Annotated in this window: 45 protein-coding genes and 1 pseudogene (2 of these 46 cut by a window edge); 21 read left to right on the top strand and 25 right to left on the bottom strand. The window is 42.0% G+C overall.

Annotation, left to right across the window (positions count from 1 at the left end; genetic code table 11):
* A protein-coding gene (locus FSB73_RS14980; RefSeq protein WP_146783880.1) for a DNA gyrase/topoisomerase IV subunit A crosses the window boundary here: on the bottom strand, window positions 1-2,363 show its 5' portion. Its footprint begins 172 nt before the window's first position; 2,363 of the gene's 2,535 nt are visible here — the first part of the coding sequence; it begins with the start codon at window positions 2,361-2,363; its stop codon lies off the left edge, out of view.
* Between the two features lie 229 nt (window positions 2,364-2,592).
* Entirely contained in the window at window positions 2,593-3,207 is a 615-nt protein-coding gene (locus FSB73_RS14975) for a DUF1543 domain-containing protein (RefSeq protein ID WP_146783877.1), read from the bottom strand.
* Between the two features lie 65 nt (window positions 3,208-3,272).
* Between FSB73_RS14975 and FSB73_RS14970 the strand changes: the two genes are divergently transcribed.
* The gene (locus FSB73_RS14970) at window positions 3,273-3,779 is read left to right on the top strand and encodes a hypothetical protein (RefSeq protein WP_146783875.1); all 507 of its coding nucleotides are present in this window, start codon (window positions 3,273-3,275) and stop codon (window positions 3,777-3,779) included.
* A 247-nt stretch (window positions 3,780-4,026) separates the two neighbouring features.
* Here FSB73_RS14970 and FSB73_RS14965 read toward each other — a convergent pair whose 3' ends face one another.
* Together FSB73_RS14965 and FSB73_RS14960 are read right to left on the bottom strand one after the other, a co-directional pair.
* Window positions 4,027-5,430, bottom strand: coding sequence for an OmpA family protein (locus tag FSB73_RS14965; protein WP_146783872.1), 1,404 nt, complete (start codon window positions 5,428-5,430; stop codon window positions 4,027-4,029).
* 112 nt (window positions 5,431-5,542) lie between these two features.
* Window positions 5,543-6,625: an Ldh family oxidoreductase gene (locus FSB73_RS14960; protein ID WP_146783869.1), complete on the bottom strand. Its 1,083-nt coding sequence runs from the start codon at window positions 6,623-6,625 to the stop codon at window positions 5,543-5,545.
* A 162-nt stretch (window positions 6,626-6,787) separates the two neighbouring features.
* On the opposite strand from FSB73_RS14960, the gene FSB73_RS14955 reads away from it, so the two are divergent.
* Window positions 6,788-8,401, top strand: coding sequence for a hypothetical protein (locus tag FSB73_RS14955; protein WP_146783867.1), 1,614 nt, complete (start codon window positions 6,788-6,790; stop codon window positions 8,399-8,401).
* 315 nt (window positions 8,402-8,716) lie between these two features.
* Here the strand turns inward: FSB73_RS14955 and FSB73_RS14950 are convergent, their stop codons facing one another.
* Together FSB73_RS14950 and FSB73_RS14945 are read right to left on the bottom strand one after the other, a co-directional pair.
* Window positions 8,717-9,217 carry a single-stranded DNA-binding protein gene (locus FSB73_RS14950; protein ID WP_146783864.1) on the bottom strand — a complete coding sequence of 167 codons (501 nt, stop codon included), beginning with the start codon at window positions 9,215-9,217 and terminating at the stop codon, window positions 8,717-8,719.
* 248 nt (window positions 9,218-9,465) lie between these two features.
* Window positions 9,466-10,104: a porin family protein gene (locus FSB73_RS14945; protein WP_146783861.1), complete on the bottom strand. Its 639-nt coding sequence runs from the start codon at window positions 10,102-10,104 to the stop codon at window positions 9,466-9,468.
* A 296-nt stretch (window positions 10,105-10,400) separates the two neighbouring features.
* Between FSB73_RS14945 and mnmA the strand changes: the two genes are divergently transcribed.
* The 4 genes from mnmA to FSB73_RS14925 all read left to right on the top strand — a co-directional run bounded on the left by mnmA (window position 10,401) and on the right by FSB73_RS14925 (window position 14,458).
* Window positions 10,401-11,507, top strand: a complete 1,107-nt coding sequence (mnmA, locus tag FSB73_RS14940) for a tRNA 2-thiouridine(34) synthase MnmA (RefSeq protein ID WP_225974051.1) — start codon at window positions 10,401-10,403, stop codon at window positions 11,505-11,507.
* Between the two features lie 256 nt (window positions 11,508-11,763).
* Window positions 11,764-12,753: an aspartate-semialdehyde dehydrogenase gene (locus tag FSB73_RS14935; RefSeq protein ID WP_146783855.1), complete on the top strand. Its 990-nt coding sequence runs from the start codon at window positions 11,764-11,766 to the stop codon at window positions 12,751-12,753.
* A gap of 442 nt (window positions 12,754-13,195) precedes the next feature.
* A complete protein-coding gene (locus tag FSB73_RS14930; protein WP_146783852.1) occupies window positions 13,196-13,684 on the top strand; it encodes a hypothetical protein in 489 nt (162 codons plus the stop codon).
* Window positions 13,685-13,855: 171 nt separating this feature from the next.
* Entirely contained in the window at window positions 13,856-14,458 is a 603-nt protein-coding gene (locus FSB73_RS14925; RefSeq protein WP_146783848.1) for a Crp/Fnr family transcriptional regulator, read from the top strand.
* Window positions 14,459-14,647: 189 nt separating this feature from the next.
* On the opposite strand, the gene FSB73_RS14920 is transcribed toward FSB73_RS14925, so the two are convergent.
* Window positions 14,648-15,382 carry an LOG family protein gene (locus FSB73_RS14920; RefSeq protein ID WP_146783845.1) on the bottom strand — a complete coding sequence of 245 codons (735 nt, stop codon included), beginning with the start codon at window positions 15,380-15,382 and terminating at the stop codon, window positions 14,648-14,650.
* Between the two features lie 665 nt (window positions 15,383-16,047).
* Here FSB73_RS14920 and FSB73_RS14915 point away from each other — a divergent pair.
* From FSB73_RS14915 to FSB73_RS14895, 5 genes are all read left to right on the top strand, one after another.
* Window positions 16,048-17,592 (top strand): trypsin-like peptidase domain-containing protein, encoded by a 1,545-nt coding sequence (locus FSB73_RS14915; protein WP_146783843.1) that lies wholly within the window; start codon window positions 16,048-16,050, stop codon window positions 17,590-17,592.
* Window positions 17,593-17,899: 307 nt separating this feature from the next.
* A complete protein-coding gene (locus tag FSB73_RS14910) occupies window positions 17,900-18,832 on the top strand; it encodes an ABC transporter ATP-binding protein (RefSeq protein WP_146783840.1) in 933 nt (310 codons plus the stop codon).
* 14 nt (window positions 18,833-18,846) lie between these two features.
* A complete protein-coding gene (locus FSB73_RS14905; RefSeq protein ID WP_146783837.1) occupies window positions 18,847-20,151 on the top strand; it encodes an ABC transporter permease in 1,305 nt (434 codons plus the stop codon).
* A gap of 36 nt (window positions 20,152-20,187) precedes the next feature.
* Window positions 20,188-20,877: a helix-turn-helix transcriptional regulator gene (locus FSB73_RS14900; protein WP_146783834.1), complete on the top strand. Its 690-nt coding sequence runs from the start codon at window positions 20,188-20,190 to the stop codon at window positions 20,875-20,877.
* 137 nt (window positions 20,878-21,014) lie between these two features.
* Window positions 21,015-21,524 carry a DinB family protein gene (locus FSB73_RS14895; RefSeq protein WP_225974050.1) on the top strand — a complete coding sequence of 170 codons (510 nt, stop codon included), beginning with the start codon at window positions 21,015-21,017 and terminating at the stop codon, window positions 21,522-21,524.
* Window positions 21,525-21,800: 276 nt separating this feature from the next.
* Here FSB73_RS14895 and FSB73_RS14890 read toward each other — a convergent pair whose 3' ends face one another.
* From FSB73_RS14890 to secA, 3 genes are all read right to left on the bottom strand, one after another.
* Window positions 21,801-22,001, bottom strand: a complete 201-nt coding sequence (locus FSB73_RS14890; RefSeq protein WP_146783831.1) for a helix-turn-helix transcriptional regulator — start codon at window positions 21,999-22,001, stop codon at window positions 21,801-21,803.
* A gap of 2 nt (window positions 22,002-22,003) precedes the next feature.
* On the bottom strand, window positions 22,004-22,432 hold the full coding sequence (locus tag FSB73_RS14885) for a hypothetical protein (RefSeq protein WP_146783828.1): 429 nt from the start codon (window positions 22,430-22,432) through the stop codon (window positions 22,004-22,006).
* A gap of 267 nt (window positions 22,433-22,699) precedes the next feature.
* Window positions 22,700-26,041 (bottom strand): preprotein translocase subunit SecA, encoded by a 3,342-nt coding sequence (gene secA / locus FSB73_RS14880; RefSeq protein WP_146783825.1) that lies wholly within the window; start codon window positions 26,039-26,041, stop codon window positions 22,700-22,702.
* A gap of 641 nt (window positions 26,042-26,682) precedes the next feature.
* Between secA and atpG the strand changes: the two genes are divergently transcribed.
* The 3 genes and pseudogenes from atpG to purE all read left to right on the top strand — a co-directional run bounded on the left by atpG (window position 26,683) and on the right by purE (window position 29,973).
* Window positions 26,683-27,564, top strand: a complete 882-nt coding sequence (atpG, locus tag FSB73_RS14875; protein ID WP_146783822.1) for an ATP synthase F1 subunit gamma — start codon at window positions 26,683-26,685, stop codon at window positions 27,562-27,564.
* Window positions 27,565-27,716: 152 nt separating this feature from the next.
* Entirely contained in the window at window positions 27,717-29,288 is a 1,572-nt protein-coding gene (gene scpB, locus FSB73_RS14870) for an SMC-Scp complex subunit ScpB (protein WP_146783819.1), read from the top strand.
* A gap of 146 nt (window positions 29,289-29,434) precedes the next feature.
* Window positions 29,435-29,973 (top strand): annotated as a pseudogene (gene purE, locus FSB73_RS27675) (5-(carboxyamino)imidazole ribonucleotide mutase).
* A 137-nt stretch (window positions 29,974-30,110) separates the two neighbouring features.
* On the opposite strand, the gene FSB73_RS14860 reads toward purE, so the two are convergent.
* The 3 genes from FSB73_RS14860 to ffh form a co-directional block, all read right to left on the bottom strand.
* On the bottom strand, window positions 30,111-30,911 hold the full coding sequence (locus FSB73_RS14860) for a S1/P1 nuclease (protein WP_192904062.1): 801 nt from the start codon (window positions 30,909-30,911) through the stop codon (window positions 30,111-30,113).
* A gap of 173 nt (window positions 30,912-31,084) precedes the next feature.
* On the bottom strand, window positions 31,085-31,519 hold the full coding sequence (locus tag FSB73_RS14855) for a DUF4293 domain-containing protein (RefSeq protein ID WP_146783816.1): 435 nt from the start codon (window positions 31,517-31,519) through the stop codon (window positions 31,085-31,087).
* A gap of 238 nt (window positions 31,520-31,757) precedes the next feature.
* Entirely contained in the window at window positions 31,758-33,092 is a 1,335-nt protein-coding gene (gene ffh, locus FSB73_RS14850; protein ID WP_146783813.1) for a signal recognition particle protein, read from the bottom strand.
* Between the two features lie 383 nt (window positions 33,093-33,475).
* On the opposite strand from ffh, the gene fusA reads away from it, so the two are divergent.
* Window positions 33,476-35,632: an elongation factor G gene (gene fusA, locus FSB73_RS14845; protein WP_146783811.1), complete on the top strand. Its 2,157-nt coding sequence runs from the start codon at window positions 33,476-33,478 to the stop codon at window positions 35,630-35,632.
* 336 nt (window positions 35,633-35,968) lie between these two features.
* Window positions 35,969-37,114 (top strand): radical SAM family heme chaperone HemW, encoded by a 1,146-nt coding sequence (gene hemW, locus FSB73_RS14840; RefSeq protein WP_146783804.1) that lies wholly within the window; start codon window positions 35,969-35,971, stop codon window positions 37,112-37,114.
* 173 nt (window positions 37,115-37,287) lie between these two features.
* On the opposite strand, the gene FSB73_RS14835 is transcribed toward hemW, so the two are convergent.
* The 4 genes from FSB73_RS14835 to FSB73_RS14820 form a co-directional block, all read right to left on the bottom strand.
* Window positions 37,288-37,503, bottom strand: a complete 216-nt coding sequence (locus tag FSB73_RS14835; protein WP_146783800.1) for a hypothetical protein — start codon at window positions 37,501-37,503, stop codon at window positions 37,288-37,290.
* Window positions 37,504-37,615: 112 nt separating this feature from the next.
* Complete coding sequence (locus FSB73_RS14830) at window positions 37,616-37,801, bottom strand: hypothetical protein (protein WP_146783797.1); 186 nt, start codon at window positions 37,799-37,801, stop codon at window positions 37,616-37,618.
* A 133-nt stretch (window positions 37,802-37,934) separates the two neighbouring features.
* The gene (locus tag FSB73_RS14825) at window positions 37,935-38,894 is read right to left on the bottom strand and encodes an RpnC/YadD family protein (RefSeq protein WP_146783794.1); all 960 of its coding nucleotides are present in this window, start codon (window positions 38,892-38,894) and stop codon (window positions 37,935-37,937) included.
* Window positions 38,895-39,606: 712 nt separating this feature from the next.
* Window positions 39,607-40,608: an NAD(P)H-dependent glycerol-3-phosphate dehydrogenase gene (locus FSB73_RS14820; protein WP_146783791.1), complete on the bottom strand. Its 1,002-nt coding sequence runs from the start codon at window positions 40,606-40,608 to the stop codon at window positions 39,607-39,609.
* 679 nt (window positions 40,609-41,287) lie between these two features.
* Here FSB73_RS14820 and dnaB point away from each other — a divergent pair.
* The 3 genes from dnaB (at window position 41,288) to FSB73_RS14805 (ending at window position 45,994) form a co-directional block, all read left to right on the top strand.
* The gene (gene dnaB / locus FSB73_RS14815) at window positions 41,288-42,739 is read left to right on the top strand and encodes a replicative DNA helicase (RefSeq protein WP_262712341.1); all 1,452 of its coding nucleotides are present in this window, start codon (window positions 41,288-41,290) and stop codon (window positions 42,737-42,739) included.
* A 163-nt stretch (window positions 42,740-42,902) separates the two neighbouring features.
* Window positions 42,903-45,335, top strand: coding sequence for a TonB-dependent receptor plug domain-containing protein (locus tag FSB73_RS14810; RefSeq protein WP_146783786.1), 2,433 nt, complete (start codon window positions 42,903-42,905; stop codon window positions 45,333-45,335).
* 269 nt (window positions 45,336-45,604) lie between these two features.
* The gene (locus tag FSB73_RS14805; protein ID WP_146783781.1) at window positions 45,605-45,994 is read left to right on the top strand and encodes a YtxH domain-containing protein; all 390 of its coding nucleotides are present in this window, start codon (window positions 45,605-45,607) and stop codon (window positions 45,992-45,994) included.
* 270 nt (window positions 45,995-46,264) lie between these two features.
* On the opposite strand, the gene FSB73_RS14800 is transcribed toward FSB73_RS14805, so the two are convergent.
* From FSB73_RS14800 to FSB73_RS25195, 8 genes are all read right to left on the bottom strand, one after another.
* Window positions 46,265-48,517 carry a GH92 family glycosyl hydrolase gene (locus FSB73_RS14800; RefSeq protein ID WP_146783776.1) on the bottom strand — a complete coding sequence of 751 codons (2,253 nt, stop codon included), beginning with the start codon at window positions 48,515-48,517 and terminating at the stop codon, window positions 46,265-46,267.
* Window positions 48,518-48,675: 158 nt separating this feature from the next.
* Complete coding sequence (locus FSB73_RS14795) at window positions 48,676-49,653, bottom strand: ROK family protein (RefSeq protein ID WP_146783773.1); 978 nt, start codon at window positions 49,651-49,653, stop codon at window positions 48,676-48,678.
* Window positions 49,654-49,724: 71 nt separating this feature from the next.
* Window positions 49,725-51,188 (bottom strand): MFS transporter, encoded by a 1,464-nt coding sequence (locus FSB73_RS14790; RefSeq protein WP_146783770.1) that lies wholly within the window; start codon window positions 51,186-51,188, stop codon window positions 49,725-49,727.
* A 65-nt stretch (window positions 51,189-51,253) separates the two neighbouring features.
* A complete protein-coding gene (gene radA, locus FSB73_RS14785) occupies window positions 51,254-52,678 on the bottom strand; it encodes a DNA repair protein RadA (RefSeq protein WP_146783767.1) in 1,425 nt (474 codons plus the stop codon).
* Between the two features lie 566 nt (window positions 52,679-53,244).
* Window positions 53,245-54,306: an N-acetylmuramoyl-L-alanine amidase gene (locus FSB73_RS14780; RefSeq protein WP_225974049.1), complete on the bottom strand. Its 1,062-nt coding sequence runs from the start codon at window positions 54,304-54,306 to the stop codon at window positions 53,245-53,247.
* A 55-nt stretch (window positions 54,307-54,361) separates the two neighbouring features.
* The gene (locus FSB73_RS14775; RefSeq protein WP_146783764.1) at window positions 54,362-55,273 is read right to left on the bottom strand and encodes an MBL fold metallo-hydrolase; all 912 of its coding nucleotides are present in this window, start codon (window positions 55,271-55,273) and stop codon (window positions 54,362-54,364) included.
* Between the two features lie 128 nt (window positions 55,274-55,401).
* The gene (locus FSB73_RS25200; protein ID WP_225974048.1) at window positions 55,402-56,127 is read right to left on the bottom strand and encodes a (Fe-S)-binding protein; all 726 of its coding nucleotides are present in this window, start codon (window positions 56,125-56,127) and stop codon (window positions 55,402-55,404) included.
* A gap of 32 nt (window positions 56,128-56,159) precedes the next feature.
* The gene (locus FSB73_RS25195) at window positions 56,160-56,729 is read right to left on the bottom strand and encodes a hypothetical protein (RefSeq protein WP_225974047.1); all 570 of its coding nucleotides are present in this window, start codon (window positions 56,727-56,729) and stop codon (window positions 56,160-56,162) included.
* Between the two features lie 161 nt (window positions 56,730-56,890).
* Between FSB73_RS25195 and FSB73_RS14765 the strand changes: the two genes are divergently transcribed.
* Window positions 56,891-57,400 (top strand): phosphoribosyltransferase family protein, encoded by a 510-nt coding sequence (locus FSB73_RS14765; protein WP_146783761.1) that lies wholly within the window; start codon window positions 56,891-56,893, stop codon window positions 57,398-57,400.
* A 228-nt stretch (window positions 57,401-57,628) separates the two neighbouring features.
* Window positions 57,629-57,671, top strand: partial view of a phosphohexomutase domain-containing protein gene (locus tag FSB73_RS25190; protein ID WP_225974046.1) — the 5' portion only. It continues 578 nt past the right edge of the window; 43 of the gene's 621 nt are visible here — the first part of the coding sequence; it begins with the start codon at window positions 57,629-57,631; its stop codon lies off the right edge, out of view.

The raw sequence follows: 57,671 nt of genomic DNA, 5'->3' as shown, positions 1-57,671 counted from the left end.
CCAATCTGTACCTGTAAGACGGGTTGTGCATCCATGGTGACCGCCTCTACATAATTGCCCTCACCATCTTTTATAAAGCTAAACTTGGATTTAAGGGTATTGGTTTCAATTTTAAACCGTTTTACATTAAACTGTTTTTTGTCATTATCCAGATACACTGCAGTGATGACCTTTTCAGGATCAAATTTTTCAATCAGCAGTACTTTATCTACATCGAACCTTTGCGAGAGTTCCGTATCTACGATTTCATAACTACCGTCATTATAAATGACCAGGATATTTTCATCATCAAAGGTCCCTAATAGCGTTCCTTTTTCTTCACTATTGAGCCTTCCGAATTTATCATCAAACCATAACTTTCTGCCTTCTAAGGTCGACTTACCTTTCTCTTTGAGTTTGACGGAGCGAATAGGATATTTTACGACCTGATTTCCATTAGAGCCGCGGCCCTTAATCTCAAGTGTACTAAAATCAAAATCCAGTTCCTTATGCCGGGCACTGCAGTTAGGGCTTAAAAGGATGCGCACCACTTCTGCTTCTCCATTGGGGTTGGCAGAGAAATAATGCACTTTACTTTTATCGCTTCCTTTTGTCAGGTCATATTCTTTGTCCCTGGTAATGGATGTTACATTAAAGCGTTTGGCATAACTAACAGCTGATTTACCATCTACATAGATCATGTTATAGGTCGTCCTTTCATCCCCTTTTTGGAATACAGCGGCATGCAGGATATCCTTGCCAATAAAAACCTTATCCGCTACCCGAACCACTTTCATGGTACCGGCCTTGGTAAAGCAGATAATATCATCCAGATCTGAACACTCACACAAAAAGTCATTTTTCTTCAGACTGGTTCCGATAAAGCCTTCCGCTGCATTAATATACAGCTTAGTGTTGGCAATCACGACATGCTTTGCTTCAATAGCATCAAAGAGTTTGATCTCTGTTTTTCTTTCCCTGCCCTTGCCAAACTTTTTAATCAGGTTCTCAAAATAAGCAATGGAAAAATCATTGAGATGCTCCAAATTGAATTTAACCTGATTGATTTCCTCATCAATGGCTTTGATCTGTTCAATCAAGTCATTGATATCCAGTCTATAAATACGTCTTACTGGCTTTTCTGTCAGTTTCAGCAGATCCTCTCTTTCAATGGGACGTTTCAGTTTCTTTTTATAAGGGCCAAAGGCTTTGTCGATTGCATCAATCACCACGTCCCAGCTCTTATGTTTTTGTTCCAGCTCTTTGTATATCTTTTCCTCAAAGAAGATTTTTTCCAGTGAGGTGTAATGCCATTTTTCTTCCAGTTCTGCGAGTTTGATCTCCAATTCCCTTTTTAACAGGGATTTGGTATTCTCAGTAGAGGTCTCCAACAGTTCATGGACCGTAATAAAGCGTGGTTTATTGTCTACAATAACACAGGCATTGGGAGAAATACTGATCTCACAGTCTGTAAATGCATAAAGGGCATCAATGGTAATATCTGGAGAAATACCGGAAGCCAACTCAACATAGATAGCGACCTCCTGGGCAGTACCATCGGTTACTTTTTTGATTTTGATCTTACCATTATCATTGGCTTTTACAATGCTGTCTACCAGGGAAGATGTCGTAACACCATAAGGCACGCTTTTGATAACCAGGGTTCTTTTGTCCTGCTCTTCAATGATGGCCCTTACTTTGACCTTTCCCCCTCTTTTCCCTTTATTGTAATGAGAGATATCAATCATTCCTCCGGTTAGAAAATCTGGATATAACTCAAATTTTTTGCCTTTCAGGTATTTGATAGAGGCCTCACAGAGTTCAATAAAATTATGAGGTAAGATTTTGGTCGATAACCCCACGGCAATCCCTTCGGCGCCTTGCGCAAGCAGTAAGGGGAATTTCATTGGCAGGGTGATGGGCTCATTTTTACGACCATCGTAACTCAGCTGCCAGGCAGTTGTTTTATGGTTAAATGCGATTTCCAGGGCCAGTTTAGAGAGTCTCGCCTCAATATAACGGGAGGCAGCAGCAGAGTCGCCTGTTCTGACATCACCCCAGTTACCCTGGCAATCAATCAGCAAATCTTTTTGCCCCATATTGACCAAGGCATCCCCGATACTCATATCACCATGTGGATGATATTGCATGGATTGACCGATAATATTGGCCACCTTATTATAGCGGCCATCATCCATTTCTTTCATCGCATGCAGAATCCTTCGCTGTACAGGTTTTAAACCATCCTCCACAGCAGGAACCGCACGCTCTAGTATTACATAGGAAGCGTAATCTAAAAACCATGTTTTATATTGCCCCTGGACACCTGTACTGATGCTCAGGTCTAATTCTCTTCGTACTTCTTTCTTTGAATCTTTTGCCATGTATTATTAATATCCTATTATATATCCTGTTAACTTTGATATTGCCTGGGGCAATATAATGGAATTATCCGCTTTTACGGCCCCTGCTTTCAATATTTTTTTTAAGTGAGGCGAGCAAATATAATATGCTTTTTTGGTAAAAGCTGCAACTGTGCATAAAAACTTTAGCATACCTGAAAACAACCAAGCGATTGCCAATAGCAGCCAATTGTTTTTAATTAGCTGATAATCAAAACATTTTCTCCAGCTGACTTAATTTGGTATAGCCAATCTGCCAAGTATCCTCTTGATTATTCAAGGCCTGCGGCTCCGGTATATCTTTGAAAATCAGATAATATTCTGCTTTCAGCGCCTCGGGCAGGATATCTTCGACACTATACAGATCATCTATATCCACACCGTACTGATCATCCACATGGGAGCCAGCGGCCTGTATAAAAAAGCCTTCCTGTTTGGCGGCCTTTATTGCAGCTGCTTTACCTGGTTGTAGGGTAATTAATTTATGGTGGTATTCCTCAAATTTGCCCTCCTGGTAACCACCCAGATTAATAAAATACAGCTTGCGATCACTCTCTTTGCTGCTCTCTTTCCATTTTTGCGCATTCAATCCCTCCGCGCGCTTTTGTTGAACCAATACTTCCACCCCACCAACGCGGCTTACCCGACGCCAGGCGTCCAGATGGAGCCTGCCACCATCCGGCCAAAAGGCCTGCATTTGGCTGATAAGTTCTGTAGCAGTCGCCGCAATGCCAAAAAAAATATCATGTTGTTCAATATGTCTGCCGGCTGGCTTACAGCCAATCAGACACATATAAAGCGCAGGTTGATTCATGGGAGGATTCATAGGCTAAAAATAAGCAGATTCCTGGGAAAGATCTGAGCAAAGGACAAAAAAATTACCTTTGCGCTATGTTAATCGAGACCCATCCACACGCACCTTTCCTTCCCCAGCCATTAAAAGCACTGATAATGGGCAGTTTTCCTGGACGCACTTCTACCCTATCCACGGATCCAGACAATAATTGGTTTTACAGTGCTAAACGTAATCAGCTCTGGAAAATCCTTGAAAAAGTTTTTGACCAGCCTTTAACGAACCAAAAGGTCAAAGCCGCTGTTTTATCCGCTTATGGTATTGGTATCGTTGACATCCTGCTTCAGGTTCAAAGATTAAAAATGTCCAATGCAGATCAGGATCTCAAAATCATCGCTTATAACGACCAGGCCATTGGCCAAATACTAAAGCACTATCCTTGCGTTAGCGTATGTTTTACCAGTCGTTTTGTTGAAAAGCATTTTAAGTACTGTTTTCCAGATTACCCGCATACGGTGTTACTACCTTCTCCTTCCCCCCGGTATGCCCGGCTCAGCCTGGATCAAAAGGCCGAAATCTATAAAAAAATCCTGCTCGGTGCATAATTGGATTTCTATATTGTTTTTAGCATCTGACAAGCACTTCTCTGATTCAATACTTGCATTGAAGACTGAATGCAAGAGCCGGCGAACAAATTGCCGGATAAATCCTTTAAAATTATCAAAAAAAGTGCGGCACCAGTAGGCAAATAATAGGTCATTATTTTTGCATACTGATGCCGCCTTATTGCCTTTCAAATCAAGGATAAAACAAGAGCGCTTTTATTAATTCCGCCTTGCTTTTAAAAATAAATTAATAAAGCGTAAACTCTACCCGGCGGTTTTGCTGTCTGCCTTCCGGCGTATCATTGGTGGCAATGGGCTGACTGCTGCCATAACCCACCGCTTCAATTCGGGAAGCATTGGCGCCTTTGGAGACCAGATATGCTTTTACAGCCTCTGCTCTTTCTTTGGAAAGACGCATGTTCAGCGCATTACTTCCTGTGTTATCAGTATGCCCTGCCAGTTTAAGACTAAAATGTTTATTGACCAACAGTTCTGCTACCCTATCCAGACTCGGGTAAGAAGCCGCCCGAATGGTGGCCTTTCCCAAATCAAATTCCAGGTCTTTGATCGCTTCGTCGACAATCTTACGATCTTGCTGGGTCACGACGACTTTCTCCTGTTTGATGATTTGTTTGGGTTGTGGCAAAGGACAGCCGGCGCCATCCACTCTTACACCATTTTCTGTATTGGGACATTTATCAAAAATATCAGCCACACCATCTGCATCACTGTCCTTTTTAGCGTCTTCAAGCTGGCTACGCAGCCCTTCAATGGCCTGCTGATTATGCTCGTTTGCCTGATCTAACTGACGTTTTAAATCCTGATTGCGTTCATATAGATCCATGGCTAACTGAGCCGGCGCATTTACGACAGCCAGCTGCGGTTTACTTGGACTGCCCAGGGCAAACTCAATACCTACGCGTACACCAGAGAATTTATCATTATGTCCACTGCCAGAGACCCCATCAAAATAACGATGATTGATAAAATTTGTATGATAGCTCAGATCCAGGTTGATCCCGGTGGCAACATTAAATTTAGCACCTACGCCTACCGGTATATAAAATGCAGTAGAGGGATCTGGCTTATCGTCCGTAAACGTCCCATCATTATTGACATAATTATCTAAATCACCTTCACTGCCAACCTGGGTATGAAAGCGCATATAACCACCACCCGCACTAATATAAGGCAGTACCGTCGCCTGACGGTTCAGCCAATTAATAGTACCTAGTGTAAACACCCCACTTAAAGAGGCTGCCAGATCGATATTGGTTTTAAAATGATCTGTGATAGAGAACCCATCAGCAGGTAAGGCATACATCCAACTGCCTTGGCTGGTCTTGACATGGCCTTTTACCTGACCGCGTAATACATCTGCCTGGAGACCAAAACCATGATAGATCTGCTTTTTAAGACTAATGCCATATAAAGCACTCATTTGATCAAATCCCAGGCGTTTAAAATCATTATTGCCAAAAGGCGTGACAGCCGTGGATACCCCACCCCAGGCACCAATGGACCAGGTCCGGTAATCATTGACCCCGGAAAAAGGAGTAACGCGCGGCAAAGAATAATCCGCATTTTGTGCCTGGCTGGCTACAGCCATAAGGGCACCTATGCCCATTAGTAAAAATTTTTTCATTTTCATGGTAGAACAGTTTGATTTTCAGGTTTTTTAATTAAACATATACAAAACAAACACTATGCCATTGCAGCTGCTTTAATTTGTATATTATTCAGTGTTATTAATTTTAAATGGCTTAATCCAGAGGTTGCACCCCTAGTTTTTCCGCCAATTGTTGCAGATCACCTATCACCGCATCTAGCAAAGGAATCCCATGGCGCTTGTGGTAGGCCTCTTTTTCCGCTTCCGGCATGCCTGGAATTAGTACCCGCTCATGCCCCGCTGCCGGCGTTGCATTTTTAAAACGGTTAATCCAATTATCCATGTTTTCAAAAAAGCTTTCTTTGCTGCGAAAAGCATCTACCCGCATGGCGCCCAGAAAATGTCCCAGGCCCTCGCCTGGCATATTTTCCGGCATGGGAATATAGGCCGGAAAAGGTGGCGCCCAAGGCCCGTAAGAGGCGCCGCTCAACACAGCCGAGAAGATATCCACCACGCTACTTAATGCGTAACCTTTATGGCTGCCATGCGTTCTGTCGCCCCCGAGTGGCAGCAGCGCACCACCCTGTTTAACGCATGCGGGATCTTCACTGGGAAGCCCCTGATTATCCTGTGCCCAACCTTTGGGAATGGATTCATTTTTACGAGAGGCCACCTCCAGTTTACCATTGGCCACAGTAGTGGTGGCCAGATCCGCTACAAAGGGCGGTTGATTGCCCGCGGGGATCGCTACGGCAATCGGATTGGTTCCCAGCATTCTTTCTGACGAAAAGGTCGGTGCGACCAGTGCGCTGGCATTGGTCATGGCCATGCCAATCATATCTTTTTCCAGGGCCATCATAGCATGAATACCGGCAATACCAAAATGGTTGCTGTTTTTAACGCTAACCCAGCCAGTGCCGACCTTTTCTGCTTTATCCATAGCTATTTGCATGGCCTTATGGGCAACCACCAAACCCAATCCTTTGTCACCATCTACAACTGCCGTGGAAGGCGTCTGGTGAACAATTTGAATGTCGGGGTTTGGATTGACCCGACCCGCCTCCCAAAGACGGACATAACCTGTCAGTCTGGCAATACCATGACTGTCCACCCCCCGCATATCTGCACTCAATAAAACTTTAGCCGCAATCTGGGCATGCGGGTCATTACAACCTATTTTCTTAAATACATCCAGGGTAAATCTATATAAAGCCTGATAACTATAAGAACTTTGCATATATAATAAATTGAGCAACAAAGATAGGGCAAGCTGGCGGCTTTATAAGGCCGCTTTAAATTTCAGGGATTATTTTTGGTGCTTTGATCAACCGTGACAAGCGACTGTAAAATGTGTACTTTTGTGGCTGCATTTTTGATTTAACCGGTCAAAACCGTTTTTTTGCCTGGTACAAAAAGCCGGGCGGCAACGTCAAATCCTAAAACGGGTAAAAATACCCCACAAGTGGTAAATATCCGCAAACAGTTAACGCAAACAGTAGTACAATTAATAATGGCGCAGTCTCAACACAAACAAATATCTTATTTTAGATTACCCGTCTTTAAAGGCAAAGGCCTAGCCCGTCATGCATATAAAAAAGCTGGAACATTACTTTTGGCTACTCTTATCGCCTTCACCTTTCCATTATCCAGCCATGCACAGTTGAACGATCGTATCAATAAGACGATTTTGTCCGTAGCAGACAGCACAGATCTAACCTCTGATACAGCGAGCACGGCCCTAAAAACTTCCGGATCACCACAGATTTATATACCTAAAGCGATTCATTATAACAAAGAAGAGATCCATAGTGATTTTGTGCTGGCTGCCCGTAGGGCCAGCTTTAAAAAGTATTTAATGGAAAAAACCATTAAGGAGACTTTTTCTGGGCCACTTAATCAGTATACAGATTATAAGTTCGAAAATGCCTGTTTATCAGCCACCCAGTTTTTGATCAAAAATCAGTACACGCAGCGTGGATTTGAGAAGATGTTTGAGCAATATTTTCGGCTGGATCCATCTGCCAGGTTTGCTCTTTTGACAGCAGTTTATGGTATCTATCCCGTGACCTTTAAGGATAAAATAAAGGAGATTCTCCCTTATGAAAGGGATCCAAAATTATTTGCCATTGCAGCGTTATATGATTACCGGATTGATACTTCCATTACCAATAGAAACAGGCTGATGCGGCAAATGGAAAAGCAGTTTGCGGGTAGCAGCCAAAATGTACTGCTTAGGCAACTGAGCAGTTACCTGCTCAGACACCTTGCAGATCAAATAACACCCACGCCTTCCGTAATAGAGTTATTCAGGTACCAGCAGCTTTGGAAACAAAAAACCATTTATAGTTTTCAGCGCTGGGATCGTAATTACAGTGGACTATGCATCGTACAATACGAAGATGGACATTTTGCCAGGGATCAAAACGGCAAATTGAAAATATTCCGGCAGTTGGCAAGATCTGGCAGCGGACTGCCTTCTTTTATTACAAACGGCAACACCCCACAGGGCCTTTACCGGATCGCCGGTTCCAGGGTATCCATTGATAAGTTGATTGGTCCTACTCCTACATTACAATCAATTATACCTTTCCAATCGGACTCTGTATTTTTCAGGGGACTTCCCTATGACAGTACTGGCACAAAACTGGACAATTATAAGATTTTACTTCCCCCCTCCTGGCAGTCCTATCCTCCCATGCAACAAAGTTTCTGGGCGGGTGCTGCAGGCAGACGCTATATTGTTATTCACGGTTCTACCTTGGATGGTAGCTTCTTTGAGGGCTGGTCCTTTTATCCCAATGCTCCTACGGACGGTTGTCTGTCAACCATGGAAAGCTGGGATACAGCAACCGGAGCATTAGACAAAAGCGATCAGTTAGACCTAGTCAATACATACCACAAAACACCTGGCGGCCTGGGACTGCTGGAAGTAATCAATCTGGACAACCAGAAAAAAAATGTAAGCGTTGAAGAGATTAATGCCCTGGTAGAAAAATTTGAGGCATCAAAATAGGACAAACAAGCAAGAGGCATAAGCTTTACTTGCTTCTGCTCAGCATGCGATAAATATTCATCCTACGGCTTGACAATACAACAAAAAACCTGTCCGGTATCCCCGCAAAAACCATTTAAGGGATAAAAACCAGACAGGTTCTTTTTTTGTGCTGTTTTGTACTATTTTATGCAATATCGACCAAGCGACGAACACTTCTTGGTAAATAGCCCTCAAATGAGGGTAACTGAGCGTATAATTACGGTACTGCGTAAATAAGTAGCTGCCATGGCTGAATGCTAAAAATCAGCCTGATTTATACTTTGTACCCAAATGTCAAATGTGCTTAGAAGGGCAGATCATCAGCACCACCGCCGTCAGCGCCACCGGAATTGCCAGGACCTGAACCAGCACCAGCATCGTTACCGCCATTATCAGGTTGGGAATAACCACCCCTGAGCTATGAGTGCTTTCTGAACCTGCACCAGCTCCTGCGTCCTGGTTATAGCCATCACTTGGTCTGGAGCCCAGCAATTGAACATTATGGATCCTTAAAGTAAGTGAGATTTTGTTTTCCCCACTTTGGGTCGTATAGGAACGCGTATCGGGTGTACCTTCCGCATATACCTGGGTTCCTTTTTTAAGATAGGGTGCAATAGCGGTCTTTTCCGTCCAGTAAGCACATTCCACCCAGATCGTTTTAGGCTTGAGTTCACCAGTCGTACTATCGCGGTATCTTTCGGTATGGGCGACACTAAAATTTATAACTGTTCGGCCGTTCACATTGTTAACCGTGCAATCGCGGCCCAAATTTCCAATCACTTGCAATTTAATCATAAAATGTCAATTAAAATTTCGTGGCAAATATGTTTGCAGCAATATACATTTTTTTGCTAAAAAACATTCGTTCTATTGTAAAAATTGGTAAATCCCACTATCATGCCAGCATTAACCAGCTGCAAAAAAAATCAGGACCAGACATGGCAAGGTGCCCTGACTTGGTCCTGATTGATTTTGGTTTATAGTTAGCTTAATCTAAAATCCGGCCATAAAAAGGCAGATCCTGGATCTTTATACGCTTGAATTTAGAGCTGAGATGGGTCATTTACCATGGAACGAACTCTGGAGCTAGGCAAAAATACCTGTACACCAAAATTTACGCCCAGTGAGTGGAGATAGTTCGTATTCCCGCCACCCACGATGGCATTATATTTTACCAGCCCTTCTAAGGCAACATTTGGGGTCAGGAAATAAGAATAACCAGGTCCAAATCCAAAGGCAAACCCATTGGTGGTTACCCCTGGTTTTGTATTGCTACCTGCAAACCCAGCATTGGCCTCAGCGAAGAAGCGACCATGTTTAAGTAAATTGTTGATGCCTTTCTCGCCAGGAGATACATAATAGCGACCAAGTGCCTGAATACCATAGGTCGTCGTCTTAATGGCATTATCCCCTTTACCATTTTTATCAAAGCCCAGATTTACGACACCACCGACCATCAGGTTATCTTTTACAAAATAACCGACTTTGGGACTAATGCCCACATTATAGCCAGCTCCACTATTTAATCCGAAATTCAGCCCAAATAAGCTTCCATTTCCCGCATTGGCAACGCCGCTACCTAGGTCGGTTCCCAGCATTAGATTGCCTTTCTGAATCTGTGCATTGGTGACAGTCAGTGCGCCAAATAGGCCCGCGATGGTTAAAATGAGTAATTTTTTCATGTTTTACGATTTAGTTTGTTTGGAATATTAATACCCAGTCCCCTTTATGATCAAATGTTTCTATTCTAAGCTAAAATTTCGTGCCAAAAGCAGCAAAATCAGGAAAAATGCAAAAATAATGAAATCACAAATCATTATCTGTCAACAAATTACCATGAGGCAAAGATATCTCTTCTGTGGAAATAAAAGAGGCCACATATCCAAAAAATATCATAAATCAGATTTATGACAGCGCCGTGACCCGCACTAAAGTCTTAATTGTGCCAATAATCTTACCTTTGCCAAAATTTTAGATCGTGAGCAAGGGAAAAGTTTTGGTAGCTATGAGTGGTGGAATCGACAGTACCGTCGTTGCACTGATGCTCCATAAACAGGGTTATGAAGTCATCGGGATTACCATGAAAACATGGGATTATGCCAGTAGTGGCAGTAGTTCTAAAGAAACTGGTTGTTGTAATATAGACAGCTTTAATGATGCTAGACAGGCAGCCGTGCAACATGGATTCCCACATTTTATTCTGGATATACGCGATGAGTTCGGCGATTTTGTCATCGAGAATTTTGTCGAAGAATATATTGCAGGGCGCACGCCTAATCCTTGCGTTATGTGCAATACCCATATTAAATGGCGGGCCTTATTAAAAAGAGCCAATGCACTAGGTTGCGATTATATCGCAACCGGGCATTATGCCAATATTCACCAGGGCGAGGATGGCAGGTATTATTTAAGCAAAGGACTGGACAGTACCAAAGATCAGAGTTATGTACTTTGGGGTTTGGAGCAGGATTTACTTAGCCGAACCTTATTGCCTCTTGGCAGTTACCATAAAACGGAGATTCGCCAGTTAGCGGCCGATTACGGCTATCCGGAACTGGCCAAAAAGAGCGAAAGCTACGAAATCTGCTTCGTGCCGGATAACGACTACCGGGGGTTCTTAAAACGCAGGGTTGATGGGCTGGAAGAGCGCGTCCAGGGCGGTTGGTTCGTTGATAAGACCGGCAAAAAGCTGGGACAACATAACGGCTATCCCTTTTATACCATCGGACAGCGTAAAGGGCTCATAGCGATGGGCCATCCTGTGTATGTCACGCATATTGACCCCAATACCAATACCGTCGTATTAGGAGATCTGGAAGACCTGGATAAATCTGAACTCAGGGTCGGCCAGCTCAATTGGCAAAAATACGATCAGATAGAGGACGGCATGGAAGTTTTGGTCAAGATCCGCTACAAAGACAAAGGTACCATGGGGCATTTATACAAAGAAGACGGCCAGATCCGGGTCGAACTGCTCGCAGCCGCCTCCGGAATTGCACCCGGCCAGAGTGCCGTTTTCTATGAAGGAGATACAGTTATAGGCGGTGGCATTATTAAAAGGCAGGAACAATTTGTATTTTCCTAAAAATTTATTTGTATAATTGAAGATAACTTGTAATTTTGGCCACAGAAATGAACAACATTAAGAAACATACTAAGAAGATGAAACCGTCTGGACAGGAAGGGTGAACTTGGTATGTATAATAACATAAATGAAGCCTTCCTTGTACCGGGAAGGCTTTTTTCTTATGTAGCAGCCAAGCATTCTGATGCTGATGATGTTTTATTAAAGTTCGTTCATGGAGAAACCATAGCTCATTAAATAACAAAAAAAAGAAACAATGAAAGTAGCCGTAGTTGGTGCTACCGGTCTGGTAGGAACAAAAATGATGCAGGTGCTGGAAGAAAGAAATTTTCCAGTGACAGAATTATTACCTGTAGCCTCTGAAAGAAGTGTTGGTAAAGAAGTCAGCTTCAAGGGGAAGACTTATAAAGTCATCGGTATGCAACAGGCCATTGATGAAAAACCGCAGGTAGCTATTTTCTCTGCAGGTGGTGGCACCTCACTTGAATGGGCTCCAAAGTTTGCAGCAGCAGGCATTACGGTGATTGACAATTCTTCTGCCTGGAGAATGGATCCTACCAAAAAACTGGTTGTCCCAGAGATCAATGCGGAGGTTTTAACCAGCGAGGACAAGATTATCGCCAATCCTAATTGTTCTACCATCCAGATGGTTGTTGCTTTAAACCCTTTACATAAGGCCTATAAAATGAAAAGGGTCATAGTCAGCACTTATCAAAGTGTTACCGGCACCGGTAAAAAGGCAGTCGACCAGCTCTTTAATGAAAGAACCGGAAAAGAAGGAGAAAGAGCCTATAACCAACCCATTGATCTAAACGTAATTCCTCAAATTGATGTATTTACCGATAATGGATATACCAAAGAGGAAATGAAAATGACCAATGAAACCATCAAGATACTTCAGGATGATTCTATCCGTTTAACGGCTACCGCAATTAGGATCCCTGTTATCGGCGGACACAGTGAAAGCATTAACGTTGAATTTGAAAATGAATTTGAACTGGATGAAGTGCGTAAATTATTACAAGATGCACCGGGTGTCATCCTGCAGGATGACACTGCAGCAGGCCTTTATCCTATGCCACTCAACGCGCATGAAAAAGATGAGGTATTTGTAGGTCGGTTACGCAGAGATGAAACGCAGCCCAAAACATTAAATCTTTGGGTCGTAAGCGATAATCTCCGCAAGGGTGCTGCCACCAATGCAGTGCAGATTGCGGAATATCTGTTAGCACAGAAGTTGATCTAAAGAAAGACTCAACTTTTAAATAGCCCTAATAATCTAAAGAGTGCATAGACAGTTGGCAATTTATTGTCTGCTGTCATGCACTCTTTTTTTTGGAATTCTTGGAAATTATTTGCGTGAAATGTCCTCAAAATTCATTTAAAAAATAAGAATTATAAAGCCAAGGCCCTGTTTAAATACATACTGACTAAACCAAACTCGTCGTAAAAATATAATTTAAGAGCAGTTACAATAATTGCTCCTCGAAATTAAAAACCGTCCCTGACAAGTCAAACAGGAGAATTGTATACCAAAAGATATTCATAAAGCAAAGCCTTAGCAAACGCTGTAAAAATTTAAATCCTGCATAAAGCGAACTGTCTATTTCAATAAACTTTGCTGAATTTAACTTAAGTGAATTTTTAGCCACTCCCATCCCAGTAATTTTGTATCAAATTATAAAACTATGGGAATATCGAATCTTGGAATTTTCCACACAATCATTGGCATAACAGCGCTCGCAGCAGCTATTATATCCTTTGTGCGTTACGGTAAAATCAATCTGGCGCACTTAACAGGAAAATTATATTTTTATGCTACAATTATTACAGCAGTAACGGCGCTTGGCATCTCCAAAAGTGGAGGTTTTAATAAGGGGCATGTTTTCTCACTTTTTATTCTGGCCATTATACTGGTCGCCCATTTGTTATTCACCAAAAGAAAGCAGAAAAAGCGTGCAAGATACGTGGAAAATTTTCTACTCTCTTTTAGTTTCTTTTTATCATTAATCCCAACGATCAATGAGACATTTACACGCATTCCGACCAGTCACCCTCTGGCCGAAGGGCCTACAGATCCTCTAATTGGCAAAACCTTACTTACCCTTTTTATAGTATTTTGTATTGGTGCCATCTTTCAGTTTATAAAACAGCGGAAAATCAACAAGTTACAATAAGCATCCTGTCAATGAATTTCACTTCAATTTTGGTAAAATCCACAAAAACCAGGCGCAGCATAAAATATTTACCTAATTTTATTCACGCATGCCCTGACTCGGCATGTACGATCATTTAGGTATCAAAGAGGAAGTTGTAAATTCAATAAATTCTCAAAAATTAGTGACCAAATGAATATAGATAAACTAGATTTTTTAAAACATATCCTTATTCCTTTTGCCGGGCTAACTGAAAAGGACATTTCCATAAGTCTTCCTTTATGGCAAACACGCACTATTTTAAAAGGAGATTTCTATAATAAGCAAAATATCATTTGTAAAGATTTAGGGCTTGTTATTAACGGTATATTCAGGATTTATTATTATGACCCAGCAACTGATGAAGAAAAAAATATGTTTTTCTTTTCCGAAGGACAGTTTATTGTCTCTTTTAGGAGTTTTCTTTCCCAATACCCCTGCGTTTATTACATCGAGGCTTTGCAGGATGCTGAAGTTTTATTTATCACGCATCATGATTTACAGGCACTCTATTTAATCCATAAACCTTGGGAGCATTTCGGGCGCATTCTGGCAGAATATTTTTTTCATAGTTCGCAAAGCAGGGTCGAAGAATTGTTGCTTTTTAGTCATGAAAAACGCTATTTAAATCTATTGCAACAACATCCTGGTATTGTTCAACGAATCCCCTCTTTTCATATTGCCTCCTATTTAGGCATCAAGAATCCTTCCTTAAGTAGAATAAAGAAAAGGATACAGCAGCATAATCCATCATAGCCATGCGTGAATTAAGTTCCGCTAATAATTCTCTGGTTCCCAGCCTTTCATAATCCAGTTGCGCCTTAACCTTATAAGAATCCCTTACATTTTTAAGGAGGACTTTACTGGACAAGTTAAAGTATAAAAAATTCACCCAAGAAATGCCCTTTTATATAGACCAGCCCTCAGATGCTATTCAACATCGACTTACTTAGGTTCCTTCCTTTCCAACCATCTCCATCTGGGGCGTTGCGGCAAAATATTATAATGGCGATTGATGAATTTCTGAATATAATCCATCGCCTCATCAATACTATCCGTAATATAAACCAGATCCATATCAATAGGTGCGATGGTGCCTGCCCCCGCAAACCCTTTCATCAACTCCACAATAGGTTTATAAAAATCCGATCCAAATAAAACAATCGGATACCGGTCAACAGATTTGGTTTGTATGAGTGTCAGCACTTCAAAAAATTCATCCATGGTGCCAAAACCACCTGGCATTACCACAAAGGCATAAGAGTGTTTGACCAGCATTACTTTTCTGGTAAAAAAATGCTCAAATACAACAGAGGTGGTTAAGTAAGGGTTTTCATGTTGTTCGTGAGGCAGCACTATATTCATACCGACAGAAATACCTCCCGCCTCAAATGCACCTTTATTTGCAGCTTCCATAATACCTGGCCCACCGCCTGTAATCGTCGTAAATTTCATTTGAGCAATGCGTCTGCCAAATTCCGCAGCCGCCTCATAGCTAGGCGAGCCTTCTTCCAGTCTGGCAGAGCCAAATACGGTGACGCCAGGGCCGATATTATGCAACTTATACATATTATACATCAGTTGCCAGGCCACTTTCAGAGAAAAGCCGATTTCCCAGATCCCCTTTTTGGGACTGTCTAAATATATGATTTTCTTTTTCCGTATTACTTTACCTTTCATCTTCTTGTCGCTTTGATTGTACAAGGTGGTCTGCTAAGCAGTTGATGCTGTGTGACTCCCTTATCCTTTTTTATAATATTGTAAACTTATGGATAATATTTTAAATTCCTCATCAGAATTTATGTGCTATGCATTAATGTCTGTCGTTATTCATTTGGGAAGTATCAATGTCCATATCCAAAAAGCCTTGTCTGTCTGTTCCCATTGTTTTCCATATTGAAGTTTTCATCACCCAAGACCTACGTAATATCAAATAATTGTCAGAAAGGTTGTTTAATAAAAACCAGCTCACTTATCCATAAAAAACTTTGCTAATTGACTAGTCCCCGCGGTTAATTTTTTTAACAGCAAAACAGAGCCAATTCATCGTCATTACTTTGTTTCAGGAAGTTTCAGCCTGCGATTTTCCATTAACAGTATTGAGAACCAATTAAATATTTTGTTAATAAATAAAGGTAGTCCAAGGCCATATTGAACTGGACTGTAAATTTATCGTCCAATGAACATAAAAAGCAACTGGTTATTTAATCATTGCTATAACGATGTTTCATATGGCTAATGATTGAAAAGCAACCGGCCCTTCAATAAAGCAGTTATGCAGATGCATTTATTCTGTTATGCTGCAGTTTTGAGGGAATTATTAACTATTAAAATAAAATAAACCGATGAAATGGAAAAATGTACTGTTTGTAGTTTTTATCAGCGCCGCTACAGCCATAGGAAGTGTATGGGGCTTTAGCAAATTCCAGCGCATGCAGACAGCCGGTACGCAGGAACCCGGCAAGCTTCCCGCCAATTATGCAAGTTTTTACGATAAATCAACTGCTCCTTCAAGTGCCATTGATTTTACGGCAGCCAGCGCTTCCGCTACCCCTGCCGTAGTACATATCAAAGTACAGACAAAAGCCCGAAAGGTGACCAATAACCTGCCTAATAGTCCTTTTGGGGATCTGTTTGGAGACAATAGTCCTTTTGGCGATTTCTTCGGAGGCCCGAGAATCCAGACGATTCCCGGCGAAAGAGCCAGTGGTAGTGGTGTAATTATCAGTGATGATGGTTATATCGTAACCAATAACCACGTCGTAGCCAATGCTGATAAAATCACCGTGACGACAAGTGACAAAAAAACCTATAAAGCCCGCGTGATCGGTACAGACCCTAGTAGTGACCTGGCCGTAGTTAAAATTGAAGCTAGCCATTTACCCTATCTGGTATATGGAAACAGCGATAACTTAAAACTAGGCCAATGGGTTATTGCCATTGGATATCCTTTTACACTGGATGTAACTGTTACAGCAGGTATTGTGAGTGCCAAAGCCAGAGATATCGGACTGGGGCGCTCCAAGAGCAATGGCAGTTCAACGACCATTGAGTCCTATATCCAAACGGATGCAGCGGTTAACCCGGGCAATAGCGGTGGCGCACTGATCAATACGGACGGCCAATTAATCGGCATCAACAGTGCCATTGCCTCCCCTACTGGTAGCTTTACCGGGTATTCCTTCGCCATTCCTGTCAATATCGTCAAAAAAGTAGTCAATGACATCATTAAATATGGTGCCGTACAAAGAGGATATGTAGGTATTTCCTTTATGGATATCACCACACTTACCGACAAACAAAAAGAAGAACTCAAAATTGACAACTTCAATACCGGCTTATACGTGGGTGGTGTTAGTGAAGACGGCGCAGCTAAAGCTGCAGGCCTGAAAAAAGGCGATGTCATCACCGCCATTAACGGCAAAGCCGTCAATAATTCCGGTCAGATGTCCGCTGTAATGGGGGACAAAAAACCAGGAGACAAGTTAAATGTCACTTATATGCGTGATGGGAAGCAATACCAGGCAAACCTGACGCTTAAAAACAGTATCGGTACCTATAAGCAAATGACCGCTGAGGAAGCCTCCTCCACCAAGCTAGGTGCTGATCTGGTTACCCTGACGCCGGAACAATCCAGTAAATACGGTATCAATGGTGGTGTTCAGGTGACCAACCTAAGAGATGGCGCTTTCAAAAAAGCCAAGATTCAAAACGGCTTTATTATCGTCAGCATCAATGGCCAGACGGTCAATAAGGCCGAAGATGCCCGTAAAATCTTAAAGGAAAGTACAGGTCTTATTCAATTAAGAGGTATTTATCCTGATGGAGATGCTATCTATGGTTATCCATTAAGACTGGATAACGATGGTGACAATAATTCAGATAACTAAGCCTATTATTTATAAGTTTCAACTATCTGGACAGAGCCGATCTAAAATCATATAGATCGGCTCTTTTTTTATTAACCCAGGTTGCATCCATCCGAGATATCTTACCTGCTTAGTTTAAAAGAACAAAATGACCCCAAACAAAACAAGCGGTAGCAAGCAATTTCCCTTTTTGGGCCATTTCTGCTACCATTTATCCTTTGAAAACCAACCTTTATCAAAAAATCTTCGTATTAATTTCAATTTCATTAACAACTTCACAAAAACAATGGTATTTTCGTAAAGGTTAACCCACAACTATTCAATAATTATGGCAATACTTGAACTATCGCATCTTAAAAAATATTATGCAACCCAAAAAGCGGTCGACGACGTAAGCTTTTCCATAGAACCTGGGCAGATATTTGGTTTATTGGGGCCGAATGGCGCCGGTAAAACGACCTTACTTCGTATGATTACGGGTATTTTCTATCCGGATGAAGGCAGTATCGTATTTGATGGCAAGAAATTCGATCCGGAAAATGATATCCAGAAGATTGGTTATATGCCGGAGGAAAGAGGCTTGTACAAAAAAATGAAAATCGGCGATCAGGCCATGTTCCTGGCCCGGCTAAAAGGGTTATCCCACAGTGAGGCACTGCAAAAAATCAAATATTGGTTTGAACGCCTGGAAATGCAAAGCTGGTGGGATAAAAAGGTGGAGGATCTCAGTAAAGGGATGAGCCAGAAACTTCAATTTGTAATTACCGTCTTGCATGAGCCTAAGCTAATTATACTGGATGAACCATTTAGTGGTCTGGACCCCGTGAATGCTAATCTGATCAAAGATCAGATTTTTGAACTGGCCAGCCGCGGCAGTACCGTAATTTTTTCCACCCACCGAATGGAACAAGTAGAAGAAATCTGTGATCAGATCGCCTTAATTAATCTAGGTAAAAAAGTTTTGGATGGTAAAGTCGCTGCTATCCGCCAACAATATAAGGAGCACCTTTATGAGATCAAAATCGATCAACCGGCAAGCCAAATTGGTGCCTGTGATATTTTTGAGCCAGTTAACCTGGCGGAAAATAAAATGATTGTCCGCATAAATGATGCTTATACTGGGAACGACCTACTCCGTTATTTTCTGGATAAAAACATCCAGGTTGCCCATTTTGGAGAAATCCTACCCTCACTCAATGAGATCTTTATCCGACTAGTACATGGGACGAGTGCCGTTACCCGAAGTTTCCACAACATTTAAATCGCTGAACTTTCATGAATAAGATATTCTTAGTATTAAAAAGAGAATTTTTAAGCCGGGTACAGAAGAAAACCTTTCTGCTGGTCACCATCGGTTTACCTGTACTGATATTCGCCATTTATGCGGCTATTTTTTATTTTAGTGTCCATAGCACCTCCAAGACCAAAATCATGGTAGTGGATAATGCCGGTTTGTTTAAGGACACCATTTCTAACAACGCCAAGGATGTTGTTTTTGAATTTACGAAAGGCGTAGCAAAATCCGATTTAGAAGCAAAAGCCAAAAATAAAGACATTGACGGGTATGTAGTAGTACCTGCCGATGCAACGCTGGATGACAAGATCAATCTGATTACCGGTTCCAAAATTGGTATTATGACCAGGGAGTCTATTACCAGTGCCATTCAGTCCAGACTGGAAAAACTTAAAATGGATGCCTTACCCGTTTCCCAGGATCTGCTCAAAAAAGCAAAAACGGAAAACAAAGTAGATTTTGTCAATGTCAATGATAAAAATGATTCCGGCATGAGAGCCGGCGTCAGTTACGGCGTGGGTATTTTTTGTGGTATTTTGATCTATATGATCTTATTATTATATGGCACCTCTGTCATGCGCGGTGTTATGGAAGAAAAAGTAAGCCGTATTGCCGAGATCGTTGTCAGCAGTATTAAGCCATTTCAACTAATGATGGGTAAAATTTTGGGGATCGGTGCTGTTGGTCTGTTACAATTCCTGATATGGATCGTGCTGGGCGTAGGACTTAAACTATTACTCATCCCTATCCTATTTCCCGAAGCCTCCCATATGGTTGCCAGCGGCGCCATGGGCGCTGGTGGTTCTGGTGCGGATATGGCAGCAGTCATGCAGGCATTCAATACCATTAATTTCCCGTTGATCATAACCATGTTCTTTGTTTATTTTCTGGGTGGCTATTTTATTTATGCCTCTTTATTTGCAGCCATCGGTTGCTCTGTTAGTGACGGGCAGCAGGATGCACAAGGTTTGCAATTACCCATCACCTTACCAATTATTATTGGTTTTGTCATTATGATGCAGGCAGTCAACAATCCAACCAGTGGCCTGGCGGTCTTTGGCAGTCTATTTCCCCTGACTTCACCCATAGTCATGATGGCCCGGGTAACCCAGGGTGTACCCGACGCAGTCACCTGGTGGGAACTGGCACTGAGTATTATTTTGCTTTTCGGTTCCTTTATCTTTACCACCTGGTTTGCAGGTAAAATTTATCGTACCGGCATTCTGATGTATGGCAAGAAGCCAACCTGGAAAGAATTGATTAAGTGGGCCTTTCGAAAAAATTAAGCCTTTGCGTAAACCTTAAAAAATCTGAATAATCCCGTGAACAGACTAGATCGCCTCTTCGCTATCCTGGTTTTACTGCAATCAAAAAAGTTTGTTACTGCAGAGCGCATCAGTGAAAAGTTCCAGATCAGCGTAAGAACCGTTTATCGGGATGTCAAAGCCCTTACGGCCTCTGGTATCCCGATTAGTTATGAGGCGACCAGGGGGTATTTTATCGTTTCCGGGTTTTTCCTTTCTCCTGTTGCCTTTAGTATGGAAGAATCCAGTGCGCTACTTCTCATGGAAAAGATGGTCCGCGCACTGGCTGACAAGGCCACCGCTATCCAGTATACCAATGCCATGACCAAAATCCGTGCAGTAATGAAGGGCAATCAACTGGAGCTCTTAGATGTACTGGATGAAAGTACGCAATTGCAATTTCAGGATATATGGCAACTACAGGAGAACTTCATTCCTAAAGTTCAACAGGCAATTGCCCACAAAAAACAATTGGAAATCAGCTATAAGGACAAATCAGAACAGCAAAGCGTGCGTTTAATAGAACCTATCGGTCTTATTTTCTATGCATTTGGCTGGCATGTGATTGCCTGGTGTCATTTAAGGCAAGACTACCGTGATTTTAAACTCAACCGGATTTTGTCTATGAAAGAGCCAGGCGGTGGGTTTGAAAAAACGGACCACCTTCCGGTCAGTCATTTTATGGACAATTTACCCGTTAAGTATTGAAAATAGACAATTACTGCCCTCAATGCAAAGCATCATTTTTCTGCCAGGTCCAACTTTTTTTAAACATAGAAATCAGACTGACATAGGGTTGTCAGTGGCCTGTATTTTCTTTGTTATCAAATCAAAAAATATTATCAATGGAAACAAAAATTGAAATCATTCCCGCTTTAGTAAAAGAATTTGAAAATGAAAACCGGACCACCCGTGCAATGCTCTCTCGTATTCCAGATACGATCTATGACTGGCAACCTCATCCCAAAAGCATGACGGTCAGTCGCTTAGCTAGTCACCTGGCAGATCTTGCTTCTTGGCCTCAAATGGTGCTGGGCAGCGAAGGACTTGATTTTGCTGCCAATCCCTATAACCCACCTGTACCCAATAATACAGCTGATCTTTTAAAGGCATATGACAAATCCTACGAGACAGGGCTTAGCGCGCTAAAATCCGCCACTGATGCTGATCTTATCAAAACCTGGACACTAAGTAATGGTGGCCACGTTCTAGCCGCTAATAATAAACTTGAAACGCTGCGCATGGTGTATTGTCAGATTGTCCATCACAGAGCCCAAATGGGTGTCTTTTTACGACTCAATGATGTCCCTCTTCCTCCTAGTTACGGCCCCAGTGCTGATGAAGGAAGCCTCTAAATCCCAGACAAACCAGTCTAATGCAGGTGACTGAGTGGCACATTTAATTGTTTGATCTGCCCCTTTTAACAGGTCCAAAAGGATATAATAATGGTCGTTGATTCATCGACTTTTCAATTTTCAGGCCCGTTGGCAACTTAGATAAGTTGCCAACGGGCCTGAAAATTTTATGTGATTTGTATGGGCTATACGGTATTGCTGCAAACAACACTCCAATTACTTTTCAAATTATTTTGCTAATTATTGCTCTTTTTCTCTCGCTTTTGATTCCTGAGCTTAATCTGTGGGATCCAGTTTAAAAATCTCTTCTACCGGCTTTTCAAAATATCGGGCAATTTTTAGTGCTAGTACAGTGGAAGGAACATATTTTTTCTTCTCAATGGCATTAATCGTCTGTCTGCTGACACCAATTATCTGGGCCAGTTGTTCCTGAGTAATATCCCTAATCGCTCGTTGTACTTTAAGTGTGTTGGTCATATTTATGAACGCTTACTGCGTATCAGCAGATAATTGAAACGGATGATATAGAAAAACAATATAGTAAACATATTGACTGCAATAATATTTAAAAAACTCCAACTATAGAAAAGCAGGTTGCAGAAAAACAAGATCAGGTAATTGACCAGGATTGCCCACATGGAAGAGGAGAGCCTCAGTTTTTCTATAAATTCATCCTCTTGTTTCTCTTTGGAAAATACGATCAGTAGCGCTCCGGCTAACATACCTGCAATCAGTAAGGTAGGCACTATATCAAAATAGACGTTCTCGTAGAATACATTCATAACATAGCTCAAAAACTGGTGGTCATTAATGATATACCACTTTAAAAGTCCCAGTACCAGACAGGGCAAAAGCAAAATCCAGCCGATTTTCTTATAGCGGTAAGACAACAATAATTGTGATTTCATAGCATCTATATTTTGAGCAAAAGTAAATAATACTTTACATTTTATCAATTATTTTTTACTATAATTAGCTCTGTTATGGCTGGAAATCCATTTTATGGTCTATTTGGTACACATAAATCCTACAAGTCCCTATTAATTATCCGTCATCAAACGCAAAAAAGAGCGTCGCGCTAAGTCTTTTTGATGGACTCAGCACAACGCTCTTTTTGAAATTACCACTTTTGTAATCCGAACGCCGGCTTTTATCCTTGGCGCCCTCCACAGCTTTTAAGCATCTTTGCCATGGCAATTTTTATATTTTTTGCCGCTACCACAAGGACATGGGTCGTTACGACCGATTTTAGGGCCTGCGATAACCGGTTGCTGCTTCACATTTTCACTGGGGTCAAAATAATCATTCTCATTGGCGGCATAATCACTGCCAGCCGCATCCACCGCCTCTTTGTTCACATTCAGCTTACTTAAATCCGTTTTCTGCTCATGTCCTTCATGAATCTGATTGGTATTGCCTTGCTGCACTTCTACAGGAATATTGGAATGAGACAGGAAGGTCACGATCTCTACATTTACCTCACTGTTCATCTTGGCAAACAGCCCAAAAGCCTCCTGTTTATAAATCACCAACGGATCCTTTTGTTCATATTGAACGGTCCGGACACTTTGTTTTAAATCATCCATGGAACGCAGGTGTTCTTTCCAGGCATCATCAATAAAGCCCAGCATCAATGTTTTTTCCAAAGCATTCACTAGCTCGCGTCCTTCAGATGCCAGTGTTTTTTGCATGGGCGCCAATACCTGTAAGGCTTTTCTGCCATCTGCAAAAGGCACCACCACATTTTCAATCTTATCACCCTGCATCTTGCGGATATTCTCAAATACCGGATAGGCCGTCCTGGCAATTTCGTCCCGATGTTTCTGATAATTATCAAAGGCCTCTGCATATAACTCTTCAGTGAGTTCACTGATATTGCTTTTCCCGAAAGCAGCTTCAGTAATCTTGGTATCCAGTGCAAAATGTACGATTGCTCCTAAACGGAAACCTTCATAATCATTTGTTTCCTTATGATTCACCACCAGCATTTCCGCAACATAATAGAAAGCACTGTCAATATCCAGGGCCAATCTTTCTCCAAATAGGGCGTGATTACGTTTGGTATAGATGACGGTACGCTGTTTATTCATAACGTCATCATATTCCAACAGGTGTTTACGGATACCAAAGTTATTTTCCTCTACTTTTTTCTGAGCTCTTTCAATAGACTTGGTAATCATACCGCTTTCAATGGCCTCACCTTCCTTATAGCCGGCAAAGTCCATTACTTTGGCGATACGCTCACTACCAAACATACGCATCAGATCATCTTCCAGGGATACATAAAACAAAGAAGATCCCGGATCACCCTGACGGCCTGCACGACCACGTAACTGTAAGTCGACACGGCGGCTATCATGTCTTTCTGTACCAATGATGGCCAGACCACCTGCCTCTTTAACACCAGCTCCTAATTTAATATCCGTACCACGACCGGCCATGTTGGTGGCAATGGTAACAGCACCCTGCAAACCGGCTTCAGCCACCACCTGGGCTTCCTTACCATGTTGCTTGGCATTCAGGACATTATGCGGAATTTGTTTTTGACGCAGCATACGGCTTAAAAGCTCACTGATTTCAACCGAGGTAGTACCTACCAGTACAGGTCGTCCTGCCTCTGTGTATTCTACAATTTTACCGATAACTGCACCATATTTTTCACGCTTGGTCTTATAGACCAAGTCATGCTGATCCTGGCGAATAACGGGAACATTGGTGGGAATACTCACCACATCCAGTTTATAAATTTCCCAAAGTTCAGCAGCTTCTGTTTCTGCCGTACCTGTCATACCACAGAGCTTGTGGTACATTCTAAAATAGTTCTGTAAGGTAACGGTAGCATAGGTCTGGGTAGAAGCTTCGATCTTTACATTTTCTTTAGCTTCCAGGGCCTGATGCAGCCCATCTGAATAACGGCGTCCTTCCATGATACGCCCTGTTTGCTCATCTACAATCTTAACCTGGCCGTCCATAACGACATACTCATCATCTTTCTCAAATAATGTATAGGCTTTGAGTAATTGCTGTACCGTATGAATACGTTCTGTCTTAGCACTATATTCATTAAAGAGTTGTTCTTTGTGCGAGAGCTTGTCTTCAGGTGACAGACTTTCGTCTTTTTCGACACTTGCCAGCTCAGTGGCGATATCTGGTAAAACGAAGAAAGTTGGATCTTCGTTTAGCCCTGTCATGGCTTTGATCCCTTTGTCTGTTAATTCAACCGTATTGTTCTTTTCATCGATATAGAATAACAATTCTGCATCGGCTTTGGGCATTTCTCTTTGCTGATCTGCCAGATGATAGTTTTCTACTTTCTGCAGTTTTTGACGAATACCGGGTTCACTGAGATATTTGATCAGACTGCTGGTTTTAGGCAAACCTCTATGAGCCCTGAACAGGGCCAGGCCACCACCACCTTCTTTTCCGTCATCATTGCCTTCGGCTATTTTCTTTTTTGCTTCAATCAAAAAATTGTTACAAATCTGTCTTTGACGGGCGACCAATTGCGAAACGCGGTCTTTATATTCAAAAAACAACTGCGTTGAATTATCCTTACCCACTGGTCCAGAGATAATAAGTGGCGTACGGGCATCATCAATCAAGACACTATCCACCTCATCAATCATGGCATAATGGTGCTTGCGCTGTACCATTTCATCTGGATTGTGCACCATGTTATCTCTTAGGTAATCAAAACCAAATTCATTATTGGTACCATAAGTAATGTCACACAGATAAGCATTTCTTCTGGCAGGTGTATTAGGTTGGTGTTTATCAATACAATCAACCGTCAGACCGAGCCATTCATAAATGGGTCCGTTCCACTCGCTGTCACGACGAGACAGGTAATCATTGACCGTTACGATATGCACCCCTTCCCCTGCCAGTGCATTCAGGTAGGCAGGTAAGGTTGAAACCAACGTTTTACCTTCACCGGTAGCCATTTCGGCAATCTTACCTTGATGTAAAACCATACCACCTATCAGCTGTACATCATAATGGAGCATGTTCCAGGAAACCGGCACACCGGCCGCTTCCCAACTCGTATTATAGGTAACGTTTTCGCCATCTATACGCATATAGCTTTTATGTACAGCCAGTTGTCTGTCTAGATCCGTGGCCTTGGACACAACCTCATCGCTATCTTTGAAACGACGAGCTGTTTCTTTAACAACAGCAAAAGCTTCAGGCAGTATAATATTTAAAATTTCTTCAATTTTTTTATCGCGATCTTTTTTTAATTCATCAATCTCACGGTAGAGATTATCTCTGCCGCCCATATCTGCAGAAGGCAAAGCTTCGGCCGCCTCTTGTTTGGCCTGGATTGTCTGATCGATCTCGCTTAGGTGCGCTTTAATTCTGTCCTTGAATTCTACAGTTTTGCCACGTAATTCATCATTAGACAAGGACTGCAGTTTATCATATTGCTGGTTGATCTCTACTACCAGCGGCTGAATCTTCTTAACGTCCTTTTCCGATTTATTGCCACCGAGCAGCCTGCTTAATATGCCTTTCATTAATTTTTTTTATATTTGTTTGTATCTCGATTTTTAGCCCGAATGTGCCAAAATATGCCATTATTTCTAAAACACTTTCAAAAACAATGCTTATTGCGCCTATAGGCCAAATTGACAGTATTCGCGGTTGCAAATGTAGGGAATAATTTGGGAATAAAAACCCGTTCACTTAAGGGCTTACAGGCCCTTAAGTGCCTGTAAATACCCCACAACCCATGACGCCATGTGTGGCCTTTTAACCAATTATACGGCAGCCATTTTAACGGATTTGTCAACATTTAGTCTGCTAAAATAGCAGTTGTTTGTTTGGCGCAATCAATTTTATGCGGAAGGCCCGTTAGAGAAGGCCAGTTAGAGCAACCCCAAAAATGTGTAATTATTTATTATAATTTATGCTTGAAAAATAAGCTTATAATCTTTCAATACTTTACGAAAATTCAAGGTAAAAATCATATAGCATACAATAATAATATATAGGATGCCGTCATTGGCAAAATTGGATTATAAAGCACTGTATATAAGTAATATTACATATCTTATAAAAATTATTATAAAAAAATAAAGGTTGTTTACCTGAAAATGAGTTCAAATTTTGTCTTATTGAATGCTTTTGGTTACTTTTGCAGCCAAATTGAGAACCCATGTCAGGCCAATTAAAAGAAGTACGTAACAGAATCCATTCTGTGCAATCCACACAGCAAATTACAAAAGCCATGAAAATGGTGAGTGCAGCTAAATTACGCCGTGCCCAGGAAGCCATTACACAGATGAGACCCTACGCCCAGAAACTGCAGGAAGTGTTGAGTAATATTGTCAGCAGCCTGAGTGGTGAATCCAATATTCAGCTGGCTGATCACAGAGAAGTAGAGAAAGTTTTATTGATTGTCATCACCAGTGACCGTGGTCTGGCAGGTGCCTATAATGCGAATATCGTTAAAGCAGCTAAACAGGCTGCAGTAACCAAATATAAAGCAGCCTTTGAAAAGGGCAATGTTACCATCTGGAATATTGGGAAAAAGGGATATGAATCCTTAAGCAAAGCCGGATACAAAACCGATGCTACTTATAAAGACCTGTTTATCAACCTAAGTTTTGAAAATGTACAACAGGCAGCGCAGGCCGCCATCAAAGCCTTTGAAAACAAGACTTTTGATGCGATTGACATCGTCTATAGTGAATTTGTCAATGCAGCTGTACAGCGTTATGCTGTAGAGCAGTTCCTACCGATCCCCAAGATTGAAAGTAAGGGCGGCAAGAAAAACGTCGATTTTATCTTTGAACCTGAGAAGGAAGAGCTGGTCGCCCAACTAATGCCAAAAATCCTTAATACCCAATTATATAAAGCTGTATTAGACGCCCAGGCAAGTGAACATGGAGCGCGTATGACCGCAATGGATAAGGCCAGCGAAAACGCAAATGAAATCCTGCGGAATCTGAAAATATCCTACAACCGCGCTCGTCAGGCAGCCATTACAACTGAGCTTACTGAAATTGTGAGTGGGGCTGCTGCACTTCAGGGATAGGTATTTTCAGCTATCAATAATATAGTTGAGACAGAAAAGGAAGATTTACCGATGACAAATCAAATCTTCTCCTTATCTTTAGTTATAGACAAATTACAATCTTTTATAGACTGCAAGTTTTTTAGACTTGCAGTTTTAGTTTACGATAAGTTATGGAGTTAAGTGAAATTATACCACACATCGAAGCACTGATTTTTGCCAGTGACCGTCCATTGACCAATCTTGACCTGGTAGATCTGATCAATAATGCCTTTGGCTTTATGGAAGAAAAGATCACCCTGGATCAAATTGAAACGGCACTGGAAGGCATCAGAGAAAAATACAATAGTGATTTTTACCCCTTTGAAGTATTCCAAAGTGGCGGTGGTTGGCAATTTTTAAGTAAACCGGCCTATCACACCACTATCGCCCAATTAAATGGTGGCAAATTCTTAAAAAAGCTCTCCAATGCAGCCATGGAGACGCTCTCCATTATCGCCTATAAACAACCTATTACTAAAGGAGAAATAGAAAGTATCCGTGGTGTCAACAGTGATTATAGTGTACAGAAACTATTGGAAAAAGAACTGATCGTCATTTCTGGCCGAAATGAAGAACTTCCAGGTAAACCGTTAATTTATGAGACTTCCAAAAGCTTTATGGACTATTTTGGCTTGAATTCAACATCGGATCTGCCCAAAATCAAAGAAGTCCTCTCTGAACAGATTGAACCAACCCAACAACAAAGAACTACAGAGGAAAATGTGGACTTCGGTATTTTTCGGAAATTTGATGAGGAGAAACAGACCTCAGACACGGGCAATGAAAATGGTGAAAATGAAGATAATCCAGCATCTGATGTGATCAGTGCCGCTAGCACAGCTACAATAGCAGCCTCAGAACTGGAATTATCAGATGAACAAAGCAGAGAAAGCATGCAAGAAGCCACAGACGATCTGCAACAGGCATTGCATCCAGATATCAGTGATTTAAACGCAGCAACCGGCACTGAGGAAGCTGAATCATTGGATGATTCCACCTCAGACGAAGCAGACGAGGAGCTCGCTGACCAGGAAGCAGACTCAATCTTAACTGGCAATGGGGAGGATGAGGGTTTAGAAGAGGAGAAAGATGATGCTGAAGATGTGGAGGATGACCATGAAGACGACGCTGAAAATGAAGACGAAGATGAAGATGATGAGGACGATGACGATGATGACGAAGATGAGGAGGACGACGACGACGAAGATGAGGACGATGATGATGATGACGATGAAGTAGATGATGACGAAGATGAAGATGATGAAGATGATGACGAAGAAGAGGACGATGACGAGGATGACGAAGATGAGGAGGACGACGACGACGAAGATGAGGACGATGATGATGATGACGAGGAAGTAGATGACGATGAAGTAGATGATGACGAAGATGAAGATGATGAAGATGATGACGAAGAAGAAGAAGAAGAAGAAGATGAGGACGATGATGAGGACGATGAAGACGATGAAGTAGATGAAGTAGAAGATGAAGATGACGAAGTTGATGAAGATGATGAAGATGACGACGACGACGATGATGATGATGATGATGAAGATGAAGATGAAGATGATGAAGATGATGAAGATGATGACGAAGAAGAAGATGATGATGATGATGATGAAGATGAAGATGAAGATGATGAAGATGATGAAGATGATGACGAAGAAGAAGATGATGATGATGATGATAAAAAATCGCATTAATAATCTCTGGCAAAATGCGCCCAGTGAAGCAAAGCTTTAATCATTTAAGCTGTGCTGGTTTGGACGAGTAATGGTGTCAGTTTTATTATTGCGTTAGGATGGCATTTTTCAAAAAGAAGAAACCTTAATAAAGACTAATTTTAAATATGGCAGAAGATAATAACATACAACCAAAAGCACTGGTAGGCATTATTATGGGTAGTGACAGTGATCTAAAATTCATGCAGGATGCAGCACAAATTCTCAAGCATTTTGATGTTCCTTATGAGCTGACGGTTGTTTCTGCTCATCGTACCCCCGAAAGGATGTTTCAGTATGCCAAGGGGCATCAGAGAGAGGCATAAAAGTGATTATTGCAGGAGCCGGCGGTGCTGCCCATTTACCTGGCATGATCGCCTCTTTGACACATTTGCCTGTTATTGGTGTTCCTATTAAATCATCCAATTCTATCGATGGTTGGGATTCTGTATTGTCTATTTTGCAGATGCCCAATGGTGTGCCTGTAGCTACGGTAGCTTTGAATGCTTCCAAAAATGCCGGTCTGCTGGCAGCACAGATTTTAGGGACGGCAGATGCGCTGTATGCAGATAAGTATAAGGATTATAAGGAAAGTCTGAAAGATTCCGTTCAGGAAAAAATCAATAAACTTTCTTTTGATTGGAATAATGAATTTGACCAAAAATAAATGATAGCATATTTAGGTAAGCACTTGCATTCAATTGAAATAAACATATTGACACAAAAAGGGCAACGGTATTTACGTTGCCCTTTTTGTGTCAATATGCCTGTTAATTGATTGTAGATCCAATTAGAGCCCTCGAATTACCCCAGGATCTGATTTAAAATCTTTGCCAGTCTCAAACCACCATCCAATAATTGCGTGTTTAAGCGGTCAAAAAACAGATAATTATAATTATAGCTTAGGCGTGCACCGTCTGGTGTTTTATCATAAATCGCATCGGACAAAGCATGTGACTGGTAAAACCAGTCTTCTAATGAGCCAGATTGTATCTGCTCTATTTCATCTGCGTCCACTGTATCTATATTAGTCGCATATTCAGTATAACTCCATTTCTGATAGTCGATCAGTTGACTATCCCAAACCGTATGCAAGTTGGTTGGTTTACCGAACCAGGTTACCTTTATTTTATTGCCTCCTGCATCCTCATCTCTGCCCACATGTAAGGGCTGATGTAAATCACCAATGAAGTGTATTAAAAACCTAAGGGCGATCTGCCTTTGCTCTAAAGGCAGGTTTTTATTTTTTAAAAGATTTTCCATTTCGGGGATCTGGGTATAGAGGTTTTTCCCCTCCAGTCCTTCCAGATCATGGATAAAATCTGCTTTATCCAAATGGCCGGGCAAATCTACGTAATGCCAAGGACCTGTCTGTTTCCACTTATCAGTTGTATCTGATTTGATATAATCCGGCCAGTTGGCCCAAAAAGCCAGTGGCGCCCTGCCAATAAGTTTTTCCAGATTTTTTCTCGCCTTTTTAGTTAAATGCCTTTGTGCGATCTCAGCAATGATTCGGTGTCCTGTCAAACCCCAGGCCATGGCCGTTCCATTCATCCCTATTATGAGTGCGCTCCCTAACAAAAAATAACCAATAATACGTTTCATGGATATACTATTTTAATATCATAGCCTGGACTTTGAATCAAAGCCTTTAAATGGACAATTTTATAAAGCGTTGTAATCAGGGATGATATAATGTGAATAGTGATACCTCCCAAATGAAGGCCCATTCGCCTTCATTTTACCTTTATTCTTTATTTTGCCACTTTCCAAGAGATCTAACCTCTAAGTCTATCTGCCCGCTTCAGCAATTTCATATCCCTGCTAATGCCTCGAATCGCCATGATTATAAATATGGGTATCAGAAAGACAAATATGGAAGTAAGTGCCAGCGTACCACTACCAGGCAGAAAATGTGCATTGATTTCTTGATAGTAAAAGTAAAACAGCCCCAGGCTTAGCAATAGATCCACCACCGTCAGCAACATTTGTTGCTTTCTGTTTTTGTACATAAAGATGGCAATTAGAGACACCACTATTATTATAATTGTATCTGCAAAAACCAAAATAGAGGGATTATGCCCGTTTAGAACAATCTGAGGATGTTGCACGCCGTCACTTAACCAGGTGCCAACATAAAAGCCAAATTTCAGGGATAGCGCTGCCAGTATCACGACCACTAGCAGCCAAAAGGACTGAATACGCTGAATCATAGGAATATATTTTTAAAAACAATCCAAATAAAATAGATCCGGTTATGCAGTTAAAGATACAATTTATAGCCGGATAGTAACTGTGTTTAAATGAATTAAATTGTGCGTTGCGGCCTTATTAGGATAGCTCAACAACGCACAATTCCATTAATATACTAAAATATTATAATTTGATAAATTTGTATGGCTTACAACTGAATCGTAAACTGGTCGACCAAAAGCGATCCTGACCATTTGATTACCGGCGTTTTAGGCCACCCAAACCACCCATCATACCAGCCATTGGCATCTTATTCATCATTTTCATCATCTGACGCATCTGATCAAATTGTTTCATAAAGGCATTGACCTCAGAGAGTTCTTTGCCCGCTCCTTTTGCAATGCGTTGACGGCGTGAAGGTGTAATGCTATCTGGATTGGCCCGCTCAAAGGGCGTCATGGAATTGATCATGGCTTCCACGCCTTTGAAGGCATCATCACTGATATCTACATCCTTCATTGCTTTACCAACCCCAGGCAACATTCCCATGATGTCCTTTAAGTTCCCCATGCGTTTGATCTGCTGCAATTGATCGATAAAATCTTGAAAATCAAATTGATTCTTCCGAATCTTCTTTTCCAGTTTTTTGGCTTTTTCCTCATCATACTGTTCCTGGGCCTTTTCTACCAAAGAGGTAATATCTCCCATCCCCAGAATACGTTGCGCCATTCTGTCTGGATAGAATACATCCAGGGTATCAAGTTTCTCACCACTGGAGACAAACTTAATGGGCTTATTAACGGTATATTTAATACTGAGTGCTGCCCCACCACGAGTATCACCATCGAGTTTTGTAAGCACTACTCCACTGAAATCCAACCGGTCATTAAAAGCTTTTGCTGTATTCACAGCATCCTGTCCCGTCATGGAATCCACGACAAACAGAATCTCATTGGGGTTTATTGCGTTTTTAATATTGGCCACTTCAGTCATCATCACTTCATCTACAGCCAAGCGACCAGCCGTATCGATGATAATTACATTTTTGGCGTGTTCTTTTGCATAGGCCAACGCATTTTTGGCAATGGCGACTGCATCCTTATTCTCTCTTTCGCTATAAACATCTACGCCAACCTGCTCGCCCAGCACATGTAACTGGTCAATAGCCGCAGGTCGGTAAATATCTGCTGCTACTAGTAGTGGACGTTTTCCCTTTTTGGTTTTCAGGTAGTTAGAGAGTTTACCAGAGAAAGTGGTTTTACCACTACCCTGCAATCCGGCGATCAGCACAATCGTAGGATTGGCGTTAGTCTCAAAACTGGCCTCTGTTCCACCCATCAGTTCAGTCAGCTCATCTTGAACGATCTTCACCATAAGCTGTCCGGGACTGATGGCATTTATCACCTTCTCCCCGGTTGCCTTGGACTTCACTTTATCTGTGAACTCTTTGGCAATCTTATAGTTAACGTCCGCATCCAGTAAGGCTCGGCGAATGTCTTTTACGGTATTGGCAATATTTAGTTCAGAAATCCTGGCCTCTCCTTTGAGATTTTTAAAGGCGGATTCCAGACGATCCGATAGATTATTAAACATACTTTGGTCGTATTTTTATGCTATAATTATAACGTAATTGAGCGTTTTTAACTATTGGCTGATTAACGGCGGCAAAAATAGGAAAATAAAACAAAAAGATTCCATGCGCGCCTGCCTTTAAATATTATCTTATCCATCCGCTTCTTTTTTAAATGACTATTTAATATATTGCCTCAGGGCTGCCTGTTTGCCCAAATATAGCCTGTAAATAGCTATTTATCCCGATCAGTCTATCTAACAGCCATCTATGGTCGCCAAAATAACCCGGCAAATTAACTTTGAATTGAATCAATTTTATTACCTTTGCGCCTTAAAAACCGCATAAAAGGCAATTTCAGGTTATTTTAGGCAGTTTTTTGAACAATTTATAAAACAAAAATTATATGGCGGATTTAAAATTACAGCGCAATTTCGGTATTGCTGCGCATATCGATGCCGGTAAGACCACTACTACTGAACGTATTTTGCGTTACACTGGTATGATTCACAGGATCGGTGAAGTTCATGATGGTGGTGCAACCACTGACTGGATGGAACAGGAAAAAGAAAGAGGTATTACCATTACCTCTGCAGCAGTAAGCTGCCAATGGCCTTTCCCAACCGATAATGGTAAGGTTACTCCAGAAACAAAAAAATATGGTTTCAATATCATTGATACTCCGGGTCACGTGGACTTTACTGTTGAAGTAGAACGTTCTATGCGTGTTCTGGACGGTCTGATCGCTCTTTTCTCTGCCGTTGATGGTGTGGAACCCCAATCAGAAACAGTTTGGCGTCAGGCCAACCGTTACAAGGTTCCACGTATCGGTTTTGTAAATAAAATGGACCGTTCTGGTGCAGACTTCCTGAATGTAGTACATCAGGTAAAAGAAATGCTGGGTGCTAATGCAGTGCCTTTGCAGCTGCCAATCGGTGCCGAAGATAATTTTAAAGGGGTCGTAGACCTGATCAAAAATATCGGAATCATCTGGGATGATTCTACTGAAGGGATGACCTATACTGAGGTGCCTATTCCTGAAGATATGGCCGCTGAAGTAGAAGAATGGCGCGCTAAACTCATCGAATCCGTCGCTGAATACGATGATACTTTAATGGAAAAATTCTTTGATGATCCTAATAGCATCAGCGAAGATGAAATCCATGAAGCAATCAGAAAAGCTTGTATCGACCTGAGCATCATCCCGATGATGTGTGGTTCATCTTTCAAAAACAAGGGTGTGCAGACTGCACTGGATGCTGTTTGCCGCTACCTGCCTTCACCAGTAGATATTGAAGCTATTGAAGGTCATGATCCTAACGATCTGGAAAAAGTACTGACCCGTAAGCCTAGTGCAAAAGAACCTTTTGCTGCCCTGGCTTTCAAAATCATGACTGATCCATTTGTAGGACGTCTGGCATTCTTCCGGGTATATTCAGGTCATTTGGACGCAGGTTCTTATGTATTGAATGTAAGAAGTGGTAAGAATGAGCGTATCAGCCGTATCATGAAAATGTTTGCGAACAAACAAAATCCGGTCGATTTTATCGAAGCTGGTGATATCGGAGCTGCTGTTGGCTTTAAAGAAATCAAAACCGGTGATACCCTTTGCGATGAAAAACATCCGATTGTTCTGGAAAACATGTTTATTCCAGAACCGGTAATCGCTATCGCGATCGAGCCTAAAACACAGGCTGACGTCGATAAAATGGGTATGGCTATCGCTAAACTGGTAGAAGAAGATCCTACTTTACGTGTAAATACAGATGAAGATACCGGTCAGACCATCCTGCGTGGTATGGGTGAACTGCACCTGGAAATCATTATCGACCGTCTGAGAAGAGAATTCAAGGTTGAAGTAAACCAGGGTAATCCTCAGGTGGCTTACAAAGAAACCTTCCAGGCAACTATTCAGCACCGCGAAGTGCTGAAAAAACAATCTGGTGGTCGTGGTAAATTCGCGGATATCCAGTTTGAAATCGGACCTGCAGAACAAGAGTGGATGAAAGAAAACGAAGGCAAACACTTCCAGTTTGTGAATAACATTGTGGGTGGTTCTATCCCTCGTGAATTTATCCCTGCGATTCAAAAAGGTTTTGAAACAGCAATGACCACAGGTGTACTGGCAGGTTATCCTGTTGATAATATGAAGGTGCGCATCTTTGACGGTAGCTTCCACAACGTGGACTCTGATGCAATGTCCTTTGAACTTTGTGCGAAGAGTGGTTTCCGTGAAGCAGGCCGTAAAGCTAAACCCGTATTACTTGAACCGATCATGAAAGTGGAAGTGACCACTCCTGATCAGTACATGGGTGATGTTACCGGTGACCTTAACCGTCGTCGCGGATTAATGGAAGGGATGGATACCCGTGGTAATGCACAGGTGATTAAAGCAAAAGTTCCACTGAGTGAAATGTTTGGTTATGTAACCCAACTGCGTTCACTGTCCTCTGGACGTGCCGCCTCAACAATGGAGTTTGATCACTATGCTCCAGCACCTAACAACATCGCTGAAGAGGTGATTGCAAAGAATAAAGGGAAAGTAAAATCTGAGATTGAATAATTAAACCTCACCACCAACAAAATCTAGTGGTAAGTTTTAATTAAATGGGCGCTTTTTTTGGAGTGACCCGTTGAACTCAAAATTTGATCTTAATAAGCATAAAGACCCGTTTTTAGTGTATTTGCATACATTAAAAACGGGTCTTCCTTTTAAATTACAGTTCTCTCGTTTGTTTTGTATTTTGTACTTTCTGCTTATTGCTTAAAGATTTTCCAACTCCCTGTTCAGGGTATTTAAATGTGCATCAACCTGTGATGGAAGGGACTTGCCTATTATTCAGCATTTGCAATTGCTGAATAATACAAACTACCCTACCTTTACCATTCTATTTAAATTATGGCTGGCATTTACATACATATTCCCTATTGCAGGAAGGCCTGCCACTATTGTAACTTTCATTTTTCTACTACCCGGTATAATACCAGGCAAATGGTAGATAGTCTTCTAAAAGAGACTGTATTACAAAAGCATTACTTTGATCCGGAGCAAAGCGGCAATGCGCCCAGCATTGCCACCATTTATTTTGGTGGCGGCACGCCATCCATTTTACCAGCCGCCTGGATCAGCGAATTGATAGAATGCATAAAAAATAACTATCCTGTTGATAAAAATGCAGAAATCACATTGGAAGCAAATCCTGATGACATTAATCAACAGATACTTGCAGACTGGCAGGCAGCCGGCGTAAACCGGCTCAGTATTGGTGTACAATCTTTTATCGATGAAGATTTGCAGTGGATGAACAGGGCCCACCAGGCAAAAGAAGCCTACCAGGCTATAAAATGGGCGGTGGAGGCTGGTATGCTAAACTATTCCTTGGATCTGATCTATGGTACCCCTTATCTTACCGATGCACTTTGGCAAGAGAACCTTCAAATAGCCGCCGAATTAGGTGCGCCGCACTTATCCGCATATGCCTTGACAGTAGAGCCCAAAACGGCCTTATTTAAGCTGATAGAAAAAGGAAAGATTCCGCCAGTTGATAATGGCAAACAAAGCCAGCATTTTGAGCTGTTAATGGACTGGGCTGCTCAAAACGGGTTTGAACATTACGAGATTTCTAACCTGGCGAAGCCAGGTTACAGAAGCAGACACAATAGCAGTTATTGGCAGGGACAGCCCTATTTGGGATTAGGGCCCGCAGCGCACAGCTATGACGGTCTTCGTACCAGAAAGTGGAATATCGATAACAATCCGCTTTACTTACAAGGTATCAATAAAACAGGTGTGGTCTCCACTGAGGAGCACCTAACAATTGACAATCAAATTAATGAGACCATTATGATTCAGTTAAGAATGATGGAAGGACTGGATCTAGTGTCCTTTGAAAAAAAATTTGGTGGCCAGGCAGTAGAAGTTCTTGCACAGCAGGCAAAAAAAGCCATCGAGCAAGGTCATCTTGTCCATTACAATAACCATTTAGTATTGACAAGAGCGGGCAAACATTTTGCTGATCATATTGCTGTCATGCTTTTTATCTGATAAAGGTGTTATCGAAATATGGCCTGATTGCAGGTTGTACCATCTAAAACCATTTTTACTATAATTTTTTGACATAAGGCCTATTTCCGTAGCAAGACAAACATTTCAATTACCAGACTGTTACCTAGATCATCAGTACTCAGGCATATCTGCGAGCAATCCATATGGTTAAATCACTGTAAGGCTTTTTGCAATGTTTCTATATCATCCAGGTCTAGCGTGGTGACTTGTGCAATTTCTTCCAAGGACAGGGTTCCATCTTTTAGTAAATATATGGCCACTTTGAAATAAGCTTTAGCGCTCCCAATAGCTTTTTCTCTTTCTACAGCTACAGCTTCAGCCTTTCCTTCAGCCCTTAATCTTTGTTTCCAATTTTCAATTGCATCCATAACTTTTGAATTTAAAATTAGTTCCTCTTTGTTTACTACTACTTAGCTATTCGAACAGAAACCAGTAAGCAAACTTAAATTTTAGGTTAACAATCTAGGCTTAATTATCGCTTTACTGGAGAGATGCTTGTAATTCCTTTAATTTCCCAAGACTCAAGTTGGTGGCTTCTGCAATATTTTCTAAAGGGAATAATCCCATTTTAAGTAAAGATTTAGCCACATTCAATACTGATTCAGCCTTTCCTTTAGCCGCTCCTTCAGCCTTTAATCTATGTCTCCAACTTTCAAGTGCATCCATAACTTTTGAATTTAAATTTAGATCCTCTTTGCTTACTACTAGTTACCTATTCGAACAGACGCCAGAAAGAAAACTTAAAATTAGGCTAACAACCTAGCCTAATGAAAGGGAACCATTAAACCGATTTGTCGCTTTACTGGAGCGAAGCTTGTAATTCCTTTAATTTTCCAAGACTTAAGTTGGTGGCTTCTGCAATATTTTCTAAAGGGAATAATCCCATTTTAAGTAAAGATTTAGCCACATTCAATACTGATTCAGCCTTTCCTTTAGCCAACCCTTTAGCCATCCCTTTAGCCTCTAATCTATGTTTCCAACTTTCAAGTGCATCCATAACTTTTGAATTTAAATTTAGTTCGTTTAATTGTTTAACAAAGATCTGAAAATTTTCAAATGTAGACAGACATTTTTGGACGTTTTTTAGTACAAATAACAAAAGACTCAAATGTTGATCATCTTTAAATTCAAATGCGTAAACATTTTTAAGGATTTTCAGAAATTTATCGATTAACTCCTGGATAGAAAATTCCATTTTATGCTCATAAAGCCAGATCGCATGGAACACCTGGCTGACTACACAATTATCCTTTTCAAATTCTCTTTCAATCATTTGATCAATGATATATCCTTGATAACGAACCAAAGTTCCATTGTTTCGTTTATCAAATTGATGCATATGCTTATAATTGGCAGCAGCCCTATGGACGATCGCTATTGTGACAATCGTGCAATCGTTATTAACCCTGAGGCGAATGTTATAAAGTCCTGATCTTTCTGCAAATGCTTTGTTTGCTTCTGTCTGAAATTCAATATGTAACAATATAAATTTGGTCGGATCAGCCTTCCTGTAAATTTTCACCAGCTTATCCACATACCGCTTTTGTGAATTAAAATTCATCAGCGTAATATTCTGAATCTCTTTGTTCACAATTTCCATCCGACTATAATCTAATCCTGGAATTCTGTCTTTCAGAATAAATTTCGCCAGCAGCTTTAGGTTTTCTTCGCTGAAAAATTTCCACAGGCTATCATTATCAAGCAGTTCCAATTCATTGAAAATAGACAATAAGGGATTGTATTTTGATAAATCTTCCAATAAATTATTATTATTTAAGACCATTTTCTTATTGATAAAAGTTAACTGTAATAGCCAGATATTGGCTTTGATAATCTACTTGACGCACTTTTGCACCAATAATCATAACTGCATTTTCCAGTCACTGCAACTACCTGAAAGCCAAAATGCTTTCATTTGTTTTAAAACAGGCTGTCCCCACTCATAAAGCCCCATAGTAAACGGTAAACGGCAAAGCAATACGTTGCCCGTATTGCTCTTTTTACCTTTTTGGTTCTTTTAAAATAAATGAAATTTAAAGACTGAGATTGCAGATTATGACGAGATGTAATAAGTAGGCAGCAGTGCCCATTATAGGCATTACAAATGCATTATAGCTGCATATATAGTAAGAAAAGGAGGACCGGTCGGTCACCAAAGTAAATTATATGGCCTTATGTTATCCAGAAGAAGCCCTGGTATGATTTCCTTTAAAATCTGTTTATCTGTCCGTAGCAACTGATTCATTATACTTGGTTTTACCATTTTAGAAGGCAATAGTAAAACATTCTTTTTAAACCGGGGTTAATCGTTGTAATTATTGAAACCTCAGCATTTACTCGCATAAGAAAATGCATACTGGCCAAATGGTTATGGGAGATTGAATTAAGCCATGACATGATGGGTGAAGGCAATAGTTGCCGCCACCATTTCCATTTATATGCGCCAGTATTTTGTTATGATCCAGCTGCTATTAATTCAAAATGGCCTCTAGCTCCAGAAGTGTTGTATCAGCTGGGCTATTTTCCCAGAGTATCTGGTATATGCTATGTGCTATAGGCAAGGCGGCACCCAGTTTTCCGTTCAGATCATGGATACATTTACTGGCGTTATAGCCCTCAGCCACCATACCCAACTCTAATTGCGCCGCTTTGACGCTATATCCTTTGCCGATCATGGTACCAAACATCCGGTTACGGCTGTAAAGGGAATAGCAAGTCACCAGTAAATCCCCTAAGTAGACTGAGCTGGAATAATTAGGCATTTGTTGAAGTTCCCGACAGGCAGTCACCTGTTTTAAGAACCCAGCCATTTCATCGGCGGCATTGGCAATAAAAACACTTAGAAAATTATCCCCGTAATCAAGTCCATGAGCGATTCCAGCGCCCAGGGCATAAATATTTTTCATGACTGCTGCATATTGAACACCAATAACGTCATGGTTAACCCGTGTATTCAGATAAAGCGTTTCAAAAAGCGCTGCAATATTTTTGCAGGTATCTATATCCAGCCCAGAAAAAGTGAGATAAGATAATTTCTCACTGGCCACTTCCTCCGCATGACAAGGTCCTAAAATCGTATAAAACCGCTCCAAAGGCAAGTTAAAGACTCTAGCCAGGTAATCGCTGATCAATTCAGTTCTCTCAGGCAGGATTCCTTTGACGGCAGATATAATTAATTTATGATCAAAGGCGTCGGTAGGCAGGACTTCAAGTGCTTGCTGCAGATAGGCAGAAGGCGTAGCCAGTAAAACCGCATCTGCATTTTCCACTACATAGGGCAGTGAATCACTAAAATGAATCCGGCTCAGATCAAAAAAAGATTTGGACAAATAGGTCGGATTATGGCCTCGTTGTTGAAAATGTTCCATGGCAGGTGTATTTCTGAACCACCAATAAATTTCTACCTGGTTATCCGTTAGTAATTTTGCCAGCGCTGTGGCCCAACTCCCACTCCCTATAATTGCTATTTTCATCTTTGCTCTGCTTGAGGTTTTCTCCATCCGTAAAAATTCACTTTAAATGACCACTAAGTCTGCTGAAAAGGTCCGGTAACTTTTGCAAATGGTCCGTTCGGTGGCAAAATTCACTTAATTTATATAATATTCCAAGTAAAAAATAACAGTCATAAGCCTTTTATTTACCCCTATTCAGTGTGGTTCCAAGTTTAAAAAATAGCGAATTTCCAGGCGGTAATCCAGGTATTTATGCTTTTTCTTTTTGCACAGGCAATTGTGGATAAAACAAGCAGTTTACTGTATAAACCCAAATTCCAGTGGATAACTTTAACCAGTTTGTGCATAAACTTAGGAAAACTGTTAATATCTTTGTGCATTGGGTATGTAAAAATAATCAGATAAACAAAGTTTTTTCCCACGAGGAGCCTTGCTATATTCGCTCAAAATCGCTGGGTATTTTAAATTTTTATGAACAAATTGTTACCTTAAGTAATCTGGATGTTATAGGTAGCCTTTCATCATAAAAACAGACGAAGCGACACAACATATACTTAAATTACTTTATATAAATGGACAACTTATCGAATATTAACCGCAAAACCAGTCGTAAAAAGCCATCCACCGATATCAACGCTATGATGTATGGCAAAGTGCCCCACAGGCAAGAGATCTGGAAGAAGCGATATTAGGTGCGGTCATGCTTGAAAAGGCAGCTTTCGATAATGTCATTGAGATCATACGTGCAGAGTGCTTTTATGTCGATGCCCATCAGCTTATTTTTAAGGCCTGTGAGAAGCTGGCCCAGAAAAATATGCCCATTGATATGCTAACGGTAGTAGAGGAGTTAAAATCCTCGGAGGAGCTGGATCTGGTAGGCGGCGCCTTTTACGTTTCCAAGCTGACCATGTCGGTGACCTCTTCGGCCAATATTGAAACGCATGCCCGTATCCTGCTGGAAAAATTCATTCAACGTAAACTCATAGAAATCAGTGGGGAAATCATTACTGAAGCCTATGTAGAAAGTACCGACGTTTTTAATTTACTCGATGATGCGGAACAGAAAATCTTCAATATCACCAATAACTACCTGAAAAAGAACTACGATGACATTGGAGATGCCCTGGCCAAAGCCCTGGAGCGTATTGATAAGCTCCGGCTTCAGACCAATGAAATCTCCGGGGTACCCAGCGGTTTCCCCAGCCTGGATAAAGTTACTTATGGCTGGCAACCCAGTGACCTGATTATCCTGGCTGCCCGTCCGGCGGTTGGTAAAACGGCCTTTGCCCTCAATCTGATCCGCAATGCAGCCATGCACCCGACCAACCCCGTTCCCGTCGCCTTCTTTTCTTTGGAAATGAGTTCTGCACAGTTGGTACAACGTATCCTTTCTGCGCAAAGTGAAATCAAGCTGGAAAAGATCTCCCGTGGGAACCTGGAAGATTATGAATACAAGCAATTGCAGGCCAAAGGCATCAAACCACTCGAGACCTCTCCCATCTTTATTGATGATACGGCTGCGCTCAATATATTTGAGTTTCGGGCCAAGGCCAGAAGACTGGTCAATAAGAACAAAGTAGGGATGATCGTGATCGACTACCTGCAGTTGATGAGCGGTTCGGGTGACAAGAACACCAACCGCGAACAGGAAATCAGTACCATCTCCAGGAACCTGAAGGTACTGGCCAAAGAATTAATGATTCCTATAATTGCCCTATCGCAGTTAAGCCGTGCGGTAGAATCCAGAAAAGAAAGTAAGGTTCCGCAGTTAAGTGACCTTAGGGAATCCGGTGCCATTGAACAAGATGCGGATATGGTTATCTTTATTTACCGCCCCGAGTATTATGAAAACCAGGCCAATGAGATGGGAGAATCTATAGAAGGGGAAACCCATATTAAAATAGCCAAACACCGTAATGGTTCTCTGGAAACCATTATCCTGAAGGCCAGACTGGATATCCAGAAATTTGAGGACATGGGTGGTCAGGGTGACTTTAATGCCGGCAATTGGCAAACATTGCCACAAAGCGGTCCAACCGGCGGTTCTGGGGGTGGCGCCCTGGATGGTAATAAGGGTAGCTTTCAAGTGGTGCAAAGCAAGATGAACAGCAATGAATTTGATGCCGGATTTGATGAAGCGCCCCCGTTTTAAAAGACATTGGATCAGCTACTTTACGGAAAAAGCCTTTTTTTTAGAAAACATTATAAGTTCACCTTCAAAGCAGAACAGCTACTACAGAAATATCCCTTAACTTAGAGGGATATTTTTTTTACTTTACGAGTTATTAATCGTTCATTATAAACCTACTGTACACATGACACTGCGTTTCGCGAAAAACTTTTTTAGGGGCTGCTGCCTGATGGTGGTGGCTTTTAGCACTGCAACACAAACCATTCATGCCCAGCGCATTGACACACTGATTAATAATTACGGCGCTAAATTTCCCCAGGAAAGAATCCATTTGCAATTTGATCGCCATAACTATGCCGCAAAGGAGGATATTTGGTTCAAAGCTTATATCGTCAACGGCATTATGCCCGATAATCTGAGCAAAACATTGTATGTAGATTTCAGCGATGAGCACGGTAAAGTCCTGGCCCATGACGCTTATCCCATAGCCGGCGGCACTACCAGAGGTCAATTTACGGTGCCAGACAGCATTCACGGCAACCTGTTACATGTCAGGGCATACACAAAATGGATGCTGAACTTTGATACTTCATTTCTCTTCAATAAGGATCTGACCATAATCCAACCTGCTTCCAAACGAATCAAAGGCGCTCCACCGGCCACTGTCACCAAACTTTATTTTTTCCCCGAAGGCGGTGATCTGATTGCCGGGCTGAACACCAGAGTGGCTTTTATGGCCGAGAATCAGTATGGCCAGCCGGTTAAAGTCAATGGTACGGTCAAAGATTCTAAAGGCGAAGAAGTCGCAGTAATCAGTCCTGAACATGATGGTATGGGTAGTTTTCACTTGCTGCCTAACAGTTCAGAGGTCTATACGGCTACCTGGACTGATGATAAAGGACAGCAGCAAACAACTAAGTTACCTGAAGTCAAATCAGCAGGGGCGGCGCTGGTAGCCAGACCGTCTGCCGGCTCCACACTTTTTGCAATTCAGCGCTCAGAAAATGCACCGGACAATCTCAAGACCCTGCATATTGTTGCCACTACCTATCAGCAACTGGTCTATATGGCTAATGTTTCACTGGAAGATAAAACCATGGTCAGTGGTGCGATTCCCACAGCATCTTTCCCCAGTGGAATCCTGCAACTGACACTATTTGACGCTGCCTGGAAACCCGTCTCAGAAAGAATTGTTTTTGTCAATAACGGGGAAGCAGAATTTCATCCGGAAGTCGGTTTTTCCAAACTCAGCTTCGACAAAAGAGGGCAAAATGAAATAGTCATCAATGTAACGGATTCAGTCCCGGCCAACTTGTCGGTGGCTGTCACCGACGCCAGTATTGGCACGGACAGCTCCAGCAACCTGATTTCCAGAATGCTGCTCAGCTCTCAGATTAAGGGCCGGGTTTACCATCCTTATTATTATTTTTCAGATACCTCGGCCAAGGTTCAACAGAACCTGGATCTGGTGATGCTGACCCATGGCTGGAGAAGATATAACTGGGATAAACTGATGGCCCATGAGGATCCTAAGATCACCTATCCTGCCGATACCAGTTACCTGACTTTTTCCGGAAAAGTGTATGGTATTACCCCTTCACAGATAGCCACCAATAATACACTGGTGGCCATTGCTAAATCAAAGCAAGACACGACCGGCCGTTTTATCATGGTTCAAATAGAGCCAGATGGCAATTTTAATGACCCCAATACCATCTTTTTTGACTCCTTACAGGTCTATTATAAATTTGCCGGTAAGAAAAACACGATGGACCGTCGGGCGACGATTAATTTTATGCAAGACCGCCTGAAATCTCCAGGTGAAGTATCTCTGGATCCAAATGATATTATCAAAGCCAGGGTGTATGATACCAGTGGACTGGCTGCCAGCAGAAGACTATTTGATCAGTATTGGGCAGCCATGCATATGGAGACCAACCTGGCAGATGTTACCGTAAAAGCCAAAACAAAATCACCGGAAGAAAAACTCAATGAAAAGTATACCAGTGGGATGTTTAGAAGCGATAATGGTTACACTTTTGATCTTTTGAATGATATTTCTGCCCAAAGCTCCTTTAATGTCTTTAGTTACCTGCAAGGCAGGGTGGCCGGTCTGCAGATTTCCAATGCACAAAGTGGTACGCCGTCCATGACCTGGAGAGGCAGCACGCCGTCCTTATTTTTAGATGAAATGCCCATACAGGATGCCAGTCAGTTATCCAATATCAGTATGAACGATATTGCCATGGTCAAAGTATTCAGGCCGCCATTTATGGGTGGTTTTGGTGGCAGCCCCGGAGGCGCCATTGCCGTTTACACCCGTAAAGGCGGAGATGTTCAACAAGAAAAAGGGGAAGGCATGCCACATAAAACCATTGCCGGCTACTCCTTAATTAAAGAATTCTATGTACCGGATTACCTCAGCCTGACCCAGGATTTAAACAAAGTAGATAGTCGTTCTACCCTGTATTGGAATTCTTTAATTATGACCACACCCCAGGATCATGAAGTGCGATTTAAGTTTTTTAATAATGATATCACCAAATCCTATCGGATTATCTTAGAGGGCATGAACACCCAGGGACAGTTTACCCATATTGAGAAAGTGATTCAATAGCACCCTTTTGCCATATTTATATTAACATGGCCAATTGTAAAGTCTATTTTGGGGATCCCGTTTTTGACAAAACTGCCGGTCTATCGCTGAGAGAATTGAAGCGTAGGTCGGCAGTTTTCTTTGCCATTTATCCCATAAATTTCTGGCTCAAAGCACTAAAATTTGACAGAAATAACGAAATATTAATAGCTGATAAAAACAAATTAGGTTGATTTTCATTAATTTGTTCTGGTAAATTATTTCTATAAACCTATAAAACCCGAATTATTATGAGCGAACAAAATCAGCAGGAAGAAAAAAGTTTTTTTGACAAAGCAAAAGAAGGCTTGTCGCATTTAAAGGATAAAGCCGCAGACACCTGGGAAAACATTGAGGACAAAGCCGAAGAGGTTTGGGACGCCACCAAGGAAAAGGCGTCAGAAGCCATGGATACGGTAAAAGAAAAATCCGCCGATCTAGGTGATAAAGCGGAGGATGCCTGGGAGCATTTAAAGGACAAAGCCCAGGAAACAACAGATAATCTGAAAAGCAAAATCAATAGTTCAGAGGCTTCAGCAGCTGCAAAAGCCAGTGACGCTGCTGCGGAGGCAGCTGCCAAGGCCAGTGATGCGGCAGATGCCGCAGCTAAGGCCGCTAAAAACGCTGCAGATAATGCATAGTAGCCTGCAGCTATAAATCATGGTCCTGTTTAGCGTAATACTTTGATTGGCCCCGCACAATTAACCGCAAAACGAATGTGCGGCCGTACCACAAAGCATAAAAAGTTACGCATGATTAAAATTAAAAATTAAAAAAGCAGCTATTACCCTATTTATGGATAATAGCTGCTTTTAAATTTTCTACTTATTTTCTAATTTTTCTTACTTATCTACAATTTATCGCAGTGTGCCACTCAATAACCACCTGCTTTTCCTTACAGATTGTATCAATTATTGATCCTGAGGTCTGTCTGCAGGTGCTGCGCCAAAATCTTTATTAGGGGTCTCTCCCATCGTAAACTCAAGGCTACCTCCACTAATGATATCCTGGTAAGTAATAAAGGATTTGCTGTATGGCTGGCCATTAAGCTTGACTGACTGAACATAGATGTTTTTACCCGTCAGGTTATTTGCAGTGATCACAAAAGATTTTGCGTTACCGACATTAAGTGTTGCTTTGTCAAAAAATGGCGTTCCGAAAACGAAAATACCATTTGACGGATTGACCTGGTAAAATCCCAGGGAAGAAAGTACATACCAGCCACTCATTTCACCGCAGTCATCATTGCCACAAAGGCCATCTGGTTTATCCGTATAGAACTTAGTGGCAATCTCGTGTACTTTTTCAGCAGTCTTCCAGGGTTGTCCTGCAAAGTCATAAAGATAAGGAACGTGATGCTCGGGTTCATTGCCCTGTGCGTACATACCGATGAGCCCTGAAATATCTGGAGAAGCCTGAGCACCCAGATCTCCGGTTACCACAAATAAGCTGTCCAGTTTCTTTATGAATGGTTGATCTCCACCAAAAAGATGGATCAGGCCATGTACATCCTGGGGAACCAACCAGATATACTGCCAGGCATTGCCTTCTGTATAATCATTTTCTCTATGCACGGACTGAAAAGGATTAAAGGGTGTCCTGAAACTGCCATCACTCATCACACCGCGCATAAAACCTGTTGTACTATCAAAATACCTTTTATAATACTGGGCTCTTTTAGCAAAAGTCTCATAGATATCTGTCTTACCTAGTTTTTTGGCAGCAAGCGCAATACTACCGTCGTCGACTGCATATTCCAATGCTTTTGACACGGCTTCATTTTCCTTATCAGCTGGGATATAACCCAGTTTTTTCAGGTAACTCAAACCAAATTCATCTGTATTGGCGGTTTTGACCAAGGCCTCCATGGCCAGTTCTTTGTCAAATCCATCAATGCCTTTAACGATGGCATCCGCAATAACCGGGGCAGCACTGTAGCCTACCATGCAATTGGTCTCATTGCCATTAAGGTGCCATACCGGTAATTTGCCCTGCTGCTGATAAATGGCCAGCATGGAGCTAATAAAATCTACGACCCTTTCTCTTTGAATCAGTGTATAAAGTGGATTTAGTGCTCTGTAAGTATCCCAAAGAGAAAACACGGAATAATTCTGGAAACCTGCATGTTCATACACTTTCTTATCAGTACCTCTGTAAGTACTGTCATGATCATTAAATAAAACCGGATCAATCATCGTGTGATACAGCGCCGTATAGAAAACCCGCTTTTTAGCAGTATCCTTTGTTTCAATCTCGATTTTGCCAAGGGCCTTGCGCCAACTGTCCTGCGCCTGATCTTTAATGGCGGCAAAGTTCCAGCCGGGCATTTCTGCATCAATATTAGCAATAGCACCCATACTGGAGACAGGAGAAATGCCGATTTTAAAAGAAACCGATTTCAGGTCCTTGCCAAAAGAAAGAACACCTTTGGTTCTGACCGCTGTCAGAGAGTCATTGGATTTGAAGACGGTAGAATCAAAAACATCCCAACGGCTTATTGGCTCAGAGCTGCGAATAGCAAACCAGAGTCTTTGATCATTTGCCCAACCTTTGGAAAACCGGTAACCAATAAGCGTAGTATCATTTAAACGATCAATATGCGTTTTCACCGGTGCATCCCAGCCGATCCCCTGCTCAAGATCAATGATTACCCGGGCACTATCGGTACCAGGAAAATCATATTTCTGTAAAGCGACACGTTCGGAGGCCGTGAGTTCGACCTTGATATTATTATCCGTTAATTTTACGCTGTAATAACCAGGGGCTACTTGCTCCTCCTTATGGTTGTAATGAGCGCTATAGCCGGAAGTCGGATCCTGTTGCGTCCCAGTCATTGTACGCAGCGGCCCTAAATAAGGCATCATGAGCACATCTCCTAAATCGCCAATGCCTGTCCCACTGAGATGGAGTTGAGAAAATCCTCTGATAACACTATCCGAATAGTTATATCCGGAACACCAGTCCCATCCCTGGGTAATATTGGTGGGTCCTACCTGCACCGCTCCGAAAGGCACACTGGCCCCTACAAATACATGCCCATGTGCAGCAGATCCGATATAAGGATCTACATACTGTAATACATCATCCTTATTGCCGGATCCTGCCTGCGTAGCGCAGCCGGCCAAAAATAGCAGGGCTGCTGATACAATCATCGTACTTTTCATGAATCGCTTTCTTTAAACTGATTAGTAATGGCGTAGCTAATAATTAATATAACAAACGCCTGTCAGCGAATTTATTCAAATTGCGCTACAGGCGTCGTTAATGAATCCCCTGAAATGTTAATGAAGCGTTATGCTACCATTTTCCCAGGTGATTTTGATTATTTAAGTTCCCAAACGAGCGCACTGGCACCTAAAATGGCCGCATCTGACTCTTTTAGCTCGCTTGGAATGATCTGCACTTTGTTTTTGTAGATCGGCAACAGATTTTCTTCCATTACACGCTTAGCTGGCTGGAAAATCAAAGACCCTGCCTTACAAAGACCACCAAACAAAATAATGGCTTCTGGAGAGGAGAACATCACAAAATTAGCCAGTGCCTTGCCTAAGATCTCTCCTGTGAAGGTATAGGTGTCCCGGGCGATATCATCGCCCTGGATCGCACAGTCATATACCAGGCGACTGTCAATCTCATTTTCCTCGTAATGACGCAGGATACTAGGCTTATCGGGATATTTATTCAGCAGCTCTATGGCGGTTAGCATGACACCGGTAGCGGAAGCATAGGTTTCCAAGGACCCTTCCGCGCCAGTAGACCAGTGTTTACGTCCACCCGGAATAATGATGGTATGGCCTAATTCACCGGCAAATCCGTCATGACCATAAACCATTTCTCCGTTAACGACAATCCCACTACCTACACCTGTACCCAAAGTGATCATGATAAAATCTTTCATGCCTTTGGCTGCGCCATAGGTCATCTCGCCCACAGCGGCTGCATTGGCATCATTGGTCAAGGCAGAAGGCAAATTAAACTTCTGCTGAACAAGCGATGCCAGGGGTATCTTGCCTTTCCAGGGCAGATTGGGTGCATATTCTATATTTCCGTTATAATAGTTGCCGTTTGGCGCTCCGATACCAATGCCGCGCACCAGTTTATCGCTGCCGAACTGATTAAGCGCCGGCATGATGGCTTGATACAGCTCATCTATATATTCGTCGACATTTTCATGTTTTTTTGTTGAAATAGCCCCCCGGTAGGCGATCTCGCCCCGGTGGTCTACGATGCCAAATACCGTGTTGGTACCACCGATATCAATACCAATGGCCATTTGCTGTGAAATAGGAATAGATAACATAGTTGTATTTACGATGATTGCTTTTTATAATTTACGAGTTTAAATAGCGTAAATTCAGATTCCGTGCAAAGTTAATGCCCGCCGCTGACTTTTACGTCATAATCGATACCCTGACTTGCTAATATTTTTTTAACTCTCCAGGCATAAAAGGCCAGATAAGCGAAACAACAAACTGGAATAAAATAGCTGAATTGAATGCCAAGTAGTTTAGGAGAGGCTAAGAATCCTTGGAAAAGACTCATCACACCGCCCCCCATGATCATCATAATCAACAAACTAGAGCCTTTATTGGTATATTTACCAAGGCCTGCAATCGCCAGGGTAAAGATACAAGGCCATAAAGTGGAGCAGAAAAGCCCGACACTGATAAAGGCATAAACACTCACCATGCCATCAGAGAAAATACCGATGAGCAGCGCAGTAATACCCATAAAAGCAAAAATCAGTAATTGTCTGGCCGGATTACCTTTACTCAGGAAATCACAGATAATCAACCCAAGGATGATGATTACATAAATATAAAAAGGTGTTACGTCATGCTGGGCGATCTTATTGACCAGCAAAAATACCCCAAAGGCAATATAAGGCATCAGTACTCTTAGCACACCTTTAGCGCCTTGAGAAATATCAAAAGCGCCGATAGAACCCGTCCAACGACCAATCATAAGGCTCGCCCAATAAAGGGAAACAAAAGGGGCGATATTTTCAGTGGCGGTTCCTAAATGCTCTTTCATGAACTCAGGCAGATTGGACGCTGTGGATACCTCCACCCCTACATACAAAAACAGCGCAATCATACCCAAAACTAATTGAGGGTATTTAAATACGCTGGATCTGTGTAATACTTTATTGTCATCTAGCGCTTCTTCCTCAGCGATCGCCTCTAGATTGATCTTATTGGGGACTTTGGAAAATTTAAAGATAATGGCTACCAGAATAAAGGCAGCGCCCAGTACCAGATAAGGGATTTTGATACTGCTGATCGAAGCGTGGGAATGATCACCTGTTACAGAACCAAAAATCGCAAAACTAACAATCAATGGCCCGATCGTCGTACCAAAGTTATTGATACCACCTGCCAGACTCAAACGTTGGGAACCCGTTTTAGGATCGCCCATAATGACCGCCAGTGGGTTGGCGGCAATTTGTTGCAATGCAAAACCCAGCCCTACGATAAACAGGCCAGAGATAAACAGTAAAAAAGAAGAGGTCTGTGCTGCTGGGAAAAATAGCAGGGTACCAGCAGCTGAGATAATCAGCCCGATAGAAATCCCATTTTTATAGCCCATATCCTGTAACAAGTCTCTTTTTCTGGTTTCGCTGACAATCATAAAAATGATTGAGCCTACGGTATAGGCAAAATAAAAAGCGAAGGAAACCAGCTGACTGTAGGCCTGTGAGAGGTGCAGATTCTCTTTAAACACAGGAATCAGGATATCATTACTGGCGGCCACAAAGCCCCAGAAAAAGAAAACAATGATCAGGGTCCCGAACTGGCCCCATTGTGTTTTCTGCACGGTTTGGTTGTTTTGCATGAATAAATTTTAAAGTTTTGTATAATGAGGAGGCTAAAATACTATAAGTTTTTAATTTTATTCGATTAATCTCTAAATAGCAGATCGTAAAGCTCTTCTACCTTACCCAGTGCCGTCACCTTAATGCCTTTTGCCTCGGCCGCAAATCCCTTCTTATTATATTTAGAGACAATAATCTGATCAAATCCAAGTTTCTCGGCCTCGGCCACCCGTTGCTCAATCCGGTTGACCGCCCGGATTTCCCCATTGAGGCCAACCTCGCCGGCAAAACAGATGGTAGGCGGCAGGGGCTTATCTTCGTAGGAAGACAGCAAGGCAGAGATCACCGCCAGGTCAATGGAAGAGTCTTCAACCTTTAGACCACCGGCAATATTGATAAAAACATCTTTCATTCCGAATAAAAATCCACCTCTTTTTTCCAAAACAGCCAGTAAGAGTTGTAATCTTCTCAGATCAAAACCGCTTACCGTTCTTTGTGGGGTGCCGTAAACGCTTTGGGTAACCAGTGCCTGCACCTCCATCAGCAAAGGGCGCATGCCTTCCATGCTGGCGGCAATGGCACTGCCACTTAACTCCTCTGTCTTCTGGGTAATTAAAATCTCTGATGGATTACTGACTGCCCGCATACCTGTGGAGGTCATTTCATAGATGCCCAGCTCAGCCGTTGAGCCAAACCGGTTCTTTAAGGTTCTAAGTATCCGGTAGGCATAATGCCTGTCTCCTTCAAACTGCAGCACCGTATCGACCATGTGCTCCAGAATCTTGGGCCCTGCAATACTGCCGTCCTTGGTGATATGCCCGATTAAAAACACCGGCGTACCGGTCTCTTTAGCAAACCTTTGAAACTCAGCGGCGCATTCTCTGATCTGCGAGACGGAGCCCGGTGAGGATTCTATAATATTGGATTGCAATGTCTGTATGGAATCTACAATCAGTACCTGGGGTCTTAATTTACGGATTTCCTTAAAAATCTCCTGGGTCACTGTTTCTGTAAGTAAGTAAAACTGATCATTGCTCGCATCAATACGGGCAGCCCGCATTTTAATCTGCTGCTCGCTCTCTTCACCGCTGATATATAAAACGCGGTGTTTTTGCAAGGCCAGACCCGCCTGCAAAAACAAGGTACTTTTACCAATACCTGGTTCGCCGGCAACCAGTACAATGGACCCCGGCACGATCCCACCACCAAGCACCCGGTTAATTTCCGGATCGCTGGTCTGTATCCGAACTTCTTTTTGGGTCTGAATCTGATCTAATGTGACAATACGCGTTTGGCGATTTTTGGGTGTAATGCCCGTACCGACCTCACCATTTGCGCTATCTGGCGCCGGGTGGTAATCTCCCCATGTAGCTTGAGACGGCTGGGCGCCTGTCTGGATTACTTCTTCCACAAACGTATTCCAACTACTACAACTGGGACATTTACCCAGCCATTTGGGGCTTTCATAGCCACAATTATTACAAAAAAAGGCTTTTTTAATTTTCGCCATAAATATATTCAGTCAGAATAGAACCATAATGCACGGGGAATTGCCATACGCATTAAGGTTCTTCGCTTACTTTTTTTAAGATCGCTTAAATAATTCCTATCATTTTCTAGCTACCACCTAGGCCGCTGATAAATAATAAGCCATCACAGACTGCCTGCTAATTTCTTATTATCTATTAAAATGCCGCCTACCTATTATAATACAGCCCCTAAAAATAAGCCTGTCAAAAATAAGGGCAATCCCCAATTTTTACCTAACCAACGGGCCGATTAACAAGCACCTTAACAAGTTATTACCCCCGAAGCGATGGCCCGATGCCTGCTGCTATAACCCTACCAAGAGAAAATCCCCGTCTAACTGCCGGTCTAACATATAGTCACCTAAAGCGTTCATTACCTCTATTTTCTGTTTAACATCCAGCCTTTTTGCGGCGATTTACTTCTGTTAATACCACGGATACCACTAAGCGTTTTATAAAAGCTTTACGACCAGCTTTACAACCAAAAGCTTCTCCTGCAATTTGAGACGCGGCAAAGGCATGGTCAAAGTACCGGTTAAAACTGGACTCAAAGATACTTGGTATACAGCTTATAGAGCACTTTACGTTCCTCTGGAGATAAAACTTTGGCCGTGGATTCCACACCACAAAAATGCCGTCTGAAGGCAATAATGGCCTTACTGACATCGGAAACATCATAGCCAATAATACGCAAGGCCAGATACTCATTAAATTCCTTGGGCACCTGTACACCTGTGGTATCACCATACCAATAACCAAAACCTCTTGCGGCTAGTTTAGCCCATGGAAAATGTACATTCGGGTCATTTTTTCGCACAGGCGCATAATCGCCATGCCCGATAAAATTGGACTGTGGAATGCCAAAGCGCTCTTTGAGCGCCTGCAAAACACTTATCAAAGCATCAATCTGTTTATCCGTAAACGGCTCTATTCCATTGTTATCCAGCTCAATACCAATAGAGCAGGAGTTCATATCTTCAATATTATTCCATTTCCCTTTCCCGGCCTGCCAGGCCCTCAGATAATCATTGAGCATATGCTGGACTTTGCCATCCCGGCTGATTACATAATGCGCACTGACCTGTGTTCGCTCCATGGTAAAGGTGCGTACCGTTTGTTTGAGGGAATTTTGAGAAGTATGATGAATGATCACATACTGTGGTTTGCGCAAATTAAAATTCGTTGTACCTACAAAGGCTTCCGTATAATTAACGTCTTTAATATTTTGAGCAGGTTTTGCCATTATGGTATCGGCATAATCTCTCGATAGTTTATCATAAGTCTGATTGGCAAAAGCCGTATCCACATAATAAGGATCTGCTTTAACAGGTTGGGGTAGTTTTGCGACCGTATTACGGTCACTACTCGCCTTATCCCTGGCCGTCTTTGCGTGTTTGGACTTGCTTTTGGATTTTTTTGATTTTTTGCCCAGTTCGACCGGTTTGTTTCGGCTCCCTTCAGCGCTGGCCCCGCCACTCATAGCCATGTCCCGCTCTGCTTTGAGCCGGTCAATCCTTCCGGGAACGGTCCCCCTGGAACAGCTTGAAAAACATAGAAACACCAGGCTTGTGGCGAGTGTAAAGAGGTTGTACTTTCTTGTCATCATCATAATCTTCTCAGGGCTTAAAGGTTTGCTAAATGCACTTATCAGGGTGCGATTTTCCTTATTTATGACTTATAAACGCATCCAAAGTAAAGATTTCATGGGGAACCACCTTGCCTTTTTCATTAATTTTAACGGTACAACACTGATTTACAGCATCATGTTCAAAATATATTATATATTGCTCCTCGATGGCTTTTTTCAAAAACGCCTCTTTTTCCGCCATAGCAAGTAAGGGAAATACATCAAAACTGGCAATATAAGGTAATGGGAAATGTCCGATGGTTGGTATCAGATCAGTGACATAGACCAATGTCCTATCCCCTATCTTTATATAAGGTACCATCATCCCCCGGGTATGTCCACCCACCACCTGATAACTGATATGCTGCGTGAAAGGCAACAACCCATCACTCCATAAATAGTCGGGATCCCATAAGTTATCCTGCTCAGCTATAGTCATCGTCGGCAGAAACTTTAGTTTGCCACTTTTTTCAAGTGGCAATAAATTCTCGGATAAAAACGAGGCCTTTTCCCGGGCATTAGGCGTTACCGCCCACTCCCAGTGGAGTTTATTGGACCAATAAATTGCATTGGGAAATGCAGGTTTAAAATTACCTGTCTTGGCATCTTTAATGATAGCGCCGCCTACATGATCAAAATGCAAGTGGGTCAAAAATACATCCGTAATGTCTTCTCTCTTATATCCTCTTTTTTCCAGGGAACGGTCCAGATTATCTGGTCCATGCAGCTCATATCTGCTAAAAAACTTTTCATCCTGCTTATTACCAATACCAGTGTCTATCAAAATCAAGCGGTTGCCTTCCTTAATCAAAAGTAACCGCATCGCCAGATCGCACATATTCCGCTCATCGGCTGGCAGGACTTTTTCCCAAAGTACCTTGGGCACAACGCCAAACATGGCCCCTCCGTCCAGTTTAAATAAATCCGTATCTATACTGTAAATCTCCATAATTGCTATGCGCGGGTTTAAAGGTTACAGGTACCACATACAATATTGTATAAAATCGAAAAATATTGTTTGATTTATTATCTTCCTGTACCCTTATAGTAATGACTGCCTTTGTTTTTCCTGGTCGCTTAAGCTTCCGCCATCCATTTGTCTCTATCATCGGGAGAAAACTGCCAGGGCGCAAAGTTGTTTTCAATATTTTGGAACATGGAGTTCCACTCAGCCGGGGCTTTGCTTTCTTCCATCACCAGGAAACGGCGCATTTGCAATATGATATCCAGTGGTGAAATACTGACCGGACACTCCTGCACACACGCATTACAGGTAGTACAAGCGTTCAATTCTTCGACCGTTATATAATCATATAGCAGGCTTTTGCCGTCTGGCTCAAAGGCCTTATTTTTTTGAATATTTTTACCTACTTCCTCTACCCTGTCCCGGGTTTTCATCATAATCAGCCTGGGACTCAGGGCCTTGCCTGTGCTGGACGCAGGGCATGCCGCCGTACAACGGCCGCATTCTGTGCAGCTATAGGCATCCATCAGGTTCTTCCAGTTCAGATCAAAAATATCTTTAGCCCCAAATGGTGCCGGAGCTGCTGGCTCTTGGCCCTCAGGTAAGGGCGCAGCCGCGGCTGCACTTTCTGGTTCCATGGCCATTAAGACTTCCCGCTGGATATCGGCCATATTTTCCATCTCGCCCATGGGCTCCAGGTTGGCATAATAGGCATTAGGGAAGGCCAGGATAATATGTAAGTGCTTAGAATAAGGTAAATAGTTCATAAATGCCAAAATACCAATAATATGCAACCACCAGGCTGTCCGCTCAATTGCAATTAAGGTACTGCTATTCATCCCATTAAATATCCCGTGCAAGCCTCCTGAGATCAGAAAATGGGTAGCCGGGGTGTTGACATACTCGCCAACCCTCTTGCAGCCAGGATCGTGTCACAGCAATTCATGATCAAAAAAAGGGACATCAGGGTAATCTCTGCAATCAGGATATAATTGGCGTCGTCATGTGGCCATCCATTAAGATCAGTGGACACTAGTCTTTTTACTTTAACCAGGTTTCTGCGGATAAGGAAAATGGCACAACCGATCAGTACTAGGAGTGCCAGGACCTCAAAGGCATTAATCAAAAAGACATACAGACCGCCAATGCCGGCAAATAAGCGGTGATAGCCTAAAAGGCCGTCCAGGATAATTTCCAGGATCTCTATATTGATAATAATAAAGCCGACATAGACGAATAAATGCAGTATCGCTACTAGGGGATTGCGGAACATTTTCTTTTGCCCGAGTGCCAGTAACAGGACATTTTTAATACGTGCTGATTTATGGTCCGTTATCTTTTTATCTCGACCCAGATTAATATTTCTTTTTATTTGTCTGCATTTTTTTGTAAACTGCCATATGGCCACCGTAAACAACACTACAAACAAAAATTGAGACACAATATGCATACATTTTCGAGTTGATGCGCTAAGATAACCATATTTATGAATGTTATAGCAGATTATAACCGATATATCCATAATTTTAGGCCTCTAAACAATCAAGAAAAAAGCCGACCTTTAAAAATAACATTCAAGGTCATTTATTTATACGTATTATTATGGCAAAAGATTCAATATTAAGCAAAAGCTCCGCCCGGGAAAAATTACACCGGATGGCGCTTCAGATTGCTGAAAATTTAAGTGATGAAAACCAGCAACTCATATTGATTGGTGTGGCGCAAAACGGAACAGCCATGGCCCATCAATTAAAAGGTTTTCTAAAACAGTATATTGATAGTGACATACAAATACTGACAGTCAGTCTGGACAAAATAAATCCTGACGAGGTCACCCTTTCTGCTAGTCAGGATTTTAATGACAAGAGTGTAATTATTATTGATGATGTCAGCAACTCTGGCAAGACTTTACTCTATGCCACCAAACCCTTGCTAGCCTACCGGCCACGGCGCATACAAACACTTGTTATGATTGAGCGTATGCACCGGCAATTCCCAATTAAACCTGATTATATTGGTCTTAGTTTGGCAACTACTGGTGAGGATCATATCCGGGTAGAGATCCAGGATGGTGAAATAACAGGTGTTATTTTTGATACGATTGGTAAATAAAGCGAAGAAGGCTAAAAAGTAGAAGTAGATAAGCAGCAGTACATAAACAGAAAAAGCGTGATGCATGGAAATTAAACATATTTTGTGTTCGCTTGCGCTTAATCTTTCTTTTCAGGCCCGAATGAAACAAGCTGAAAAAGGACTTAATTATATTGGCGGGTCAGACCAGCATTTTTAAAACAAACAAACATTCGAATACCTTTTAAAACATATTAATAAGAAACAACCATGGCAGAAAATACGCAAAAAGATGCATCGCAGCAAGTAGCGC

This window comes from Arachidicoccus ginsenosidivorans, assembly GCF_007971385.1.
In the GTDB taxonomy this organism is placed as follows: domain Bacteria; phylum Bacteroidota; class Bacteroidia; order Chitinophagales; family Chitinophagaceae; genus Arachidicoccus; species Arachidicoccus ginsenosidivorans.
The sequence above is the reverse complement of the archived record's forward strand: the minus strand, read 5'-3'. Positions and strand labels throughout refer to the sequence as shown.

What these genes read in the sequence shown, in the direction of transcription:
- FSB73_RS25200 (WP_225974048.1), bottom strand. Translation starts at nt 56,127, where the DNA reads ATGAATAGCAGTACCTTAATTGCAATTGAGCGGACAGCCTGGTGGTTG.
- FSB73_RS14765 (WP_146783761.1), top strand. Translation starts at nt 56,891, where the DNA reads ATGGCAAAAGATTCAATATTAAGCAAAAGCTCCGCCCGGGAAAAATTA.
- FSB73_RS14905 (WP_146783837.1), top strand. Translation starts at nt 18,847, where the DNA reads ATGAATAAGATATTCTTAGTATTAAAAAGAGAATTTTTAAGCCGGGTA.
- FSB73_RS14885 (WP_146783828.1), bottom strand. Translation starts at nt 22,432, where the DNA reads ATGAAATCACAATTATTGTTGTCTTACCGCTATAAGAAAATCGGCTGG.
- radA (WP_146783767.1), bottom strand. Translation starts at nt 52,678, where the DNA reads ATGGCGAAAATTAAAAAAGCCTTTTTTTGTAATAATTGTGGCTATGAA.
- FSB73_RS14965 (WP_146783872.1), bottom strand. Translation starts at nt 5,430, where the DNA reads ATGAAAATGAAAAAATTTTTACTAATGGGCATAGGTGCCCTTATGGCT.
- FSB73_RS14800 (WP_146783776.1), bottom strand. Translation starts at nt 48,517, where the DNA reads ATGAAAAGTACGATGATTGTATCAGCAGCCCTGCTATTTTTGGCCGGC.
- FSB73_RS14950 (WP_146783864.1), bottom strand. Translation starts at nt 9,217, where the DNA reads ATGATTAAATTGCAAGTGATTGGAAATTTGGGCCGCGATTGCACGGTT.
- FSB73_RS14935 (WP_146783855.1), top strand. Translation starts at nt 11,764, where the DNA reads ATGAAAGTAGCCGTAGTTGGTGCTACCGGTCTGGTAGGAACAAAAATG.
- FSB73_RS14945 (WP_146783861.1), bottom strand. Translation starts at nt 10,104, where the DNA reads ATGAAAAAATTACTCATTTTAACCATCGCGGGCCTATTTGGCGCACTG.
- FSB73_RS14820 (WP_146783791.1), bottom strand. Translation starts at nt 40,608, where the DNA reads ATGAAAATAGCAATTATAGGGAGTGGGAGTTGGGCCACAGCGCTGGCA.
- FSB73_RS14890 (WP_146783831.1), bottom strand. Translation starts at nt 22,001, where the DNA reads ATGACCAACACACTTAAAGTACAACGAGCGATTAGGGATATTACTCAG.
- FSB73_RS14915 (WP_146783843.1), top strand. Translation starts at nt 16,048, where the DNA reads ATGAAATGGAAAAATGTACTGTTTGTAGTTTTTATCAGCGCCGCTACA.
- FSB73_RS14830 (WP_146783797.1), bottom strand. Translation starts at nt 37,801, where the DNA reads ATGGATGCACTTGAAAGTTGGAGACATAGATTAAAGGCTGAAGGAGCG.
- FSB73_RS14975 (WP_146783877.1), bottom strand. Translation starts at nt 3,207, where the DNA reads ATGAATCCTCCCATGAATCAACCTGCGCTTTATATGTGTCTGATTGGC.
- FSB73_RS14780 (WP_225974049.1), bottom strand. Translation starts at nt 54,306, where the DNA reads ATGATGATGACAAGAAAGTACAACCTCTTTACACTCGCCACAAGCCTG.
- fusA (WP_146783811.1), top strand. Translation starts at nt 33,476, where the DNA reads ATGGCGGATTTAAAATTACAGCGCAATTTCGGTATTGCTGCGCATATC.
- scpB (WP_146783819.1), top strand. Translation starts at nt 27,717, where the DNA reads ATGGAGTTAAGTGAAATTATACCACACATCGAAGCACTGATTTTTGCC.
- FSB73_RS14860 (WP_192904062.1), bottom strand. Translation starts at nt 30,911, where the DNA reads ATGAAACGTATTATTGGTTATTTTTTGTTAGGGAGCGCACTCATAATA.
- FSB73_RS14920 (WP_146783845.1), bottom strand. Translation starts at nt 15,382, where the DNA reads ATGAAAGGTAAAGTAATACGGAAAAAGAAAATCATATATTTAGACAGT.
- atpG (WP_146783822.1), top strand. Translation starts at nt 26,683, where the DNA reads ATGTCAGGCCAATTAAAAGAAGTACGTAACAGAATCCATTCTGTGCAA.
- ffh (WP_146783813.1), bottom strand. Translation starts at nt 33,092, where the DNA reads ATGTTTAATAATCTATCGGATCGTCTGGAATCCGCCTTTAAAAATCTC.
- FSB73_RS14895 (WP_225974050.1), top strand. Translation starts at nt 21,015, where the DNA reads ATGGAAACAAAAATTGAAATCATTCCCGCTTTAGTAAAAGAATTTGAA.
- FSB73_RS14775 (WP_146783764.1), bottom strand. Translation starts at nt 55,273, where the DNA reads ATGGAGATTTACAGTATAGATACGGATTTATTTAAACTGGACGGAGGG.
- hemW (WP_146783804.1), top strand. Translation starts at nt 35,969, where the DNA reads ATGGCTGGCATTTACATACATATTCCCTATTGCAGGAAGGCCTGCCAC.
- FSB73_RS14925 (WP_146783848.1), top strand. Translation starts at nt 13,856, where the DNA reads ATGAATATAGATAAACTAGATTTTTTAAAACATATCCTTATTCCTTTT.
- FSB73_RS14960 (WP_146783869.1), bottom strand. Translation starts at nt 6,625, where the DNA reads ATGCAAAGTTCTTATAGTTATCAGGCTTTATATAGATTTACCCTGGAT.
- secA (WP_146783825.1), bottom strand. Translation starts at nt 26,041, where the DNA reads ATGAAAGGCATATTAAGCAGGCTGCTCGGTGGCAATAAATCGGAAAAG.
- dnaB (WP_262712341.1), top strand. Translation starts at nt 41,288, where the DNA reads ATGCTTGAAAAGGCAGCTTTCGATAATGTCATTGAGATCATACGTGCA.
- FSB73_RS14970 (WP_146783875.1), top strand. Translation starts at nt 3,273, where the DNA reads ATGTTAATCGAGACCCATCCACACGCACCTTTCCTTCCCCAGCCATTA.
- FSB73_RS14795 (WP_146783773.1), bottom strand. Translation starts at nt 49,653, where the DNA reads ATGTTATCTATTCCTATTTCACAGCAAATGGCCATTGGTATTGATATC.
- FSB73_RS14910 (WP_146783840.1), top strand. Translation starts at nt 17,900, where the DNA reads ATGGCAATACTTGAACTATCGCATCTTAAAAAATATTATGCAACCCAA.
- FSB73_RS14835 (WP_146783800.1), bottom strand. Translation starts at nt 37,503, where the DNA reads ATGGATGCAATTGAAAATTGGAAACAAAGATTAAGGGCTGAAGGAAAG.
- FSB73_RS14930 (WP_146783852.1), top strand. Translation starts at nt 13,196, where the DNA reads ATGGGAATATCGAATCTTGGAATTTTCCACACAATCATTGGCATAACA.
- FSB73_RS14805 (WP_146783781.1), top strand. Translation starts at nt 45,605, where the DNA reads ATGAGCGAACAAAATCAGCAGGAAGAAAAAAGTTTTTTTGACAAAGCA.
- FSB73_RS14790 (WP_146783770.1), bottom strand. Translation starts at nt 51,188, where the DNA reads ATGCAAAACAACCAAACCGTGCAGAAAACACAATGGGGCCAGTTCGGG.
- FSB73_RS14855 (WP_146783816.1), bottom strand. Translation starts at nt 31,519, where the DNA reads ATGATTCAGCGTATTCAGTCCTTTTGGCTGCTAGTGGTCGTGATACTG.
- FSB73_RS14810 (WP_146783786.1), top strand. Translation starts at nt 42,903, where the DNA reads ATGACACTGCGTTTCGCGAAAAACTTTTTTAGGGGCTGCTGCCTGATG.